Source organism: Mycobacterium sp. 94-17, assembly GCF_035617725.1.
Taxonomy (GTDB): Bacteria; Actinomycetota; Actinomycetes; order Mycobacteriales; family Mycobacteriaceae; genus Mycobacterium.
In genome coordinates, this window is the sequence record NZ_JAPIYN010000020.1 from 1 (window position 1) to 57,671 (window position 57,671).

The following is a 57,671-nucleotide window of genomic DNA, read 5'->3' on the forward strand; positions in this document are numbered from 1 at the left end:
TCGCATCGAGCTCGGTGAGGTCCAGGCCGCACTGGCCGGGCTGCAGGGTGTCACCCAGGCGGTGGTGGTCGCCCGCGAAGACCGGCCCGGCGACACCCGCCTGGTCGGTTATGTCACCGGCAGCGCAGCACCCGACCACCTCCGCGCCCGACTCGCCGAGCAGCTACCCGCCTACATGGTCCCCGCCGCGATCGTCGTCCTCGACACCCTGCCCCTGACCCCCAACGGCAAACTCGACAAACGCGCCCTACCCGCACCCGACTACACCCGCGACAGCTACCGCGCCCCCACCAACGCCATCGAAGAAGTCCTCGCCGGCATCTACGCCCAAACCCTCGCACTCGACCGCGTCGGGATCGACGACTCCTTCTTCGACCTCGGCGGCGACTCACTCTCGGCGATGCGCGTCATCGCCGCGGCCAATTCCGCACTGGACGCCGCCCTCGCGGTGCGCGCAATATTCGATGCGCCGACCGTAAGAAGCCTGAGCCGGCAGGTGGGCAAACATGCCGGCGCGGACACCTTCGCAAAGGTGCACGGCCGTGACGCCGCCGAGGTGCATGCTCGTGACCTCACGCTCGACAAATTCATTGACGCTCCCACGCTGGCCACCGCACCGAGCTTGCCGGGCCCGAGCGCTGAGGTGCGCACCGTCCTGCTGACCGGGGCGACGGGTTTCCTGGGGCGTTACCTGGTCCTGGAGTGGCTGGAGCGGCTGGAGCTGGTCGATGGCACGCTGATCTGCCTGGTTCGCGCCGGCTCCGACGAGGACGCTCGACAACGGTTGGACAAGGGCTTCGACAGCGGCGACCCGCAGCTGCTAACGCACTTCCGCGAGCTCGCCGCCGATCATCTGCGGGTCATCGCCGGCGATAAGGCCGAGCCCAACCTCGGCCTCGACGACCAGACGTGGCAGCGGCTGGCCGGCACCGTCGATCTGATTGTCGATTCCGCGGCCCTGGTCAACGGCATCCTGCCCTACAGCGAGTTGTTCGGGCCCAATGTGGTGGGCACCGCCGAGCTGATCCGCATGGCGATGACGACGAAGCTGAAGCCCTATGCATACGTGTCGACTGCCAACGTGGGCGACCAGATCGAGCCGTCGGCGTTCACCGAACATGGCGACATTCGCCTCATCAGCCCCACCCGCGCCAATGACGGCGGCGCCTCCAACGGATACGGCAACAGCAAATGGGCGGGCGAGGTGTTGCTGCGCGAGGCCAATGACCTGTGTGGGCTGCCGGTAACGGTGTTTCGCTGCGACAGGATCATGGTCGAGACCCGCTATGCGGGCCAGCTCAACGTGTCAGATATGTTCACCCGGGCGGTGCTCAGCGTGGTGGCTGCCGGTGTTGCGCCTGTCTCGTTCTACCAGCTCGACGCCCAGGGCAACCGGCAGCGCGCGCACTTCGACGCACTGCCAGTGGATTTCGTTGCCGAGGCGATCGCCACACTGGGCGCGCAGGTTGTCGACGGGTTCGAGACCTACCACGTGATGAACCCGCACGACGACGGCATCGGGGTCGACGAGTATGTCGACTGGGTGATCGAGGCCGGTTACCCGATCGAGCGCATCGAAGACTTTGCGCAGTGGGTGCATCGATTTGAGACCGCCCTGCGCGCCCTGCCGGATCGACAGCGCCAGTCGTCGGTGCTGCAGATGTTGGCGTTGCGCAATTCCGATGACCTACAGCCCGGAGAGCCGATGCACGGGTCCTTGGCGCCGGTCGACCGATTCCGTGCCGCGGTGCGAGACGCCAAAATAGGCCCGGACAATGACATCCCGCGCATCTCGGCGGAGATCATCGTCAAATATGTGACCGACTTGCGGCTGCTCGGAATGCTCTGAGTCTTATTCAGGCAATCTGGGCAACCGCTTGCTCGAAGTATTGATTATAGGCGAGGTAGACAGGCTTCTTCCCGGAGCGGTCCAGAAATTCCTGGAATGCTTTGAACTCGTGACATTCGGCTCCCGGGTAATTATAGAACTCGTCAAATACGATTACGGTTCCCGACACGATGTTCTCGCCCAACTGGTCGAAGATCTCTTTCGTGGACGCGTAAATGTCGCAATCGACATGCAGGAAAGCGATCGGAGTGGACTTCAAGACTTGTTCTTTGAACCATGGCAGCGTTTCGTGGAACATGCCTTTGACCAGGGTTACATTGTGGAGGACCGGTGGCGTCCATCCCTCGGCATTGACCCGGAAAGTTCCTTCCGGTGCGGTGATATCGGTGCGGGTCCATTGTTCGGGCAGCCCGTCAAACGAATCGAATCCCCAGATGCGTTCCTCCGGATTGAGCGCGGCTACGAAATTGATAGTTTTTCCCGTACACACGCCCATCTCCAAAAATGCGCCCCGCAGGGTCACATGATCAGATCCGAATTTGAGCAGGGCAGCATCGGTGTTCAGGGCCTTGGCATTTTCGAAGTGTTCGGCTACCATCGCCCGTGCCGCGGGTGAATTTCGATAGTCTTTGTCCATCGGATAGAAGTTAAGAATTTGATTCCCCGTGAACCAGTCTTCGCTCACGGTGGGCATCTTCACCAGTCGAGCCCAGTCGAATCCGGTGCTCTGCGAATGATCTGACGTCATCGACGGTTCCATGCGCCCACCTCCTCGCCGGATGACGCAGCAGGTCAACCCGCAGCGTAGAGCCTTGGCACACGATTCACGACGGAATCGTGCGGATTCCGGCGACACCGGATGGTCCTGCGCACCGCAGCGCTCGAGGGCGTCTCCCGAGCGCGCCATCGCGGCGCCGGGCCTGCGCCGACATTGGTGCCGAGACACGGGCAATTGGGTTACCGCCGCGACCGCCCGCATATTAGTGTTTATGTGCCAGCGTCTCCGTGGAGGAGAGGGATCGTGGGATCTCAGAGAATCGTCGTTAGTCGGCCGGATCGGCTTTCGTTAACCGCGCGGGCGTCCGCGGTGCCCGCGACGATTCTCGAACTGGGCAGTCGGTATCCGGGGGCCGCGGCGCTGTTGGCGGCCCCGCTCGCGGTCGCCGGCATCTGGGGGATGGTCAATCGCCCGTTCTTGGCCCTGCCGCTGGTATTGCTGGCCGGCGCGGCTTTGGTATTGATTGATTTCTTGGCCGGCCCGTATAGGGAGGCAGCGGCGCAAAGGGCACGGATAGCGGCAGGCACTCAGATACGAAACCGCCAGCCGCGCGCCGACCAAACCATTCAGGTCACGAAGAAGTCGTTGCGGCTGGCCGCCGCAGCCGAGGCCGAGGCGGAGGCGCAGGCCCAAGCCGCGGCAGCGCAAGCGGCGGCGGCCCAAGCCGAGGCGGAGGCGCAGGTCGAAGCGGCAGCCGCTCAAGCGCTGGCCGCCCAAGCCGAGGCGGTGGCTGCCGAGGCGCGGGCGCGGGCAGACGCCTCCGCGGCCGAGGCTTTGGCCGCCGAAGCGGAAGCACTCGCCGCGGAAGTTGAAGCACTGGCGGCCGAGGCGCGGGCGCAAGAAGAAGCCGCCGCTGCCGAAGCGCTGGCCGCCGAACCCGAGGCGGTGGCTGCCGAGGCGCGGGCGCACGCGGAGGTCGCCGAGGCAGAGGCGCTGGCCGCGGAGGCGCGGCTGCGGGAACGGGCGCGCGCGGAAGCCGCGGCCGCCGAGGCGTTGGCCGCCGAGGCGCGCAAGCGCGCGGAGGCTGCCGAGGCCCAGGCTTTGGCCGCCGAAGCGCTCAAGCAGGCCAAAGCCGCCGAGGCTCAGGCCGTGGCCGCGGAAGCGCGGAATCAAGCAAAAGCCGCCGAGCCCGAAGCGCTGGCCGCGGAGGCGCACGCGCAGGCAGAGGTCGCCGAAGCGGAAAAACTGGCCGTCGAGGCGGGGGTGCGGGCGCGGGCACGGGCGGCAGCCGTCGAGGCCGAGGCGTTGGCCATCGAGGCGCGGAAGCGGGCGGAGGCCGCTGAGGCCGACGCGCTCGCCGCTGCGGCGCGCAAGCGGGCGGAGGCCGTCGAGGCCGAAGCGTTGGCAGCCGAGGCGCGGAAGCGGGCGGAGGCGGCCGAGGCCGAAGCGTTGGCCGCCGAGGGGCGGGCGCGCGCACAATCCGTCGAAACTCAAGTCACGGCGTCTGAGGCGCGCGCATGCGAGCGGGCGCGGGCGGAAGCGGCCGAGGCCGAGGCGTTGGCCGCCGAGGGTCGGGCGCGCGCGGAAGCCGCCGAAACCCGAGCTCGGGCCGCCGAGGTTTGGGCGGGAGCGCAAGCCGCCGAGGCTCAAGCGCGGGCCGCCGACGCGCGGGCGCGTGCGGTCCGGTTGCGGCTCGAGGCTGAGGCCAAAAACAGACGGCGCCCTCACGGTAACAAGCCGTAAATGTTGATTTCGGCGACCGTTCGCCACAGCCCCTGAATGAATGGCGCGATTAGCGCCGGGCAACCGCCCATCTAGGTGCCTCGACATTCGATCTTTGAGATGGCCGGGATGCCGGCGCGGGCAAATGCGTTACACGATTCAGGATTTTATTGTCAGTCTCGAAAGAAAATCTTTCAAATCACCTCGGCGACCGACGCGGGACCCGTATCGTTGCGTTTGCCACGCGCGATGTCTGTGGCGCTCCACCTAGGTAGTCGTTGGGAATGCGGGTTGCGGAACGTAATCGTTCCGCCCGGTGTGTCCCACGGCGGTGGAGTATGCGCAGACGCTGCCGGCACACACATCATCGCCACGACGAGCAAGGAGTAGCAATGGAGTCGCCAAGACTTGGTAGACGGTTTCTTGTGTCGGCCTTGGCCGTTGGATCGGGAGTGGCGGTGCTTGCCGCGGCGACGTTGTTCGGACCGCCTGGTTGCTCGCTGGCAGACCCGGGCGCCGGCCAGAGCACGGCGGCGTTCACCATCCCGTTCCCGGGCCCCCTCAAGGCCAAGATCACAGAACTCGAAAACGAAGCGAAGAACGACAAATCAAAGGAGCAGAAGCCCGCGAAGAAGGCCTGGATCCTCAACGCCGCCTTGGCCGACTTACTGCCGCAGCCTTTCACGAGCGAAACAGCGCTATCGGGCCTGAAGTACCCGGGAGACTATCGGTTCGACACTTCAAAGAAGGAGTCGGACCCCGCCTATTTCCCGAAGTATTTCTCTGACGATTTCAAGGGCAACAACACGGTCAACTTGATTCCCGAAGCCCGTGGCCACTATGACTACCGCAACGACGAACTATGGGTCGATTTCGCCAACCATGAACTCGGCGGCGGTGTCTTCGGCAATGGGATGGTGCAGGAAGAAACCATGGCTCTGACGATGCCCCAACTCGCGGATGCGGCGGCCATCGGCTACTACACCCGCTCTCAAGGCAAGCCGGGCGTGTTGGGCAGCAATCCGACTCCGCTGGTCCTGACGAAGGTCAACCGTTCGATCGAGCTCGGTGGAGGACTTTATAAAGACGGGTGGGAGACGATGACGCTGGACCAGATCAAGAAGACCACCCAACCCCAAAACCCCAACCAGCACTTGAATGTGCTGGCGGTCGCGGTGGAGAAGGTCGACGGTTCGCAGACACAGCAATTCGCGCTCAACACCATGGAGGACATGTTCAATACGTTCGTTGCGTCCTTCACGCTGGCCAAGGACATCAAGCCGGGCACCACAATCAATACCGGCCCGATCGGTACCGGGGACTTCAAGAACGATCCGAAAGTCGTCTACGTGATGCAGAACTTGGCTGCGCAGTTAGTCGGTGGAATCACGTTGCGGTACTGGGGTTTCGATCCAAAGGATCCAAAGAAGCAGCAGCAGGACTATGACCCGATGGTCACCCAGATCCTCGGCAAGTGGAAGAAAGATGCAGACAAGAAGACGCTCAATCTGCTACTGATCGCGCACAGTTGCCTTACCGGCAAGGCCGGGGGATAGCTCTCGCCGCGCCGAGCCGATTGATCGGTGAGTCGCCCAAGGGGTCTGTCAGGCTCTTGATGTGAAGGAACTCCGCGGGCCGCCGTGCCCGTGCGGCAGCGACAAGGCCTATCGCGCCTGTTGTGGGCCGTTGCACGAGGGTGGGTCACAGGCCCGGACGGCCGAGGAATTGATGCGATCGCGGTATTCCGCGTTCGCCCTTGGTGACGCCGACTATTTGTTCCGCACGTGGCACCCGCGCACCCGCCCGGCCGACGTGGCCGTTGACCCGCAGACCGTCTGGACCGGCTTACGGGTGCTCGACATCCGGGCTGGCGGGCCGGGCGATGATTCCGGAGAAGTCGAATTCACCGCCCGCTACCAGGCCGCGGGCGGCGCGGGCAGCCTGCATGAGCGCAGTCGCTTCGAGCGCCGCGCCGGTCGATGGTTCTACCTCGGCGCTGTCGTCGAAGATCCGTAGCGGCCTCTCACGCAGGCGCGCCCGCTTGGAGCGAGTGACGGGATTTGAACCCGTGTATACGGCTTTGCAGGCCGCTGCCTAGCCACTCAGCCACACCCGCACAAATCGCAACCATGCCAGCGCACGTAGCCATGACCCAGTCTTAAACTCGGCCAGATCATTTCGGTAACCGGCACCGCCCCACCCACGCGTAATGCCAGGATGAATCCACCGAGCCGATTTCCGCCCTGCCGTACGCCCGCGCCCGACGAAGCCGCGTGCGACCCCGCGATCACAGGCCGATGTAGACGGCCTTGGTGTTGAAGTACGCCTCGATGCCCTTGCGGCCCCGCTCGCCGCCCCAACCCGACTGCTTGTGTCCGCTGATCGGCATCGACGGGTCGGCCGCCAATGAGGAGTTCACCCAAATCTGGCCTGCGCGAAGCTCATTCACCATCCGGTGGGCGCGAGACAGGTTCTCGGTCCAAATGGAACCGGCCAGCCCGTAGTGCGTGTCGTTCGCCGCGGCTATCACCTCGTCCTCGTCGTCGAACGGGATCACACAGCCGACCGGCCCGAATATCTCTTCCTTGATCAGCCGCATGTCGGGCGTGGTGTTGGTGACGATCGTCGCCTCGTAGAAGTAACCCTTGCGGTCCATCGGCTTGCCGCCGGTGATCACTTTCGCGCCGCCGGCCACGCCGTCGTTGACGATCCCTTGCACCCGCTTGCGCTGCTTGTCGCTGATGAGTGGTCCCAGCACGGAATCGGGATCGTCGCTACCGCCCATCGGCAGCATCTGCGCGAACCCGGCGAGTCCCTCGACCACCTGGTCGTAGATGCCGCGCTGCACATACATCCGCGAGGTGCAGGAGCAGTTCTGGCCCGAGCCGGCGAGCAGACCCATGCCGGCCCCCATGATCGCCTTGTCGAGGTTGGCGTCGTCGAACATGATCAGCGGCGACTTGCCGCCGAGTTCGAGTGTGAGCCGCTTGAGGTTTCCTGCGGCCGCCTTGACGATCAGCCGCCCGACCTCCGTCGAACCGGTGAACGAGATCTTGTCGACGTCCGGGTGCGCGGTGAGTGCGGCGCCCGTGGTCTCGCCGTAGCCGGTGATGACGTTGAGGACGCCGTCGGGCAGGCCCGCGTCGCGGAAGATCTCCTCTAACTTCAGCGCGGTGAGCGGTGTCTCCTCCGCGGGTTTCAGGACCGCGCTGCACCCCGCCGCCAAAGCGGGCGCGACCTTGAGCATCGCGACGAAAAACGGCCCGTTCCAAGGGATGATGAGGCCGACGACGCCGACCGGCTCGAGCTGGGTGAAGATGTGGTAGGTCTCCCAGGTGCCGAGCAGGCCGTCGGAGACGAGATTGGCCGACTCGCCGTGGATCTTGCCGACCCAGCCGGCGTAGTACTTCAGCATGTCCACCGACACGGGGATGATGTGGCCCGCGGCCGTGAGGTTCATGCCGTTGTCTTGGGCTTCGAGTGCGGCCAGTTCGTCTTTGCGCTCTTCGATGATGCGGGCGGCGCGGAACAGCACGTTCGCGCGGTGCGACGCGGGCGCCTTGCGCCACACGCCCGACTCGAAGGTCTCGCGTGCCCGCGCGACCGCCGCGTCGACGGCCGTCTGGTCGGAATCGGGGACCTCCGCGATCTGCTCCTCGGTGGACGGGTTGAAGACCGCAATGGTGTTACTCAATGTTCGTCAAAGCCCTTCACTCGCGGGAAACGCTGTCACGCGCGACAGAGGTTACGCGCTTAACCAGAGGGTGTCCAGTGCGCAACGATGTCATTTGCGGCGTCGCATGCGGGTAGATTCCGCTGGTCAACGGGTTTATCGGCGAGGGGCGCGCGCCGGTTCGAATCCCCGCCCGCGCCGGCATGAATTGGCGGCTAGATTACCCGTATGCGGGTTTCTCGCCTGTTCGGCGTCGTCCTGACAATGCTTTTTGCAGCGCTGCTGTGGGCCGGCCCAGCCGGCGCGCAACAGCCAACCAAGCTCACCGATCACATCACCGACAACACCGGGGCGTTGACGGTTTCCAGTCGGGCGGTGGTCAGTTCGGCAATCGACCGGCTTTACAACGCTCGGCGCATCCAACTGTGGGTGGTCTACGTCGACAATTTCTCCAGGTTCAAACCGGAGAACTGGGCCGACCGGACCCGCAGTGCCAGCGGAATGGGCAACCGCGACGCGCTGTTGGCCGTGGCCACAAACACTAAGGCGTACGCGTTCTCTCCGCCTCCGAAAGCGCTCTCCGCGGGAGATTTGAACAGCTTGCAAAGCGGACAAATCGAGCCGGCGGTGGGCGCCAGAGACTGGAGCAGTGCCGCGGTCGCGGCGGCCGACGGGTTGAGCAAATCGGCAACCCCGCCCAAGCGGAACTGGCTGCCGATCGCGATCGGCGCCATCGCGGCCGTGGTTGTCGTCGCGGTGCTTTTCGCGCTGTGGCGCGCGCGTCGCCGCCGGCGCGCCAAACGTGGCCAGACAACCAGTGCCGGGGACGAGCATTCGGCGCAGCGGGCCTTGTCCACCGCGGAGGCCAGAGTGCGTCAAGTCTCCGACTACGTCGCCAGGTATGGCTCCACTATCGGCAGCGAAGCCCAGGCGCGGCTCGGGGAGGCCAGACAACATTTGTCAGCGGCGCACGGCGCGGAAACCGGCAACGACGTCGACGCGGTCGCGTATGCCAACAGGGCATCGACGTTGGCGGCTCAGGCGCAATCGCTGGCGAATGCCGACGTCCTCAAAGCGCACCGCACGCCGCGGCCACGAGGTACCGGATCCAAGCGATGAGCCCGCGGACACACCGTCTGGGTTGTCGCCTCAATCACTAAGCTGCCGCTTATTGTGTACAGAGCCGCCGCTCATCTGATCGAGCTAACGCCACTACTCAGCGAACCCTGTTGATGCACAAGCGATCTGGGCCAGCCTGCGGACATAAGAATCACCTAAGTCTGCCGGGCCGAAGGAACCCGCAGGGTCGTTGGCCGCGTTGAACCCAACGAGGGAGTGGCTTCGCTTCCCGTTTGAGGCAAGGCGGATCGGCGTCCTGGCCAAGACCTGAGGGGGAACCCATGGCGATCACTGACGTTTCGGCGTTCGCCCACCTGACCGACGCCGACATCGAAAATCTGGGCGCCGAGCTGGATGCGATCCGGCGAGACGTCGAGGAATCGCTCGGCGAGCGCGACGCCCGCTACATCCGCCGCACCATCGCCGCGCAACGTGCTCTCGAGGTGGCGGGCCGGCTCATGCTCGCCGGCAGTTCGAGACGGTCGGCATGGTGGGCGGGCACCGTGACCCTCGGTCTGGCCAAGATCATCGAGAACATGGAGATCGGCCACAACGTCATGCACGGCCAGTGGAACTGGATGAACGATCCCGAGATCCACTCCACGAATTGGGAGTGGGACATGAGTGCGGCGTCGAAGCACTGGATTGCCGCACACAACGTTGCGCACCATAAATTCACCAACGTCCTCGGCATGGACGACGATGTGGGCTACTTCATCCTGCGGGTCACCCGCGACCAGCCCTGGGAGCTCTTCAACATCGGCAACGTACTGTACAACGCCCTGCTTGCGCTCGGGTTCGAGTGGGGGATCGGTTTGCAGACCGTCGATTTGGAGAAGCTCGCGCAGACCGGCCCCGAACGCGACATCGCAGCGCAGCGCACGCGCGAATTCTCGGTCAAGGCCGGACGACAGGTGTTCAAGGACTACGTCGTGTTGCCGGCCCTCACGTCCGTGTCGCCGGCGGCAACCTTCAAGTCGACCCTGAAGGCCAACGCGCTGGCCAACGTGATTCGCAACGTCTGGGCCAACGCGGTGATCTTCTGTGGCCATTTCCCCGACGGCGCAGAGAAATTCACCCAGGCCGACATGGACGCCGAAACCAGGGGGCAGTGGTATCTGCGACAGATGTTGGGCAGCGCCAATTTTGAGTCCGGACCACTGCTGCGGTTCATGAGCGGTAACCTGTGCCACCAGATCGAACACCACCTGTTCCCCGACCTGCCGAGCAACCGGCTGCACGAGGTCTCGGTGCGGGTCCGCGCGTTGTGCGACAAGTATGACCTGCCCTACACCACCGGCTCGTTCCTGTTCCAGTACGGCAAGACGTGGCGCACCATCGCCAAACTCTCGCTACCGGACAAATACTTGCGGGACAACGCCGACGACGCGCCGGAGACCCGCAGCGAGCGGATGTTCGCTCAACTCGGGCCCGGTTGCCTCGCCACCGACAAGACGACAGGCCGGCGCCGCGGGCTCAAGACAGCGATCGCGGCGGTGCGTCAACGGCGGAGTGCGAACCACCCTCCACGGTCGGCTTGGATCTCGGCCCGCTAGCCGGGATGCGGTCGGCTGAGTCGGCGGGCGATGCCGCGGCCCGCGGCTTCAGGATCAGGCTCGCCGCGACGGCGACGATACCGATGCCGACGCACACCCACAATCCGGAGTGGTAGCTCGCTTCGGTTCCCGATCCGACAACCGTTCCGGCCCAAGCAAATCCGAGCGAACCACCGATTCCGTAGGAGGCATTGGCGATCCCGGGCAGGGACCCCGGCTCATCCTCGGGCGCCTGAAGCACGCCCAGCCCGCTCAGCGGCGTCAGCGCAACGCCCAGCGTGATGCCGAACACCGCCATCAGAACGATGACCATCGCCTTGTCCTGCGTGAAGACCGCGAGCAGCGCGGTGACAATCACCGCGGCGATCAGCCCCAACCGCAACACGGTGACGAAGCCGATCTTGGCGGCCAGGCGCCCGGCCAGTGGGCCCGTGACCAGTGAGGCCAGCGCCCCGGGAGTGATGAACAACAACGCCGTCAGCGTCCCGCTGGTCGCAAAGCCACTGCGGTCGTTCTCTGCGAGCGACGGGACGATATAGCTGAGCACCACCATGAACGACCCGAAAACCAGGATGGTCACGGCAATCAACGGCCACGCGTAGCGCGAGGCCATCTGATCGATGTGGATCAGTGGTGTCGCCACTCGTTTCTCGACCAGCACGAGCCCCACCAATGCGGCGATGGTCGTGGCGATACACCCGAGCATGAGGGGCGAGGCCCAGCCCATATGGTCGCCGTTGGAGACGTACAGATTGAGCCCGGCGACCGTCACAGCGATCAGGGCGGCTCCCGCCCAGTCCATCCGGCCCGAGCTCTTGCGGCCCGGCTCGTCCGCGGGGACCGCCAGCGCGCAGAGCGCGACGGCGACGGCGCCGACCGCCAACGTCAAAACGAAGATGGAGCGATATCCGAAACGGTCGACCATGAAACCGGCGAGCAACGCGTCGGCGCCCGCCACCCCGGCATTGATCGCCGAGATCACGCCGCAGCAGATGCCGAATGCCGGCCCGCTGAGGCGTTCACGCATGATCAGGAAGGCGAGGCCGTAAGTAATATTGGCGCACCCCTGCAGGATTCGACCGACGATCACCACCGGCAGCGTCGTGCCCGCGATGCACATGAAGGTCCCGATGCAGACCAAGAGCAGGAACCCGATCAGGACCCGCTTGCGGCCGATGAAGTCGCTCCACCGGATCAGCACCACATTGGCGATCGCTCCCGCGAGGTAGAAATAGGCGGACATCGACGCGTAGGCGTGCGGCCCGAGATGGGTGTTGATGTCGCGGATCGCCGGGCCGAGCATGGTGGCGTTGAGCATGAACGACATCACGGCCAAGGCCAGGGCGGACACCATCAGCACCGTCCGGCCCTGCGACAGCGGACCAGTCCCATTGTCTTCGGTCGCCTTCGCGAGCAGGCTTTCACTCATCACGATCACTTTCCTCTGGCATGGATCTCAGTATGGGTTTGAAATATGTTCTTGGACAGCAGGATCCGGCTTGCCCACGCGCTCCTTGCGGCGCGCGATGGCGAGCACGGCCAGGCCTGCGGGAAGCAGTAGGGCGGCGCCCGCCGCGAGGATGACCTTGATGCCGTGACCGGTGCTGAGGCCGTGGTGCTGCAGCACCTCCAGGCCACTGCTCGACACCGCCACACCGACGCCGGCGAGCGTCACGAGGGATGTCAATGTGACACCCGCGGCTTCCCCGGCCCGCTCGGGTGCCACCGCCGCCTGGGTCGCGACCGTGGTGAACGCGTAGACCAGGCCCATGGTGAAGCCGCAGGCCGTTAGGGCGGCGAGATAGACAGCGAAGTTGTCGGAGGCGGCCAAGACACCGAGCGACACCGCGGCCGCGGTGCACCCGACACCCATCACGGCGAAGGGCGCATTACGCGATGCCAGGCGTCCCGAGATCGGACCGCCCAGCGCCGCACCCACCGACGGGCCGAGGAAGGCCAGCCCCGCCATCATCGGATCCAATCCACGCACCTGTTGCAGGTTCATCGTGGCCAGGAACACCGTCACCACGTACGCGATGTTGGCGACTGTTCCGGCGACCACCAACAGGCTGAAGCGCGGATTGCGCAGCAGCGACAGGTCGATCAGGGGGCTGCGCACCCTCGTCTCGATCACGACGAACGTTGCCAAAAGTGCCACCGAGGCGAGGAATATCGCCAGAACGCGAGCCGACAGCCATCCCCACGCCGGCGCGCGGTCGAAGGCGAAGGTGAACAACCCGATGCCCACCGTGATCAATGCCAGACCGCTCAGATCGACTCGCCGGGGCGCGGTTTCGTCCGACGTCTCCGGAATCGTCCTCATGCCGATGACGATCGAGACCACCGACAGGGGCACCAGCATCCAGAACACCGAGCGCCATCCGAGCGTCTGGGTCAGCAAGCCGCCCACAAGCGGGCCCGCCGCGTTACCCAAACCGGCGATGCCATACGCCAGTCCGATTGCGCGACCAGACTTCTCGGCTGGCAGGGTATTGGTCAGGACGCTCACGGACACCGGGAAGATCAGGGCGGCGCCGAGTCCCTGTACCGCGCGGAAGGCGATGACGATCGGTGCCGACGGCGCGGTGGCGCAAAACACCGACGCGACTCCGAACAGCGCGATTCCGACGAGCAGCGTGCGGCGCCGCCCGAAGATGTCCCCGATGCGGCCCGCGGGCGCCATGAACGCGCCCAAGGCGAGCATGTAGATGCTGATCACCCACTGTAGGTCGGTTGTGCTGCTGCCAAGGTCCGACGCCATTCGGGGCAGCGCGAGATTCATGGCGAAGTAATCGATCTGCACGCAAAACAACGCCGTGGAGATTGCCGCAATTATCCAGCGCGGGTGCATCCGGGGTACCTCCGAGTTCACGATTTGACGATAAGGCTGGGAATCGTTGGATCAGTGGCAAATGCGCCACTTTGTAACTGACGAACCCCGCTCAGTACCAGCACCGAAACGGGCCGCGCCAGCCGGGGAAGCCGCAGTGAATGTGCCCGGGCCAGTAACCGTTGGTCCAGCGGTCGATCGTCGGGAGCCAGGGGGCGACGGGCGCGGGGGCCGGTGCGTCGATGGCCGGGGCCTCGATGGCAGGAGCCGGTGCGATGTCGTCAGCGTGTGCCGTCACTGCAAAACCGGAACCGGCCGCGGTGATCGCTGCGGCAAGCGCTGCGCCGGCTATGCCGCGGCGCAGGAATGTGTTCGTTGAAATGTTCATAAAGCTGATCGTTGATCCGGCGAGGGCGGCGCGGTAGTGGTCACGACGTTGGGGCGATACAAGCGAGCCTTGTATCGCCACGATCTCAAAATGCCGCCATCCAGCTCTTCAGCCTGGGATTTCGGCGCGGAAGCGGCGTCCGAAGGCCTACGATCAGGCGTGGCGTTAAGCGCGCGGATGCCCGAACTCTCCGCACTCGAGGTGTTGTCGGCGATCGCCAAGACGGGCAGTTTGAGTGCGGCCAGCCGTGAAGTGGGAACCAGTCAACAGGCCGTGTCGTCGCGGCTGACCTCGATCGAGTCCCAGATTGGCGTGCGCTTGGTGACGCGCACGACGCGGGGCACCCAATTGACCGCCGCAGGCGAGGTCGTCGCCGAATGGGCGGACCAGGTACTCGATGTCGCGCTGCGGGTGGACACCGGGCTGGCATCGCTGCGTGCCGAGCGTCGCAGCCGACTCAAGCTGGCCGCCAGCCACACGGTCGCTGAGCAACTGCTGCCGCGCTGGCTGGTGTCGTTCCAGGCTGCGGCCACCCGGCACGGCGCCGTCGCGCCGGAGGTCAGCTTTCACGCAACCGACAGCGAGGGAGCGGTCGCCGCTGTGCGCGATGGGCGGGCAGACCTCGGCTTCATCGAGATTCGCGGCGCGCTGCATGGGTTGCGCAGCCGCGTTATCGGGCGCGACGAACTGATCGTCGTCGTGTCGCCCGACCACAACTGGGTCCGGCGATCGGCTCCGATCAGCGTGGCGGAGCTCCGCCAGACGCCGTTGGTATCACGCAAGTCGGGGTGGCGGCTGTTGCTCGGCGCCGAAGAATTCGTTGACGCCGACCTGTCCACGCCCGCCTCCCATCCGCTCGAACTCGGTTCCGCCGCAGCGGTTCGCGCAGCCGTTCTGGCCGGCGCCGGTCCGGCGGTGATGAGCCGGCTGGCCGTCAGTGACGACCTCAGTCATGGTCGCCTGCGCGCCATTCCGGTCGCGGATCTGGACTTGATGCGCGATCTGCGTGCGATCTGGATGGGTGCGGCCACCCCGCCCGCAGGTGCGGCGCGGGACTTGCTCAACCACATCGCCACCAGTCGGTGACAGGTCAGGTTTGACTGGGACCCGGCGCGATGGGCAAAACCGAGTGCACGACGCGATTGCCGTCGAAGACGAATTGGTGCGCGGGACGGCGCAGGGGCTCGATTGAGTTATCTGAGTGCATGATAACCCCTGCGCCGGAGGGGATTCCGAGCCCCATAACCGATCCCTCTAGCATCTGCATCGCTCCCGACAGCCCTGTCCACTCGGCTCGCTCGTCGTGCGCGTCGATGACCAACGGCACCAGGTCGAACACGCCGAGCAACTCCCCGTTTTCGTCGACCCCGTAGCGACCGAGCTGGATAGCTCCGGCTGAAACGCCCACTAAAACGGCCCCTTTCGCGTACCGGCCCGCAATCACGTCTTTCATGCCGGTCTTCTCAAACGTCTCCCACCCAAGTCGCACATCGCCGCCCGCGAGCACGATCACTTGGGCTCCCTGCAGAAACGCACGGTCATCCGGACCGAACGACGACTCAATCATGCGACGGTCGATGATTCCCACGGCATCCACTGCCGCTTCGAAGATTTCGTAGAACTCCGGACGATCCCCATTGGATGCGCCGATGTACGCCGCGCTGAGCGGCGTGCCCGGCTCAAGTCCATCGAGGGCGATCTCGAGGAGCAGTCGGCCGTCACGCTTCCAGAACAGCAGCTGGCTGTCGGCCAGCATATAGAGCGGTTGGGGTTGTGGCGCCATCACTTTGGCTGATCTTCGCCGGTGAGCTCCTCGAATCGGGCGAGCGCACCGTCAAGGTCTGGCTCGTCGAAAACTTCCACACGGGCGATCAAGCCGCCTTCGACGGTGAACATCATGATCATCCGCATTTCGGCTTCGAAACCGTCTTGCGAGGTCATGTTCAGCACTTCGGTGAAGACCGCTCCGCGCTCGTTCATCTGGTGCACTGCTTCGATGTACGCGCCGGAATCCGACGTGATATCCCACACGGCACGAATCGATGCGGCCAGATCGGCACCCTCGATCGAGACGAGTGGCCGATGATCGATGTAAGCCGGATTCGAGGTCGTCGCCGGGAGTTCGCGACGATTGAATCGGGCGGGGACCTCTGCAATGACCGACCAGGTTCCCGAATAACCGGCTGCTTCGCCGGCGAGGTACCGCGCATCGAGCTCGCCGAAAGCGGCATCGATATCATCGGCGTCGAACACAACGCGCGCCACGATGCGTTCGTCGGCGTCAATCTCGACGATGCCGAGCAACTCGGCCGAAAACGTTCCGGACTGCTGATCTCCGACCAACCAGTGCTCACGAGTGAGGGACAGGCGCTCCCCACGGGTCGCAATAACAATTGGTCTGATTGCCGAGAGCCCGAAGGCGGCTACCGCCTGCATGCTCGCCATCGTGGCATCTCGACGGTGCAGTACCCCCGCGTTCACCACCCGACGGCGATCGTCGTTGAGAATGTCATCGGCCAGCATCTCCGACACGGCGTTCCAGTTGCGGGCAACGTAGTGCGCCAAATAGCGTTCGAACACTCGGCTCGCCGCATTTTCTAGTTGTATTGGTGGGGAATGCAATTCGTCAAAGCAGGCCAAGGCAGCGTCGAGGTCTGTGTCGTCGAAGACCTCGACGCGGCTGAGGAGGTCGCCTTCGACCATGACGATCAGGATTGCCCGCCACTCGGCGTCAAGGCCCTCTTGCGTGGTTCCACACGCAACATGGCTGATGACCGCTCCTCGATCGCTCAGCTGGTGAACCGCCGCGATGTGGGAGCTTATGTCCGGCGTGAGGTCCCAGACGGAAGGAAGATATGCGGCCAGATCCTCCGGCTCAGTCGTCAAGCAGACTCGGTGGTCGATATAAACCGAATCCGGTGTCATGCCGGAAAGTTCGTGCCGATTGGTCGCGGAATAGCCGCTCGTGACAACTGACCAAGTGTGCGCGTGTGCGGCCGCTTCGCCGGCAAGGTAACGAGCATCGAGTTCCGCGAGCGCGGCGCCAATGTCATCAGGGCCGAACGCGATTAATGCCGTGATTCGCGAGTCGGCGTCGACCTCAACTAATTGGAGGTAATCGACATAGAACTCGTCGGATTCTTCGTGGCTGCGCGAATACCGGGCGCGAGTGAGAGCGATACACATCCCACGAGTAGCAATGGCGACTGCGGTCGCATCCGTGACTTCGACGGCGGCGACGGCACGTAAGTCTTCGACCAAAGCGTCCCGACCGTGGCGGAGGCCGGCTCCGACTACTGGACGGCGATCATCGCTATACAGATCATCGGACACTATCTCGGTCATCGCGGGCCAGTCGCATGCGGCATGGCACGCGAGCAGGCGCTCGTATATGTGCGTCGCCGTGTTTCCCAGTTGCCTTTCCTCGGGTTGGAGCTCGTCGAAGCGGGCAAGCGCGGCGACGAGGTCTGCTTCGTCGAAGAGCTCGTAGCGATTGATTCGGTCGTCTTCGACCGTCACTAGTTCGATGATCCGCCACTCGGCGTTGAATCCTTCTGGTGACGTCCCGTGCGCCGCATAGGTAGCGACCGCCCCGACGCTGCTGAACCGATGCACAGCCTCGATGTAAATGCTGAAATCCGGTGTGACGTCCCAAATGCCACGTACGGCGGCGTGCGGATCGCTTGCATCGATTACAGCCAGCCGCCGGTGGTCGATGGTGACTCGATCCCCTAAAGAAAGTTTGTGCTGGTTGAACGCTGTGCATTCGCGTGTGATCACCGACCACGTGTTCGCGTGCGCGGCCGCTTCGCCGGCAAGGTAGCGCGCGTCGAGTTCCTCGAAAGCCGCGTCAATGTCGTCTAGGTCGAACACCACCACTGCCACGGTCTGGCCGTTCGCGTCGACCTCGACGACGTGAAGGGAATCAGTCCAGAATTCCTCGGTTCTCGCCGAACGAGCGGACATGTGAATACGGGCGAGTGCGAGGCGGTTGCCGCGGGTCGCGGTGAGGGCTGAGGTCGCGGTGGTGAACCCGACACCCGCGGATGTTCGCATGTCGTTGATCGCGGCATCGCGTCCGTGTCGGATCCCGGCATTGGCGCCACGCCGACGATCATCGATGTAAACGTCGGGTACCAGCAACTGGGTCATAGCGTGCCAGTCGCACGCCGTGAAGTGCAGCGAAAAGCGCTCAATCGCTTGGCTTGCCACATTCTCCGAGCGGTGCGCCTGCGGATGCAGTTCCTCGAAGCGGGCCAGCGCCACTTCGAGGTCTGCCTCGTCGAATACTTCGCAGCGGTCCAGTAGATCACCGTCAACCGTGAGGATGCCAATGTCGCGCCACTCGGCGTCGAACCCTTCCTGCGACGTACCGTGCGCCGCGTACGTGATGACCACTCCGCGGTCGCTTAGCCGATGCACGGCCTCGACATAAATGTTGATGTCGGGTGTGTCGCGCCATGCGGCACGCACATATGCGGTCAGATCGCCTCGTCCGATCGACGCGAGTCGTCGGTGGTCGATGTTCGCCCAGGCAGGCGTCGTTGCGGGCAACTCATGTCGGTTGAGCGCGTCGTAGACGCCCGCGACGACCGACCATGTTTGCGCGAAAGCGGCCGCTTCGCCCGCGAGATAACGACGATCGAGTTCCGCGAAGGCAATATCGATGTCGTCGGAGTCGAATATGGCACCGGCGGTGAACCGATTGTCTGCGTCGATCTCAAACATGCCGAGCATGTCGGCGCTGGTTTCCCCGGCTTCAAAGCCATGGACCGAACCCCGAATACGACTGAGGGCTAAGCGCTGCCCGCGGGTAGCAATGGCTGCCGACGTGAGTGCCTCGAAGCCGACCTCGGCGACCGCTCGCATGTTTGCCATGTTGGCATCGCGACCGCGCAGAACACCGGCGTTCACCACCCTACGGTGGTCATGCGACGTAAAATCGCTAGCCATTGTGTCGGCCATCGCGGCCCAGTCTCGGGACGCTAAGCACGCCCAAAAGCGTTCTACCACTTTGCTGGCAGCATTCTCGAGTCGGCGCGCCCGGGACTGCAGTTCTTCGAACCGCGCGAGCGCGGCGTCCAGGTCCGCCTCGTCGAAGACCTCGATGCGGTTGATCAGGTCACCGTCCAGAGTCAGGAGGGTTACCTCCCGCCACTCGGCGTCGAAGCCGTCCGTCGATGTCCCATGCGTCGACTGAGAGACAACGGCTCCGAGATCGCTCAGCCGATGCACCGCACAGACGTAGATCTTGGCTTGCGGCGTCAGCTGCCATGTGGCGTGGATGTAGGGCACCAGCTCGCCCGGCGAGAACGCTCGCCCCCGCCGGTGGTCAAGATTCACCCAGTCCGGCGTCGTCGAGGGCAGCTCGTGGTTATTGAACGCGGCGAAACCCCGCAACAGAGTCGACCAGGCAGACGCATAGGCCGCCGGTTCGCCTGCAAGATAGAGATTTTCGAGCTCCTCCAAGGCAGCGTCCGCATCATCGATCTCGAATGCAATGTGGGTTGCGATCTGGCTGTCGGCGTTGGTCTCAACGATGGTGAGGAAGTCGACGTCGAACTCTTGACCCTGCAGATCGTGGTTGCGGCCCCGAAGGAGGGCGAGGCGACTGCCACGGATGGCGAGGACGGTCGACGTTATGTTCGTCCCTGCCTTGGCGATAGCTCGGTGATTGGCGACGACCACATCGCGGCCATGCCAGTGACCGAAATTCACCATGCGCCGACGATCGTCCACCACAGTGTCATCCGCCAAGATCTCGGCCATCGCGTCCCAGTCGCGCGACGAGTAGTACGCGTATAGTCGTTCACCCGCTTGGCTCGCCGCGTTCTCTAACCGGGCCGCGGCACGATAGAGCTGATCGAATTTCGCGAGCGCGGCGTCGAGGTCTGCCTCGTCGAAAAGCTCGCAGCGGTTTAGCAGATCGCCTTCGAACCCGGCCAGGATGAGTTCCCGCCATTCGGCGTTGAAACCTTCTTGCGAGCTTCCACGAACCACGTGGGTGACGACAGCGCCAAGTTTGTCCAGTCGATGCACGGCTTCGATGTAGCCCCTGACGTTTGGTGCGATCTCCCACGTGGCGTGCATGTACGCGGTCAGTTCACCGGGCTCGAACGCTCTCGCTCGTCGGTGGTCGATGTTCACGCAGTCGGGCGTCAATCGGAGTTGTTTGCTGTTCACAGCGGCGTACGTCTCTACCACGGTCGACCATGAGTGCGAGTAGGCGGCCGCTTCGCCGGCGAGGTAGCGAGCATCGAGCTCGGCGATCGCGGCAACGAAGTCGTCGAGGTCGAAACCTACGCGCGCAGCGATCCGCTGGTCGGCATCGATCTCGACGATGCAGAGCGCTTCGGTGTCGAACTCTTCGGCCTGTTGGTTGTGGCCCGAGAAGCGGGTGCGGGTCAGGGCGAGGTAATCCCCACGCGTGGCAACGACTGTCGACGTGATCCTCTCCACCCCGATATCGGCACGGGCCCTCAGATTGGCGATTTCGACGCCCCGGCCCTGTCTGAGACCGATGTTCACCACGTGACGCCGATCGTCAATAGAAATGGTGTCGGCCATCAACTCGGCCATCGCATCCCAGTCGTGTTCGGCAAAGTAAGTTGAAAAGCGCTCGTCCGCACGGCTTGCCGCATTCTCCAACCGCGGCGCCGGACGGGTCAGCTGCTCGAATCGCGCGGTCGCGCGTTCCAGGTCTGCTTCCTCGTAAACTTCCAGGCGATCGATGAGATCACCCCGGACAGTGAGAAGGCTGATGACCCGCCACTCGGCCTGGAAGCCCTCCGGTGAGGTTTCGCGCGTGACCGAGGTGACTAGAGCTCCGACGTTGTTCAGGCGATGTACCGTCTCGATCGCGCAGGTGTTGTTCAAATCCGACATGGCGTGCCAATTGTCGAGCAACGCAGACCCGGCGCCGGGTTCGAACGCGATCCCGCGTCGATGATCGATGTTCACCCAATCGGGTGTCGTCGCCGGATGCTCACGCCCTCGATTGAGTGCGGCGTAGGCCTGCGTAATTGCCGACCACGTGTGCGCGTAGGCGGCCGCTTCGCCGGCGAGGTAACGGGCGTCGAGTTCGGCAATGGCGGCGTCGAGGTCGTCGAGGTTGAACGCAACCCCAGCAGCGAGCCGGCCGTCGGCGTTGATCTCGTGGACGATAGGTACCTCCGTGACGAACCCCTCACGTCCCTGATCGAGGCTTGCCAAACCGATGCGCGTGAGCGCGAGCCGCTCACCGCGGGTCGCAATGACGGTCGAAGTCCGGTTACGCCATAGTTCGGCGCGTGCCCGCATGTCTGCGAGGTGGGCGTCTCGACCGTGTCGGACTCCGGAGCCAACCAGCCGACGGCGATCGTCACTGGAATAGTTGTCGGCCAATACATGAGCCATGGCCTGCCAGTCGCCCGCGGCGTAGTACGCCGTGAAGCGTTCCACCACTTGACTCGCCGCGTTCTCCAGCCGCGCAACCGGTCGGCTCAGCTCGTCAAACCGCGCGATCGCGGCGTCGATGTCTGATTCGTTGAAAACCTCGGTCCGGTTGATCATGTCGTCCCCGACCGCGAACACCGCGATCCCGCCCCATTCGGCCTCGAGGCCCCCGTGCGAGGTTTCATCCGCGGAATAGGTGACGACGGCGCCGATCCCGCTGAGCCGATGAACCTGCTTGACGTAGACGTTGATGTCCTGCTCGGCGTCCCACCCGGCTTGGAGGTAGGCGTTCATGTCGCCGGGCCCGAAGGCCGCCTCCCGTCGGTGGTCGACGTTGACGCAGTCCGGCGTGGTCAACGGCTGCTCATGTCGGTTGAGCGCCGCATAGCTTTCCGCGACAGCGGACCACGTTTCCGAATGGGGTGCAGCCTCGCCGGCAAGATATCGGGCATCGAGTTCGGCTACGGCGGTGGCGAAGTCGTCGAGGTCAAACGCGATGTGAGTTTTCAGTCGCTTGTCGGCATCGATCTCAACGACGCTGAGAAACTCGATACGAAACGGCCCGGATTGGCGGCCCTGGCCGACGATAGACGAACGGCATAGCGCGAGGCGGTCGCCGCGAGTCGCGGCGACGGTCGAGGTGATCTCCTGGCCGCCGAGTTCCACGAAGACTCGACCGTTGGCGATTTCGACATCCCGGCCGCGCCGGATGCCGGAATTCACCATGCGCCGACGGTCATCGTTGACCATGTTCTGCGCGAGGGCATCTGCCAGGGCATCCCAGTCGCGGGTGGTGAAGTACGCGTTCACGCGTTCGTACACTTGGCTTGCCGCATTTTCCAGCCGGGCTTCTGGCCGGCTGAGTTGATCGAATCGTGCGATCGCGGCGTCGACATCGGTGTGGTCGAACAGCTCGGAGTGGCTGAGCATGCCGCCTTTCACTATCAGCACGTGGGTATCCCGCCACTCGGCGTCGAAGCCCTGTCGTGAGATTCCATGCGCCACGTGGGTGACGACCGCCCCCACCCCGCTGAGCCGGTGCACCGCCGCGATGTGAATCTTGGTGTCGGGCGAGTCATCCCATGCCGCGTCGATGTACGCGATCATGTCGCCCGGCGCGAAACCCGCTCCGTGACGGTTGTCGATGCTCACCCAGTCCGGGGTCGTAGCGGAGTGCTCGCGCCGGTTGAAGTCGTCATAAACCGCCGTGACCACCGACCACGTGTGTGCGTAGGCGGCTGCGTCGAAGGCGATGTATTGGGCGTCGAGTTCGGCGATCGCCGCATCCGTGTCTTCGAGGTCGTAGGAGACGACGTGGGCGATTCGGTCGTCGGCGTCGATCTCGACGACGTTGAGGGCATCGTTCTGGATTGCCTCGGGGTCGCGGCCGCAGGCGCGAACTCGTGCGAGGACGAGACGTTCCCCGCGAATCGCGATGGCGCTAACCATCGAGATCGTGAATCCGACGTTTGCGGCCGCCTGCAAGTCTCTGATCACGTCGTGTCGATCGTGTTGAGTTTCGGCGCTGACGACGCGGCGGTGATCGATGCCGACGTAGTTGTCGGCCACGGTCTGCGCCATGGTGTCCCAATCGCCGGCCGCGAAGTGCGACCAGACGTGCTCGAAGACACGCGCCGCCCTGTTTTCCAGCCGCGGCGCGGGTCCACTGAGCTGATCAAACCTTGCGATCGCGGCATCGAGGTCGGCGTCGTCATACAGCTCGCAGCGGTTGACCATGTCGCCTTCGACTGTTGTCACGGCGATCTCATGCCACTCGGCATCGAAGCCCTCGTCAGAACCACCCTGTTCCGCGTAGGTGCACACCGCCCCGAAATCGCTAAGCCGGTGCACGACCTCGACGTAAGGGCGGATGGACTGGTTGATATCCCCGCCGGCGCGGATGTAGTGGGCCAGATCGCCCGGTGCGAAAGCCGACGCCCGCCGATGGTCGACGCTCACGCAATCACCGGCGAGCGTGGGGAATTCGTGCTTTCTGATCGAGGAAAAGGTGCCCGCCACTGCTGACCACGTGCGTGCGTGAGCCGCCGCTTCGCCTGCGAGGTAACGGCGATCGAGTTCCCCGACGGCCCCGTCGATGTCATCCAGGTCGAACACGACGATCGATGTGAGGTTCTCATCGGCGTCGATCTCGACGAGGTTGAACGCGTCGTTTTGAATCGTCTCGGGGTCGCGCCCGGACGCACGCACCCGGGTGAGGGCGAGGCGTTCGCCGCGGATCGCCACCACATCTGCCATCCAGATCGTGAAGCCGAGGTCGGCGGCCACCTGCAGATCCTCGATCACGGTGGCCGGACTACCGCGGTTCCCGGCGTTGACCACTCGCCGGTGATCCGCGCCGGAGAGGCTCTGGGACAGAATCGCTTTCACCGCATCCCAGTCGCGGGCGGCGAAATGTGACCAGAAGCATTCGTATACGTGCGTTGCCGCGTTGTCCAGCCGTCGCGCTTGCGAATCTTTTTCCTCGAGCCGTGCTTGGGTCGCATCGAGTTCGGCGATCGCGGCGTCGATGTCGTCGATGTCGAACCAGATCTGCAGGGCGACGCGACCGTCGTCATCGATGGCGGATAGCTGGAGTAACTCGTCGAGCGGCGCCCCGGGGCTTGTGTCGGCAGAGCGCAAGGTCATTCGGGCGAGAGCCAGGCGCTGACCTCGCACGGCGACGATGGCTCGGTCGACCCGCATGGCGCCCGACTCGAGATCGAGCCTGGTCTGATGCATCACGCCGCTCAGTTGGTATTCGTTCCGGCTGAAGCCGACGATCTTCCGGCGACTCTCGATGACGCCGTTCGTTGCGAACAGCCCCTCGAACTCGTCCCAGGCCTCGCGATCAACAGCGGCCATCACGCGATCGCCTACGCGTACGCACGCGTTATCCAGCTGCACTGCTGGCGTTTCGGTCGGCGCAGCGGCGGGGGGCGGGACCCGCTCACCGAGGACCAGCCGTGCCATCTCCGCGAGCGCCGTAGCGCCTTTCCGTTCGTACAAATCGACCGCCTGCTCGGCGGCGGCGCGCGCTCCCGCGGTGTCGCCTGCGACACCCAACACCGCGGCCAGCGTCAAGCAGGCGTCGCCGTGATCGACCAGGGCGTCGGTGCGTTCGGCCAGTGTCACCGCTTCCTGGGCGACGCGTCGGGCCGCGTCGTAATCGTTGCCGCGCGCCAGTAGATGCGCGCGAAGTGTGCGCCACGCGATCGACGCCTTCAGCGCGTGCCCGGCCAGACGCTCGCTCTCCGCGCACAATTCACGGGCCTCGTCATCTCGTCCGAGCGCTAGGCATCCCCGGCCCAGCAGCGCGGCGGTCTCGGCGGCGTCGGCGTCCAGGCCCATCCGGCGAAAGCCGTTGTAGGCCTTGCGCAGATGCGGCTCCGCGGCCGCGGCGTCATCAACGATCAGTTCGACGATGCCGGCGAACTGATCGACCTCTAGCAGCGCGTGGCGCAGGCCGAGCTCGGTGACGGTGCGCCGGGCCGAGTCGATCATCCGGCGGGCTGCGGCGGCGCGACCGCGGAAGGCCTCCAGCACGGCCTGGCAGCGTGTCGAGGTGGCCTCGACGGCGGGGGAGTCGGTCGTGATCCGCAGCAGCCGCACCACGTCGAGACACCGCCCCCCCGCGCGCGGAACCGGGTTGGGGCCCCACAGCGCCGCGAGCGGCGCGCCCGCCAACACCGCGTTCACCCGGCGGTGTTCCCGCGCCCGCCGCGCCGCGGTCAGTGCGTCGTCGAGCGCGACCTCGCAGTCGCCGATCCGCCCCAGGCGGGCCAGGCACCCGGCGCGGACGGTGTGCGCTGTGGCCTCACCGGCGGGGTCGTCGAGCTCGGCGAGTTTGGCGGCGGCCGCGCCCAACGCGGCCTCCACCTCGTCCAGCCGCTCGGGGTGGATCAGCATTGAGAGTTGGCCGTCGAAGCAGGTCGCCCATGCCGACAGCCGGGCCGAATCCACTGTCGCCGAATGTAATTGAGAGACGGCGCCCGTCGCCGACGCCACGTCGCCGGCGGCCAGCAGGGCCTCGCAGCGCGCCACCAACAGCTCGGCGGTCTGCTCGTCGCGGTCGGGCAGTTCGTCGTCGATCTCCTCAAGCGCGTGCAGGGCGCGGTTGTAGAGGTCGGCGGCCCCCTCGTAGGCGAGCCGAGTCATCGCCTGGTCGGCGGCGCGCCGGCAATACAGTACGGCCTTGGCGGCGTTTCCCGCCCAGGCGCATTCGAAGTAGTGGTGGGCCAGCTCGGCCAGCAACTCGTCGTCGGCGCCGGGCAGCGTCTCGAGCGTCGCGGCGATGCGCTGGTGCAATCGCATGCGCCGCACCGATGCCAGTTCGGCCAGCAGTGATTGCCGCACGATGGCGTGGTTGAACCGGTAGTACCCGCCGGGCTCTTCGATGACGATGCCGGCTTGGCGTGCCTCGTCGAACGCGTCGACGAGATCGCTTCCGACCACCTGCTCCACCAGTTCCAGCGCGAACCGGCTGCCGACCACCGCGGCCGCGGCGAGGGCCTTGTTCGTCTCAGCCGGGAGCCGAGTAAGCCTGCGGCTCACGGCTTCCCGCACGCCCTGGGGCAGGGTGCTCTGGTCCCACACGCCGCCGCTCTCGTCGACATGGCGCAACGCCTCAATGAGGAAGAAGGGGTTGCCGCCGGTGACCGAGGCCAGCGCGTGGGCGAGTTCCTCGTCGTCATAGCCGGCCTCGGCGACGTAGGCCGTCACGTCGTCCTCGTCGAGCCCGCCGAGCGTCAGGCGGTTGGCCGTCCCGTCGCGGTGCAGGTCGGCGAGCATCGCGGCCAGGGGATGGGAGCGGTCGAGGTCGGTGCTGCGGTAGGTGCCGACGATCTGCACGCGGGCGTGGTCGCCGAACCGCAGCAGATGCCGCAACAGCAGCAGTGTCGGTTTGGCCGCCCAGTGCAGGTCGTCCAGGATCAGAACGATCGGCGTGTTCTTGGAGGCGATCTCGAGCAGCGCGACGACCGCGTCGAACAGCGCATAGCGCTCGGTGTCGGGGTCGGCGTGGGGCGGGGAAGTCAGGTCGGGCACGACATCGGCGAGCCCGGGCACGAGCGACAGCAACGCCTCGACGCCGCGCAGCCCCCGCAGCCGGTCGGCGCCCACACACGGCACCAGCGAGCGCAGCGCTTCGGCGAACGGCTGATACGGCGCCCCGAGATCCTCGTCGCAACGGCCGTACAGCACGATCGCCCCTTGCGCGTAGGCCTGTTTCGACCATTCACCGGACAGCCGCGTCTTGCCGACTCCGGGTTCGCCGGCGATCAGCACGGTGCGCACCCCGCCCGCGAGCGCGTTCTGCCATGCCGAGAGCAGCCCTTCGAGTTCGCGGCCCCGCCCGACGAACGGGCCCGGGCCGACGAGCACGGCGGGGAAGGCGGGCCGCTCCATCGGCGCCTCGGGCGGTTGCGGTTCCAGTACGTCCGCGCCGGTCTCAAGCCGCAATTCGAAGACATGCTCGGGGCGCGCGAGGTTCTTCAGCTGCCGCATGCCCAGGTCGGTGAGCATGACGTCGTCGGCCAGCGAGTCGATGACGAGCTCGGCGGTCGCGCCGGAGCACAGGATCTGGCCACCCTCGGCCAGGGACCGCAGCCGCGCGACCCTGTTGACGGCCCGGCCGAAGTAGTCGCCGTCGCGAAATTCCACCTCGCCGGTATGCAGCGCCATCCGGACGCGGATGGGTTCCCGCGATGTCCACGGCTCGCGAGCGATCGCGTCCTGCAACTCGATGGCCGCCGCGGCGCCGGCGGAGGGCCGGTCGAAGACCGAAAACGTCGCATCCCCCTCGCCGCGCGTCTTGATCAGCCGGCCGCCGCGCGACGTGACGACCTGTTCGACGAGTTCGTCGTGGCGGGCGAGTGCCACCGCCATGGCATCGGCGTCCGCCTCCCACGCGGCCGTCGACCCCTCGATGTCGGTGAGCAAGAACGTCACCGCGCGCGTCACCGACGGAACATTTTGTGCCACAGCGATATCCAGCGAGGCATCCTGGGTGACGATCGCCGCCTGGAGCCGGCGAAGTTCCGGCCCCGGGTCGACTCCGAGGTCGTCGGCAAGTAGCGACCGGGCCCGTTGATAGGCGCCGAGGGCCTCGCCCTGCCGGCCGGCGCGGTACAGCGCGAGCATCAGCTGGCCCCAGCGCCTCTCGCGCAGCGGCGCCTCGGCCACCGCGGCCTCGAGATCGCCGATGATCTCCGCGGCGCGGCCCGTGGCCAGCAGCGCGTCGGCGCGTTCCTCGATCAGCGCGGCGTGCCCTTCGATCCACCGCGTCTTTTCCGGCGTTCCGCGCCGGCCGTCGGGCAGCTCCGGGATTCCGCGCCACAGGGCAAGGGCCTCGTCGAAGCGGGCCAGCGCCTGGTTGATGTCGCCCGCGGCCGCGGCATCGCGTCCCAGCCGGGCCGCCGATTTGTAGCGCGACGCGTCGACATCGCCCTCGGCGAGCGCCCACCCCGCCCCCTGGGTCACCACGAAGCCGTCGCCGAGGGTGCGACGCAGCGACGAGATGTGGGTCTGCAGTGCCTTGGCGGCGGTGCGGGGCGGGTCCTGGCCCCACAGCAGCTCGACGAGGGTGTCTGCCGGCACGACGGAACCGTGGTGCAGTCCGAGCATCGTGAGAATGGCGCGCGCTTTCGCGCCCGGTATGACGACGGACGCTCCGCCCTGCCGGACCTGGAGTGGTCCCAAAACCCCCAGTTCCACCGATGAAAGAGTACTCACGTCAGCTATCTTCGGCGGGACAATTCAATGCCCGGTCAAGATCGGGTAAAGGCACGCTGCCTGCAGTTCATTACACGTACCGTTGCGGTCGTGACTTCGTCGGATGCCGGCCAGCTACTGAGCCGCCTGGTGGGCCAGATAACGAACATCCGCGTTCACCCGACCGATTACCGTTGATACCTATGGACAGCGACCGGAGCGAGCCGGCTTTTACCTGGCATGGCCGGCGCGAACTGGTGAGCCGGATGCACGACCAGCTCGACGAGCTGGTGGCGGCGCGTGACCAGATGGAACAACTGGTGCGGGTCATCGTCGAGATCGGCTCCGATCTGGACCTGGACGTCACGTTGCATCGAGTCCTCAAGGCCGCGATGGAGCTGACCGGCGCGCGCTACGCCGCCCTGGGCATACGCGCCTCCGACGGCACGCTGGTTTCGTTCGTGCATGCGGGCATCGACGTCGAGACCGCACGACGGCTCGGTGACCTTCCGGTGGGCGACGGTCTGCGCGTCGACGATCTGAACACCCATCCCCGCACGCTCGAACTGGCCGGGCACGAACCGCCGATGCACGCGCTGCTCGGCATCCCGATCACCGTGCGGGCGGCTAACTTCGGCAGCCTCTATTTGGCCGACGACCGCCCGGGCCGGGTCTTCACCAACTCGCAGGAAGGCGCCGTGCGCGCGATGGCCACGGCGGCGGCCGCCGCCATCGACAACGCCCGGCTGTTCGAGCGGGAGCGCGAATCGGCGAAATGGATGAAGGCCAGCCGCGAGATCACCACCGCGCTGCTGTCCGGCGACCCGCAGACGGGGCCGTTGCAGCTCATCGTGAACCGGGCGCTGGAGCTGGCCGGCGCCGAGCAGGCCATCCTGTTGGTCCCCCGGGAGGCCGAACTGCCCGTCGACCAGGTCGACACCCTGGTTGTGGCCGCGACCGCGGGCCGGTACTCCTCGGAGGTGATCGGCCGGCAAGTTCCGATGGACGGCTCGACCACCGGCGGTGTGGCCCGCCGCGGCCTGCCGCTGATCACCGATTCCTTCCAATATCCGATCGAGGGCTTCACCGATGTCGGTGACCGCCCCGCGATCGTCATGCCGCTGATCGCGGACGGCTCGGTGCTCGGCGTCATCGCCGTCGCACGTGCCCCGCACCAGCCGGCGTTCGGTAGCGACTATCTCGATCTGGTCAGCGATTTCGCCCGGCACGCGGCGATCGCGTTGGCGCTGACGGCGGGCCGCGAGCATGCACTCAACCAGGAACTGGCCCAAGCCGACACGGTCGACGAGGCGGTGCAGGCCGCCGCGGAGGAGCTGCGCCGCCTATGGCGGGCGCGCCGCGTCCTCGCCGTCACGTTCCCGACGCAGAGTTCGTCCACGGAGACGGCGTTCGGCGCGCCGCGGGTGGTGTCGGTGGGCGAGCCGGCCCGCTGGGCCGACCTGCCGTCGCCCACGCGGCAGGCGCTCGGCGCGTTGCGCGACGGCGACCTGCTGACCGCGAATGCCGCGCAGCCCGGCACGGCCGGCATTGCGCTGCAGCACCCCGAGGGTGTGCTCGTCGTCTGGATGGACCTGGCCGAGCAGCGCGCGTTCACCCTGGAGGACCAGACCCTGCTCACCGTCCTGGCCGGCCGCCTGGGCCAGGGATTGCAGCGGGTGCAGCAGGTCGACCAGCAGCGCGAAACCGCGCTGGCCCTGCAGCACGCGATCCTGGGCCCGGCCGATCTGCCCGACGGTTTCGCGGTGCGCTACCAGGCCGCGACGAGGCCACTGCAGGTGGGCGGCGACTGGTACGACGTCGTCGACCTGGGTGACGGGCGCATCGGGTTGGTCGTCGGCGACTGCGTCGGCCACGGCCTGGCCGCCGCCGCCGTGATGGGTCAGGTGCGCAGCGCGTGCCGTGCGCTGCTATTCGAAAACCCAAGCCCCAGTGCGGCTCTCGCGGGCATGGACCGCTTCGCCGCGCGGCTGCCCGGCGCGCAGTGCACGACGGCGGTGTGTGCGGTGCTCACCCCCGAAACCGGTGAGTTGGTCTACTCCAGCGCCGGGCACCCGCCACCCATTCTGGTGCATGGTGACGGCAGCACCCAGATGCTCGACGACGGTCACACGATTGCGTTGGGCATACGGGGAGACTGGATCCGTCCGGAGGCCCGGGTGATGATCCCGGCGCGGTCGACGCTCCTGCTCTACACCGACGGTCTGGTCGAACGTCGCCGAATTCCGTTGGATAGGGGCATCTCTCGGGTCGCCGATGTCGCACAGGACGGCCGCTCGATGGCGCTGGAAGAGCTGGCGGACCAGGTCATGTCCCGCGTGGCCCCAGACGGCGGGTACCAGGATGACGTGGTTCTGATGCTCTACCGCCATCCGGCCCCGTTGGAGCTGAATTTCCCGGCCGACGTCGGCCAACTCGCGCCCGCCCGTGCTGCCTTGCGCAACTGGCTGACCCGGGCCCGGTTGGACTCCGACCAAGCCATGAATGTGCTCGTCGCCGCGGGCGAGGCCGTCGCCAACGCGATCGAGCACGGTCATCGTCACAGACCGGAGGGCACGATTCGGCTGGGTGCGGTCGCACTCTGCGACGAGATCCAATTGACCATCACAGATAGCGGCTCGTGGAAGCCTCCGCAGCCGGCATCCTGCTCGCATCGCGGTCGCGGCATCCCATTGATGCGAAGCCTCATGCAGCATGTCGACATACGGTCCGAAACCGACGGCACCACCGTCCACCTATCGACGAGGATCTCCTGATGACCACCCCGCTCACTCTCGGCACCGCGCGCGGCCGCGACGGGACATTCGCGCTGGTCGCCGAGGGGGAAATCGACCTGAGCAACATCGATGCGTTCGGCCGGGCGCTGGCCGCCGCCGCGACCGAGGCCACCGGCGGCGCGGCGTTGCGCGTCGACCTGAGCGCGGTGGAGTATCTGGACAGCGCCGCCATCAACGCCTTGGCCGCGTACGCCGATCGCATCGAGCTCGTCGCGCACCCCACCCTGATGCCCGTCCTGAAAGTCAGTGGCCTCGCCGAACTGACTACCATCGAACCCGCACCGCCGGCCGGGCAGCACTGACCTGCCAGCTCGGACCCCCGTAAAGGGACCGTAAAGATCCGCCGCGATGATCGAGAACGCGACTATAGGGTCGGCGTATGCAGGCGGCGGATATCACGGAGGATTTCCCGGTCGTCACCATCGATGCCGAGGCGTTCGAGGCCGTCCGAATGATTGCCCAGCAACGCCTGCCGGGAATATTGGTCGTCGATGCCTCCGGTGGGCCGTTCGCGGTGCTACCGGCCTCGCAGGTGGTGCGGTTCATCGTCCCCCGTTTTGTACAGGACGATCCGTTGCTGGCTGGGGTGCTGAGCGAATCGGTTGCGGATCACATCGCGGAGCGCTTAGCCGGCAAGACAGTCGGTGACATGCTGCCGGACCATCTGGTCGATGTGCCGCCCGCTGAATTCGACGACACCATCCTTGAGGTGGCTGCGAAGATGGCGCGGTTGCGAACCCCCCTGATCCCGGTCGTCAGGCGCCAGAGCTTGCTGGGTGTGATCACGGCGACACGCCTGCTCGCAGAGGCGCTGAAGTCTTGAGCGCCGGTTCGACGCGTGCGGTGGGTGGTCGCGCGCGTGCCGCGCAGGGGGACAGCCGATGACCGGTTTTTATGCGATTTACGCGACCACGGTTTTCGTGGTCGCCTTCGTTTTGATCGCCACCGAGCGCCTCAACAAAACCTTGGTAGCCCTGGGCGGCGCGACGGCCATGTTCTTCTTGCCCGTGGTCAATTCGCACGAGGTCTTCTACTCGGAAGACACGGGAATCGACTGGGACGTTATCTTTCTGCTGCTGGGAATGATGATCATCGTCAGCGTGATCCGGCAAACCGGCGTGTTCGAGTACATCGCCATCGCGGCCGCCAAGCGCGCCAAGGGCTCCCCGCTGCGAATCATGATCCTGCTGTTGCTGGTCACCGCCGTCGGATCGGCCTTCCTGGACAACGTCACCACGGTCCTGTTGATCGCACCAGTCACACTTCTGGTCTGCGACCGGCTGGCAATCAGTCCAGTGCCATTTCTCATGGTCGAAGCGTTCGCAGCCAACATCGGCGGCGCGGCGACGCTGGTCGGCGACCCGACCTCGATGATCATCGGTACCGGAGCCGGCTTGAGTTTCGTTTCCTTTCTGGTCAATATGGCGCCTGCGGTGATCATCGTCCTGGCCGCGCTGATAGCGTTGTTAAGCCGGCTATTCCCAGGCGCTTTCACTGTTCATCCCGAGCGCATCGCCGATGTCATGTCACTGAATGAGCATGAAGCAATTCGCGATCGCCGGCTACTGATCCAATGTGCGATTGTCCTCGTCGTGGTGTTCGTCGGGTTCGTCGCGCACAAACAGATCCACATGGAACCGTCACTGGTCGCGATGACCGGGGCCGGCATCCTGATTGTGATCTCAGGCTTGGACCGCGAGTTCTACCTGTCCAGCGTGGAGTGGGAGACCCTGCTGTTCTTCGCCGGGTTGTTCGTCATGGTCGGGACTTTGGTGAAAACCGGGGTCATAGACAAGTTGGCCCACGCGGTGAGTCAGGCAACGGGCGGTAATCTCTGGATAACGACGATGCTTATCCTTTGTGCCTCTTTCTTTTTGAGCGGCTTCATCAACAACGTTCCGTATGCCGCGACAATGACACCGATCGTCGCGCAGTTCGTCTCGTCGATGCCCGGCCATGTCAGCAGCGACGTGCTGTGGTGGGCTCTGCTGCTGGGTACCGTCCTCGGAGGCAACCTCACCGCTGTCGGAGCCAGCGCCAGCGTCGTCGTCATCGGGATCGCGAAACGCACCGGCCATCCGGTCTCGTTCTGGCAGTTCACCCGAAAAGGGGCGGTAGTGACCATCATGTCGCTGGCGATCGCCGTCGGTTATTTATGGGTGCGCTACTTCCTATTGGCGTAGCTGCGACTTGATGCCGTGGACTGGCTTGGAAAAGCGCTAGCCTGCGGAGATTTTGGACGGTGTCGACATAGCGTTCGAGTGGATGAGTCTCATGACGGCGTCATAGCGTCGGGTGACATCGTCGCGGTCTCGCGGATCGGCGACCGTCTCGAGGTTCAGTTTCTGGATCGCGTCGGCTTGGCGCATAAGTACCGTTTGCCGGGACCGGTCGGGTGTCTGCTCGATGATCTTCACCAGGGCGTCGAGTTGGCGGATCAGGATCGCGGGCATGCCGGCCGCCGCCTGCCGAACTGTGTCGAAAGCCCGCTGCACCAGCCGGTCGAAGTTGGGCTGGTAGGCGATGACGCGTATCTCGCCCCGCTGGTCAAGCCGGACCCGTTGCGGGTGCCATGAGCGCGAGATCCGGCACAATCCGTCGGCGATCCAATCGACACACGTCATACCCGTGAAGGTGTCATTGACCGCGGGCGATAGGGCGCGCAATGCGATCTCGACCAGTTGATCGACACCGAACGAAATATCTTGGGGCAGAGTGCGATACGCGCCGGCGATATGACCGGACGTGAGATACTTCTGCACGGCGCCCGCCGCGCCGGCCGGCCATACCCGCGCCATCACCTGACCCGCGACCAAGAAATGCCCTGGACGGTAGGGTAATTCGATGACCGCGTTGGCTTTCGTGGCCACCTTGGTTAGTTTGTCCATTCGGATTACCTGCAGGTAGCCGCTACGCGGGGTGCGGATCGGGGCGCCGGACTCCGCCAGGCGCGCCAACAAATCCTCGCAGGAGGGGCCGCCTTCGATCAGCTCACCGGGCGTGGCGCCCCGATTTTGTGCCTCGATCTCGTTGTTCAGCGTTTTCGCGATCGCCGCGATCACGACGGGCAACTGGATCATCACGGCGACATGATTGAGAAAATAGACCAGCACACCGACGTTGGCCATCGTCAGCACCAGTGCCACGGTGATCGAGAGGTGTGGAACAAAATCGCCCTTGTCGCCGCCGCCACCGACCGACACCAGGGTGATCATTGTGTAACAGAACGTTGCGACGAAAGCCCCCAGCGCCGCTTGCGTGCCGACGTCGCGCACGCAGTTACGCAGCATCCGCGGCCCAAATTGAGTGGAAGCGAGCGTCAGGACCACGATGGTGATCGAGAAGACGATGCCGATTACTGTAATGATCGCCGCAGCGATCGTGGTCAGGATGACACGTGCGGTATCGGCGGTGCCGCTGAGCACCCAGTCGGGGAAGTGGATGTGCCCTTCATAAGCACTGCGATCCGTCGCATAAGTTACGACGAAAAGAACCAATATAACAACTGTTTCCAGTGCCGGGACAACCCACAGATTCGTCCGCAGGGCTTCTCGCCGCCAATCGGCCTCGAAATACGCGTAACGAAACATCAAGGCAACACAGCGGTTTGGGCGTGCCAACACATGTTCATTCGCCGGATGTGTTCAGACACCGGAAGTTGTCGATGTCGAGGTCTGCGCTGTCGATTCAAAAGACGTAGTGCCCATTTTCTCCGTGGACCGCTCTGGCTTGGACAAGAGTGAGGCCTTGAGTCGCCCCGCCCGGGCGGTGCGCGCTACCCGGGACTCAACGTCGAAGACCACGATCTGTGCACTGGCATTTGGGATTCGACTGATGGTCCGCGCGATCTTGTCCGCCGTGCGGTCATGAAGGAGTCTGCCAACCAGAGGGGAGTATGTCCGTCGCGGCAACAGCACCGTCACCCTGGCGTCCGGATGCTCGCTGAGTACCTGACGGACCAATCCATAGGCGGCCAAACGCAGCTGGCGCTGTGGGCACTCGATCATCTGCAGATGCGTGTCGTGCTCGAAAAGATCCCAGAACTTCCGCAGCGATCTCGCGCGCATCGCATCTAAGACGAAATGCACCGCTGTCAGCTCATCGGCGCGCAGGCCTTTCGCGTAGCGCAATGCTTCGATTTCAGCGAGATCGATTGAATCCACGAAGAGGAAGACCCGGTGATGCGGAAGCTCGTCCAGCTGGGCTTGTTCGGCTGTCGACATCTCCAGAACGGAAGCCTCGGCGCGGTATTTTCGGTTGAGCCGCATGAGCACGAACACCAGGGCGGGAAACACGACGACGATCAGCCAGGCTCCCTCGTTGAATTTGGCGGTCGCGAAAATCCCGACGACGAGGGCCGACAGGACTCCGGCGGAAAAGTTGACCACCAGCTTGTAGCGCCAACCGCGATTACGTTGCCTCAGGTGATGTTTCGTCATTCCGAAGCCGGCCATCGCAAAGGCACTGAATACCCCCATCGCGAATAGTGGCACCAGCGCGTTGACCGATCCACCCGTTGCGATCAGCAATGTCACCGCCAACACGGTGAGTACGATGATGGCGTTAGAGAACACCAGGCGATGGCCGCGTTTCATCAGCGGCCGCGGCAGAAAGCGGTCCTCGGCAACGAAGTGGGCGAGCGCGGGAAAGCCGTTGAAGCTGGTGTTGGCGCCGTTGTACAGGATGGCGGCGCTCGCCGCCTGCAGCGCGAAATAAAGGAAGTTTCCAATGGTTCCGTTGCCGAAGACCGCGCGGCCGACCTCGGAGAGCATCGATGGATACCCTGCCGCAAAGGGAACGGAGTGCGTGGCGTAAGTCAGCCAGGCGACCCCGGCGAGCAAAATCCCGAGAACCCAGGCCATGATGGTAAGAACACGGCGCGCGTTGATGCCTTGTGGCTCGCGGAAGAGGTTGACGGTGTTGGAAATTGCCTCGACCCCGGTCAGGGAGGACCCCCCGTTGGCGAAGGCGCGAAGTATCACCAGAACGGTCGCACCCATGATCAAGCCGTTTCCCTGCTGGATCTGCACCGTTCCATCGAGGTGTTGCACGTCGTATACGGGCAAATTCCCGAAGATTTCCCGAACAAGGCCGACCACTACCACGAGCGTCAGCATCGATATGAAGGCGTAGGTGGGCACAGCAAATGTCCGGCCCGCCTCACGCAACCCACGCAGGTTCAAGAAGGAAAAGACGAGCACCGACCCGATGGTGATTTCCAGGCTGTAGGGGCCCAACGCGGGTATCGCCGATGCGACCGCCACAGTGCCCGCGGCGCATTGGATTGCGACTGTGACGACATAGTCGATCAGCAGCGCTGCGGCCGCGATTTGGGCGATCCGGGGGCCGAAGTTCTCGCGTGCGACGATATAGGAGCCGCCGGCCCGGGTGTAAGCCATCACCACCTGGCGATACGACGCGGCCACCAATGCCAGAATCACCAAGATGACGCCGGTGAGGGGAAGCAACAACACGAACGCGGCCATCCCGGCGGCTGGGAGTAGTTCCACCATGATTTGCTCGGGTCCGTAGGCGACCGATGAGACAGCATCGGGTGAAAGCGCGCCGAGGGCAACAGTATTCGATAGCTTCTGGTGCTGAAGATCTTCGGTGATCATCGGCTTGCCCAGGAAGACGCGCTTGCAGACGTCGGTCAACGAAGCCGGTATCGTCTCGCAATCAGCCGAGTCGCCCATCGCCTCTTCCTAGTTGACGGCTACGCCCGCCGTCGTCTTCCTTAACGGAATCTTGACGGTCTGCGTGGCAGACTGAACCCCTGTTTGGTGGCAGAGCAGAGTTGAAGCGATCCGGGGGCTTGAGGGTGCCGTTCGCCCTGATCCTGGTCGAGGCTCGCCTTGGATGCCACGATGGTGTCATGGGTGACGACGCGATGAGTTCTGAGCGTGAATTCAACGAGAGCAATATCGAGGAATTCCGCCGCAATGGCGGCAAAGTCGGCGGGCAATTCGAGGGTTTCCCGCTGCTGCTACTGACGTCGACGGGAGCGCGCAGCGCCGCGCAACGTGTCAACCCGGTGGCCTACTTCGACGTCGACGGCAAAATCTATATTGTCGGCTCCGCGGCGGGCCGGGATAAGGACCCTGCGTGGGTGCACAACATCCGCGCCAACCCGCACGTGACGGTGGAGATCGGCTCGGAGGCTCCACAGTCGGCGACCGCGCGCGAATTGCCGCGCGAGGAGCGGGATTCGGTCTATGACGTCGTCGTCGAGCGCGCTCCTGGATTCGGAGAGTACCAGGAGAAGACCGATCGGCTCATCCCGGTCTTCGAGTTGAGCATCGGCTGAAGCCGCGCCCGTCAATTCGGCTCCTCAATGCGCCGACGGGGCACGAGGACGGGCTCCCATCGGGGCCGCGGCGGTGCGCGGGAACTCCACGCGCACCCCCAGTCGTTATACCGGCTAAGTAACCAGTGATGCCGAGGGGGAGAACACCGCATGCCACGCACAGACAACGACACCTGGGATCTCGCGACCAGCGTGGGCGCCACCGCGACCATGGTGGCCGCCGCCCGCGCGATCGCGACCAACGCTGACAACCCGCTGATCGAAGACCGTTTCGCCGAGCCGTTGGTCCGCGCCGTTGGGGTGGACTTCATTACGCGCTGGGTCTCCGGCGACCTGGTGGCCGCAGAAGTCGACGACCACGAGTCGGACTGGAAGCTCGAACACATGCCCGCGGCGATGGCCGTCCGGACGCGCTTCTTCGACTCGTTCTTTCATACCGCGACGCAGGCCGGGATCCGGCAGGCCGTGATTCTGGCGTCGGGCCTGGACGCGCGTGCCTACCGGTTGGCGTGGCCGGCCGGCACGACGGTGTTCGAGATCGACCAGCCGCGGGTCATCGAGTTCAAGGCCGCCACGCTGGCCGAGTTGGGCGCCACCCCACGGGCGCGGCTGCGCACTGTCGCCGTCGATCTGCGCGACGACTGGCCAAAAGTCCTGTCGGAAACTGGTTTTGACGCAAGTCAGCCCACGGCGTGGATCGCAGAGGGGCTGTTAGGCTACCTGCCGCCGGAGGCGCAGGATCGCCTGCTGGACAACATCACCGCACTCAGCGCTGACGGCAGCCGGCTCGCGTGCGAAGCTATTCCGAACATGTCCGAGGTAGACACCGAGAAAGCCCAGGAGACGATGAGCAAAGCCACCGCGAAGTGGCGTGAGCACGGCTTCGACCTGGACTTCGGCGAGCTCGGCTATCAGGGTGAGCGCAATGACGTCGCCGCCTATCTGGATGAGCGGGGATGGCAGTCCGACAGCATTAGGATGAGCCGGCTGTTGGCCGACGCCGGTCTCGATGCGATCCCGCAGGCCAACGACTCCGTGTCAATGGCCGACACCACCTACCACAGCTCGGTGCTGAGCAAATGACGGCACCGCAGCGACGAGGACTCAACGACGCAGTCACGCGGTTGTGGAGCTTCCTCGCCCCGGCGTACGACCTGCCGTTCCTGCAGCAGTGGGTCTATCGCCCTCCACACAACGAGGTGATAGCCCAGCTGCGTCACCACGGCGCCCGCAAGATCGCCGACATCGCTTGTGGCACGGGGATTTTGAGCGACCGGATTCAGCGTGAACTGCAGCCCGACAAGATCTATGGCGTCGACATGTCCGACGGCATGCTCGGCCAGGCTCGCGCCAGGTCCAACCGGGTGCAGTGGTTGCACGGCCCGGCAGAGCAGCTCCCGTTCGACGACGGCGCCCTCGATGCCGTCGTGACGACCTCGGCATTCCACTTCTTCGACCAGCCGGCCGCGCTGCGGGAGTTCCATCGCGTACTGGCGCCCGGCGGCCTGGTGGCCGTCTCGGCGCTGAGCACGCGGCAACCGCGGCTGCAGTCATCCGCGGACTCTCGCTGGAAGCCGCAACACAACGCGTCGCCGCCCGAGATGCGGACGCTGTTCGAAAACGCCGGGTTTGCGGTCACCGATCAGCATCGGATCCCGCGACCGGTGCGGACGGCGCTGGTGCCCGACCTGTTGACGGTCGGCGTCAAGAGCTGAATCCGGTGCGGGCGTGAAAAACGCTCGGCTCTAACGCTATACAAGCGACGACGCCGGCTTCGCCAATCGGCGAAGCCGGCGTCTTATCACCTATCGATCACAGCGGGATCCACACTCCGAAGAAGTCAAATCCCCATTGGTTGAATCCGGGGTTCCAGTACGGAGTCTCGTTGTAGCCCCAGTAGTTGATCGGGCCGTAGCCCCACTGCCCACCGGGCGGGGGGAGCGGCCGATTCCAGGCCGGCGGCGGCGGCGCGCCGGGACCCCACGGGCCAGGCCCATCGCCCCAAGGCGCTCCGCGGAAGTAGCCACGCTGGGCGTCCCCATGCCACGGGCCACCGGGGCCGCCGGGGCCGCCGGGGTGATCGCCCGGCCAGCCGGGCCCACCGGGGTGACCGCCCGGTCCGCCGGGGCCGCCGGGGCCGCCTGGGTGATCGCCCGGCCAGCCGGGCCCACCAGGTCCACCGGGACCACCAGGTCCGCCGGGGTGGCCGCCGGGTCCACCCGGGCCGCCGGGGCCGCCGGGCGGGGGACCGCCGGGACCACCGGGACCACCCGGACCACCCGGACCGCCCGGACCACCGGGACCACCAGGAGCAGTGGGGGCGTGCACGCCCACGGGTGCAGGTCCGCCGTGATTACCCGGCTGTGGCCCGCCTGGAGCGGCGTTGGCAAACCCGGCGCCCATTCCCAGCGTCGCAGCGCTGAGCGCTCCGGCGATGGTCACCCCTCCGACAAGTTGCTTCACCTTCATGATGCTTCACCTATCCACTAAAGATTTCTTGCACCGAAGTTCCGATGAACCCCCGTCACCATCAAGACGCTAGATAGCTTTCCTATGGACTGGCTGTGTAGCGCCCATGCGGAACTTCTGGGTGGCCCCGCCTTCCGGCCGCGATCGGGGCCGCCGTCACCCGGCGGGCGGCCCCGTTTGGGCAGGCTACGTTGGCTGGCCCGGCCGGGTTTTCCTTTATATGGTGGCGGCCGTGCCCAGAGCGTCGCACCCGCACGAACCCCACGTCGGATCGGTGTCGTCGAAGCTGAATTGGCTGCGTGCGGGCGTCCTGGGCGCCAATGACGGGATCGTCTCCACCGCGGGCATCGTCGTCGGAGTCGCCGCGGCCGCCGCCGAACGGGTGCCGATCTTGACCGCAGGGAGCGCCGGACTGGTCGCGGGAGCCGTATCGATGGCGTTGGGCGAATACGTTTCCGTCAGCACCCAGCGCGACGCGGAAAAGGCGCTGTTGAGCCAGGAGCGTCGCGAATTGCGGGAAGACCCCGCCGCCGAACTCGACGAGCTTGCCGCGCTGTACGAGGCCAAAGGCCTGACGCCGGCGACCGCGCGCACTGTGGCCGAGGAACTGACCGACCACAATCCGCTGCTCGCCCATGCCGAGGTCGAGCTGGGCATCAATCCCGAGGCGCTGACCAACCCCTGGCAGGCGGCGGCGTCGTCGGCGCTCTCGTTTGCCCTCGGCGCCCTGTTGCCGTTGATCGCAATCCTGGCCCCGTCGCCGACGTGGAGGATCCCTGTCACCGTCACCGCTGTCCTTTTCGCGCTGGTCGTCACCGGCGCGGTCTCGGCCGGCCTGGGCGGGGCGCCGCGGGGCCGCGCGATGTTGCGCAACGCGGTCGGCGGCGGCCTGGCATTGGCGGTCACCTATGCCATCGGCCATCTGGTGGGCACGTCAATCGGCTGACTGGAAGTGCAACTGTAAGATCCACAGTTGCGGTCCTCAGCAGAGCCGCAATCCCATCACGCGGAGGGGCATGCAGTGGCCGAGCCCGATATCGTGCCGGACGCAGCCCTATGGGCAGCACCGGCGCCGTACTTCGTGCGCGACGAAAATCGCTTCCTGCCAACCACAATCGCGCGCGGCGGCTGGGGCCTGTCGCTCAGTGGCCATGTCGTCGGTGGACTCCTGGCGTGGGCGGTCGAGGATGCGGCCGGCGATGCGCAGCTGCAACCGGCGCGGCTGACCGTCGATCTGCCCCGGCCCACGGCGCTCGCGCCGCTCGAGGTGCACACGCAGGTGCGGCAGGACCGGCGTCGGTTGCGGCTGGTCGACGCCGTGATCATCCAGGACGGCGCCGCGGTGGCGCAGGCGAGCGCACTGTTTCTCCGGCGCGGCGCGCAGCCCGACGGGCGCGTCTGGTCGCCGCCGGTGCAGATGCCCCCGATCCCGCTGGACGAGGTCTACTCGACGCTGTTCATGCGGACCTACGGTTGGGGCGCCGACGTGCAGAACCCCGATCCGGATTGGCCCCTTACCGACGGCCCGAAGTACACGTGGATACACGAGACGCGACCGTTGATCGACGACGAACCGCTCACCGCCTTCACCCGCGTGGCGATGGCCGGCGACATCACGGCTTCGATTGCCAACTGGGGCACCAACTCCCTGCAGTTCATCAATGTCGACTACACGCTCACGCTCAGCCGACTGCCGGTGGGCGACCATATCGGCCTCGCCTCGCTGACGCATCACAGCGACGACGGGGTGGCCAGCGGCTCGGCGGTCCTGGTGGACGCAAAGGGGCCGATCGGCACCGGCGTGTCCGTCGCGATCGCGCAGCCGGGTTTTCATCCGCCCTCCACCGATCCGTCGGCCGGATGAGCCCGAAAGGGGCAGGCGTGGTGACGTTTTGGGCGTTGATCGCCGACGCGGCACGGCGTGGATCGAGCCGCCCGCTGCTCGCCGACGAATACGGACGCAGCCTGACCGCCCGCGAACTGCACGACGCCGCCTGCGTGACCGCAGCCGCCCTCTCGGACCGGGGGATCCGGGCGGGAACCGTCGTGTCCTGGCAGCTGCCCACCACGCTGGAAACCATGGTGGTGATGGCCGCACTCGGCCGCCTCGGGGCGGTGCAGAATCCGATCATCCCGATTCTGCGGGAACGTGAAGTCGGCTTCATCACCGCCCAGCTGGACACCGAATTCTTTGTGACACCGGAGTTTTGGCGAGGATTCGACCACGGCGGGCTGGCCAGGGGATTGTCGGGGGAAGCGGGCTTCGAGGTCATCACCCTCGACCTGGCCACGCCGCCGGCCGCCGGCGAGCTGCGGCTACCCGGTGCCGACGCCACGGCCCTCCCGGCGCCGCCGCGCCGCGCCGACGACGCTCGTTGGATCTACTACTCCTCGGGAACCACCGCCGACCCCAAGGGGATTCGTCACACCGATGCGTCGGTCATCGCCGGCTCGGCGGGAGTGGTAGGCATGGTGGGTGCCACCAGCAACGACGTGGACCCGATCGCCTTCCCGATCGCGCATATCGGTGGCGCCGCGACGCTGGCCACCGCCCTACAGACCGGCATGCGGTTGGTCCTGTTCGAGACGTTCGATCCGGCCACCACGCCGTGGGCCATCGCCGCGCACAATCCGACGTTCCTGGGCACCGCGACCCCGTTCTTCGTCGCCTTCCTGGAAGCCCAACGGGCGCAAGGTGTTCGGCCGCTGTTTCCCTCGGTCCGGGGCTGCTTGGCGGGAGGCGCGCCCGTCACCGCCGAACTGGGGCGTCAGGTGCGCGAAACCTTCGGGCTGGCCGGCATCGCGAACGCCTGGGGGATGACCGAGTTTCCCTGCGCAACCTCGCCCCCGCTGACGGCGGCGCCCGAGGTCCTCGACCACACGGTCGGGCCGCCGGTGCTCGGCGTCGAGGTCCGCGTGGTCGACGGTCACGGTGCCGAACTGGGCGCCGGGAGGGAAGGGGAGCTGCAGCTCAAGGGGCCCCAGTGCTTCCTCGGCTACACCGACCCGGCGCTTGACGCCGATGCGTTTGACTGCGACGGCTGGTTGCGCACAGGAGATCTCGGCCTGGTCGACGCCGGCGGCAACGTCCGCGTCACTGGCCGCACCAAGGACGCGATCATCCGCAACGCGGAGAACATCTCGGCCCTGGAAATCGAGAACGCGCTGGCCACCCATCCCGACGTCGCCGATGTCGCAGTCATCGGCGTTCCGGACCCGCGCACCGGCGAACGCGTCTGCGCCGTCGTCGTCCCCACGGCCGCCGGTGTCGTAACGCTGGAATCCCTTGTGCGGCATTGCCAATCACGAGGCCTGAGCAGATTCAAACACCCCGAGCGCCTAGAGGTCGTCGAGACGCTGCCGCGCAATCAGTTCGGCAAGGTGATCAAGAAGGACCTGCGCGCGGCATTCGGGTGACCGCTGGGCCTCGGGGTCACCACGATCCCCTCAAACGTGATAGCGCATGCGCTATCACGTTTGAGATTGCGCATATCCCTGCCGGAGCCCGGAGCCCGGAGCCCGGAGCCCGGAGCCCGGAGCCGGAGCCCGGAGCCCGAAAGCCCGGCGCCCGAAGCCCGGCGCCCGGACGCCAACAACGCCGGCGCCGCAGCCCCTACAACCCTTTGGGCGCATCAAGGACGGCCTGCACCGCTGCGGCCTCGCCCTCGAAATCCACCTTCGCCTGGCGCCCCACGGCGAACAGCAGTAGCTCCTCGGGCGCCCCGGTCACCGTCACCGCCGGCCCGTGACCGGCGGTGAGCACCGTCTTGCCTTCCGCCGTACGCAACGCCACCCGGCCGGGCGTCTTGGCGAGCGTGAGCCGGGCCATCAACGGCAGGGTGCGCCGCAGCATCTTGGCCAGCGCGGGCTCCAGAGAGCGCGGCTGCCAGCCCGGCTGCGCGCGGCGCACATCCTCGTGGTGGATGAACATCTCGGCCACGTTGGCCACCGGGTCGAGCAGTTTGAACGGCGAGTAGACCGGCGGGCCGGCGGCAACCTTGCCGATCAACTCGTCCCACCCGGTCTCCGCGGCCACCTTTTCCTGCACCTTTTCGGTGTGGGAGGCGAAGAAGGGAATCAGGATGCCGGGCGTCGCGTCGGGCCGGTACTCACGGATCACCAGGTGGGCGGCCAGGTCCCGCACCGTCCAGCCCTCGCACAGGGTGGGCGCATCGGGCCCTACGTCACGCATGGTCTCCACCAGGGCGGCACGTTCGCGTCGAGCAACAGACATCTAGTCAGCCTAGAGCCGGAAACCCCGAAAGAGCACAGGCCCACCGCTCACCACTCGCCGGCGGCTCGGTAAATTTGAAACGTCATTTTTTCGAAGGGAATGTCATGAGCACGCACGTTGAGCAGTTGGAGTTTCAGGCAGAGGCTCGGCAACTGTTGGATCTGATGGTCCACTCCGTCTACTCGAACAAGGACTCGTTCCTGCGGGAATTGATTTCCAACGCGTCGGACGCCTTGGACAAGCTCCGCCTCGAAGCGTTCCGGAACAAGGACCTCGAGGTCGACACGTCCGACCTGCACATCGAGATCGACGTCGACAAGGACGCGCGCACTCTGACCGTCCGCGACAACGGCATCGGAATGACCCGCGCCGAAGTGGTTGACCTGATCGGCACCCTGGCCAAGTCCGGCACCGCCGAGCTGCGCAAGCAGCTGCGCGAGGCCAAGAACGCCAAGAACGAGGCCGCCTCCGAGGAACTCATCGGTCAATTCGGCATCGGTTTTTATTCGAGCTTCATGGTGGCCGACAAGGTAGAACTGCTCACCCGCAAGGCCGGCGAGAGCGACGCCACCAAGTGGGAATCGACCGGCGAGGGCACCTACACCATCGAATCGGTCGACGACGCCCCGCAGGGGACGTCGGTCATCCTGCACCTCAAGCCCGAGGACGCCGAGGACGAGCTGCACGACTACACCGCCGATTTCAAGATCCGCAGCCTGGTCAAGAAGTACTCCGACTTCATCGCCTGGCCCATCCGGATGGAGGTCGTGCGGACCACTCCCGCCACGGAAGAGGGCGGCGAAGAGACCGTCACCATCGAGACCGAGACCCTCAACTCGATGAAAGCCCTGTGGGCGAGGCCCAAAGAAGAGGTCTCCGAGGAGGAGTACAACGAGTTCTACAAGCACATCGCGCACGCGTGGGACGACCCGCTCGAGATCATCTCGATGCGCGCCGAGGGCACGTTCGAATACCAGGCCTTGCTGTTCATCCCGTCGCACGCCCCGTTCGACCTGTTCAACCGGGACGCCCACACCGGCATCCAGCTCTACGTCAAGCGCGTGTTCATCATGGGCGACTGCGACGAGCTCATGCCCGAGTACCTGCGCTTCGTCAAGGGAGTCGTTGACGCGCAGGACATGTCGCTCAACGTCTCGCGCGAGATCCTGCAACAGGACCGGCAGATCAAGGCCATCCGGCGCCGGCTGACCAAGAAGGTCCTCTCCACGATCAAAGATCTGCAGTCCGAGCGCGCCGAGGACTATCGCACCTTCTGGACCCAATTCGGCCGGGTGGTCAAGGAGGGCCTGCTCAACGACTTCGACAACCAGGAGACGCTGCTGCAGGTCTCCTCGTTCGCCTCCACCCACAGCGAGGAGGAGGCCACCACGCTCGCCGAGTACGTGGAGCGCATGAAGGAGGGCCAGACGCAGATCTTTTACGCGACGGGGGAGTCGCGCCAGCAGATCCTGAAGTCGCCGCACCTCGAGGCGTTCCAAGCCAAGGGCTACGAGGTGCTGCTGCTCACCGACCCGGTCGACGAGGTCTGGGTGGGCACCGTGACCGAGTTCGACGGCAAGCCACTGCAGTCCATCGCCAAGGGCGAGGTGGACCTCAGCGCCGACGGCGAAGAGAGCGAAGCCGAGCGCGAGGAGCAGCAGAAGGAGTTCGCCGACCTGCTCACCTGGCTGAAGGAGACCCTCAGCGACCACGTCAAGGAGGTTCGGCTGTCCAATCGCCTGACGGACTCGCCCGCCTGCCTGATCACCGACGCCTTCGGCATCACACCGGCCCTCGCGCGCATGTACCGCGCGTCCGGGCAAAACATCCCGGTGGGCAAGCGGATCCTCGAGCTCAACCCCAACCACCCGCTCGTCACCGGCCTGCGCCAGGCGCAAAAGAACGCGGCCGACGACGCTGCGCTCGCTGAGGTCGCCGAAACCGCGGAATTGCTCTACGGCACAGCACTTCTCGCCGAGGGCGGCGCGCTCGACGATCCGGCGCGGTTTGCCGAGATACTCGCGGGCCGGCTGGCCCGCACCGTGTAACCAGGGGTTTACCGGCAAATGGGCCATTCCCGCGATTGAAAGCCCGCGGGCGGGGATAATCAGACCCATGCCTGAGTTCCGCGCTATCGACCCACGTGGCCGGGTCGTCGCGACGAAGAACTTCGCCAACGCGGAGGCCGCGCACGCCTGGTTCGTCGACTCGGTCGGCGACAGCACCGAGCTGGGCTGGCGCATGGAGGTCAACGACGACGGGCGATGGGCGTTCTTCGATGACACCGAGGGTTTCACCGCGCCGATGAGCCGGCGGCCGACGAAACGCTGACTGCAGCGCCCAGCCTCGCCCGACGTACGCTCCCACCATGCATGTCGACGCGATGACGATTCCCCAGCCGCTCGGCCACATCGGTGAGCTCGCCCGTCGGACGCAATCCGTCGGCTTCTCCGGCTTGTTGTTCACCGAGACCGGCCGCACCGCATACCTGAATGCCGCCGTAGCGTCGCAGGCCGCGCCCGATCTCGAATTGTCGACGGGCGTCGCGGTGGCCTTCCCGCGCAGTCCTTTCGTCACCGCCGCCGCGGCGTGGGAACTGCAGGAAGCCACCGCGGGCAAGTTCCGACTGGGCCTCGGTACCCAGGTGCGCACACACGTGGTGCGGCGCTACGGCACGGCCTTCGAGCGGCCCGGGCCCCGACTGCGCGACTACTTGCTCGCCGTCAAGGCCTGCTTCGCGGCGTTTCGCTCCGGGACCCTTGACCACCACGGCGACTTCTACGATCTCGACTTCATCACCCCGCAGTGGAGCCCGGGGCCCATCGACGCTCCCGACCCGAAAGTCGATATCGCCGCGGTCAATCCCTGGATGCTGCGGATGGCGGGCGAAGTGGCCGACGGAGTTCACGTCCACCCGCTCGGCGAACCGGGCTACCTGGCCCGTCACGTCCTTCCGACGGTCGGTGAAGGGGCGGCGAAGGCGGGCCGTTCACTGTCGGACATCGCGGTCATCGTGCCCGTCATGACGATCGTCGGCGACACCGACGAAGAGCGCGCCAGGCAACGCGAAGTCGTGCGCGCCAGCATGGCCTTCTACGGCAGCACGCCCAACTACGCGTTCATCTGGGACGAGGCGGGTTTCGAGGGCACGACTGCCCGGATCCGGGAGAAGCAGAAGGCCGGCGACTTCGCCGCGATGGCGGCCCAGGTCAGCGACGATCACATCGCGGTCTTCGCGACTGAGGCGACTTGGGATGAGCTGGCCGACGCGTTGATCGAGAAATATGCCGGAGCGGCGACGCGGTTGGTGCTGTACAACTCGGTCGCAGATCAGGAGCGCTTCGAACGGTACGGCGAGGTGGCTCGCCGGGTGCAGCACGCTGCCAGTAGCTGAGCGGCCCAACACTTCTCAGTCGTTACACGGCGGCAGCAAGCACCCCGCGAGGGCTTAGCGGTTATCTTCACCGTATGTCCGCAGTCGACTTCACCTCGGTATCGCCGATCGTCCCCGTTCGAGACTTAGATGTCGCGCTCGGCCGTTACCGCCGGCTCGGCTTCGACGTCCGCGGATACGAGGGCCCCGAACGGTACGGATTCGCCGATCGCGGGTCTGTGTCGATCCACCTCACCGAATGGGCCGAACACGACCCGTTGCGCACCGCTGCCAGTGTGTACTTCTACGTCAGTGATGCCGATCAACTCTATGTGGAGTGGGCGGCGCTGGAAAACCTCGGGGGCCGCCTGATCGCTCCGCGGGACACACCGTACGGCTTGCGGGAATTCGCCTACCTCGACCCCGACGGTACCGCGCACCGGGTAGGCTCACGCCCGGGCTGAGGTCAGGCGCTCTCCCTTGCCGGAGAAGGCTTTTCGTCGGATGACGGGGCATAACCGGCTTGACTGTGAGCCAACGCCACCGTCGCCGCCGCCATCAGGCCCACAGAGAGACCCAAGGCCACCCAGCCCGCGTCGTCGGTGTGCAGCGTCTCACCCAGCACGGTGATACCGAGCACCGATCCGATGATTGGCTCGGCGACGGTGACCGCCGGGAGCGACGCGGTGAGCGGGCCGGCCCGAAACGCCGATTGCTCCCAGGCCGTGGCCGCGATGGCGAGCACCACCCACACGTACAGCTCGGGTGTGCGCAGCAACGCGGGGACGCCGCGGCCGAGTTGGTCGACGACGCCTTTGGTCAACACCGCGAACAGCCCCCACAGCGAGCCGGACATCAGCCCCAGCAACACGGCGCCCACCGAACCCGGGAACATCCGCGCGCCGATCACGCACAGGACCAGCGCGGGACCCATGACCAGCGCCACGATGGTCCAGGTCTGCGGCGACCCCCGCGGGGTGCCCTGCTGCGGGTCGCCGACCGTCACCACGACCGCCACCGCGACGGCGAGCAAGATCGCCCAAATCCCTTGCGGACGCGTGATTCTGCGGCGGCTCACCCGCGCGCTGATGAGCAATGCGAACAGCAGCGACGTCACCAGCAGCGCCTGCACCAGCACCACCGAACCTAGGCCCAGGGCCGCGGCCTGGAACCCGAACCCGGCGCCGGCCACCAGGCTGCCCGCCCACCATCGCCGGTCGCGCAGCAGCCGCCGGAACAGGGCGACGGTGCCGACCGGCTTATCGGTGACCTGTTGGGCGGACTGCTGCTGGACGACGTCGCCGGCGCCCACCATCAAGGCGGCCGCCAGCGCGAGCGCCGTGGCGATGGCTGCCGTGCTCACGGCGAACGTCGCTCCGGCACGTCAGCTGTTGCGCCGGATCTTGAGCGCGGTGGTGACCATGGGAATCTGCAGCGGCAGCCGGGCCAGGGCGAGGATCCGCATCGGCCACGGTCTGTCCCACCACAACCGGCACATGTTGACGTTGCCCGGGAAGACCCCGACGAAGAGGACGGCGGCGGCCAGCGCGGCGGCTCGCCGGGTGCGCCGCGGCACCAGGAGGGCCCCAATCGCCAGCTCGGCGACGCCCGACCCGTAGGTGTAGAGCCGCGGGCTGCCCGGCAGCTCGACCGGAATGATGGAGTCGAACGGTTTGGGCGCAACAAAGTGCAGCGTGCCGATGCCGAGCAGCATCGCCGCGACACGGTAGGCGAGTTGCGGGGTGGCGTCACGGACGGCGAGCGGTCTGGTTGTCATCAGCCCATTGTGCCCATTGCGCGCGGGTGTGCGGCTAGCCGCGCACCGGTGTGCGCGGTCGGCGTCGGTATAGCGGATGACACCGCGGATGTTGCGGCCCTCGAGCATGTCGCGATAGCCGTCGTTGATCTGCGCGAGTACTCGCGGGTCACCATGTCGTCGAGGTTGAGCTGACCCCCGTCTAGAGCTCGAGGATCGCGGGGATGTCGCGTTGCGGGTTGCCGCCCCAAAGATGCTGCCCTGCAAGCGTTTCTGCAACAGCGATAACCCCGCCAAATTGAGGGTGACGTCGTTGGCCAACACGCCGGCCATGCCGGTGAGGCAGCACACCCCGCCCTTGGCCGTCAGCCCCATCCACGATTCGACGTCCTTACCCTCCACGTGGCCCACGGTGACGATCACCTTGTGGCACATGAATCCTCGCGTCGCCTGCGCGATATCGGCAGCGGCGCTGTCCACGTCCGCGAAAGCCGCCGTGGCGCCGAACTTGAGCGCCTGCTCCTGCTTCCACTCGTAGGGATCGACGGCGAAGATGCGTCGGGCGCCGGCGATGCAGGCGCCCTGTAACGCGCCGACGCCGACGCCGCCGGTGCCGATGACCGCGACCCATGCCGAGGTCGCAGAGGTTGCGCAGTCCCGTCTGGCACGGCGTGCATTTCCCGCAGGACGGGATGAAGGACAGGACGACGTGATCGCCGACGGCCAGGTTCGCGACGCCCGCTCCGACCTCGGTGATGATGCCGGCGACCATGGCTCGTTGAGCCCCCAGAGCAGCGCACCTTTGGTCTTCACGGGGTTGGCCTCCGTAATTACACGAACCGCTTAATTGTTAGCGCCATCACAGGAGCCCGACTACCTGTACTTAGACCATTACTATTGTCTATACAGTATTTGATACGATTCGCGGCGTCTGACCGCCCACAACAACGAGGTTGAGAACATGGGAACACCCGTCATTGTCGGAGCCGTCCGGACTGCGATCGGCCGTTCGTTCAAGGGGACGCTGGTCAACACGCCGCCCGAGACCCTGATCACCGCCGTGCTGCCCGAGGTGGTCCGCCGGTCGGGAGTCGACCCCGCAGACATCGATGACATTATCTTCGCCGAATCTCATTATGGCGGTGGTGATTTGGCGCGCTATGCGGCGACCGCGACGGGCCTTGAGCACGTTCCAGGTCAGTCGGTTAACCGGCACTGCGCGGGCAGCCTCACGGCCATCGGCAACGCCGCCGCCCAGATCGGCTCCGGCATGGAGCGCGTTCTCATCGCGGGCGGCGTGCAGTCGCTGTCGATGACGCCGCTGACCAACTGGCGGATTCCGGGCCCCGAGCTGCAGTTCGAAGAACGCTGGATACCGCCGACGCACGTGGAGACGCCCGATGCGCCCGCCAAGGATATGTCCATCACCGTGGGCTGGAACACCGCGCAGTCCGTCGGCATCACTCGCGAGGAGATGGACGCCTGGGCGGCCCGTTCGCACCAGCGCGCCATCGCGGCGCAGGATGCCGGCAAGTTCGCCGACGAGATCCTGCCGTTGAAGATCACCCAGTTCGACGGCTCGATCACCGACTTCTCCGTCGATGAGCATCCGCGCCGCGACACCACCGTCGAGAAGCTGGCCGGACTCAAGGTCTTGCACCCTGAGATCGAGGGCTTCTCGATCACCGCGGGCAACAGCAGTGGCACCAACGACGCCGCGGCCGCGGTCGGGCTCGTCGACAGCGACTACGCCGCGGCCAACAAGCTCAGCGTGATGGGCACCGTCAAGGCCTGGGCCGCCGCGGGCGTGCCGGCGCGGGACTGCGGTCTCGGTGCGGTCAAGGTCATCGGCAAGGTGCTGGACCGCGCCGGGCTGTCACCGGGCGACGTTGCGCTGTGGGAGATCAATGAGGCGTTCGCCTCCGTGCCGATCGCGGCGTGCCGCGAATACAGGATCGACGAGGAGAAGGTGAACTTCTCCGGGAGCGGCTGCAGCCTCGGCCACCCGATCGCGGCTTCCGGTGCCCGCATGGTGACGACGTTGGCCTACGAGCTCGCCCGTCGCGGCGGCGGCATCGGCGTCGCGGCCATGTGTGCCGGCGGCGGCCAGGGTGGCGCTGTCGTCATCGAGGTCTAGCGGCGATCGCGAGGGCGGCGAAGCCGGGCGACGCGGGTCGCCGCCATCAAGTGTGGCCCCTCGCAAGACAATTCGCGCCGGCTAATTGCAGAACGTGTAGCCGAGGAATTGGGTGCCGCGCGTGTCGCCGCTCGAGTAGTTGGCGAAGTGCACGGCCGGCGCTCCGTTGTACTGGCCGTTCATTTTCTGCACCGTCGGCGGCGGAACGCCTTTGGGGAAGGCCAGGATCATGTCGGCGTAAATCTCCAGGCCGGTCTGGCAGATCGCCTCGCGCCGCGGCTGCTGCGGATTCCACGCGTGCACCACCACCGGTTCGGTCAGCTGAGATCCCGCAGCACAATTCGGATCACAGAGCTTGAACAACGCTGTGCCGGTCCCGTCGGCACCTTGCGGTCCCCAGGAGCTCCACGACATGTCCTGCAGCGCCACGGCGACACTCGCGCAACCCAGCACGTTGAGCTTCCTCGGGCGGGCGACCGGCGGAACCGACGGGTTGTAGCAGCCCGGGATGGCGAAGCTCTCCGGCGCTGACGGCGCACTGCTGGGTGCCGGGCTCTGATGGCCGCGGATCAGCTGCACGCCCACCACGATGAGGACCCCTACCAGCACCATGGCCGTCACGATGCCGGCCCCGATCAAACGCCCCCGCGAGGTGTGCCGCAACCGCCTCACTAAAGAAACGTTGGCGTTGCCGCTCACGGTCACCAGATTACGGGTGAGATCATTCCGCTGTGGGGGTTAGCCGCAAAAGGTCTGACAGGGTAAAGTTGGTCATCGCTGCCAACATTATTGAGGATTGCTGGAATTGCCGATGAATGATCATGACCTGGCCGCGCGGTTGGCCACCGAGGCCGGCCGACTTCTGCTAAGGGTTCGGGAGGAGTTCTCCGATGCGGCAGCGGGTGACCGGAAAGCCGCGGGGGACAAGCGATCCCACGAGTTTCTGCTGGAGGCGCTTGCCGCCGAGCGGCCGGGCGATGCGGTGCTGTCCGAGGAGGGCGCCGACGACCCGGTGCGACTGCGCTCGGACCGGGTCTGGATCGTCGATCCGCTGGACGGCACGCGGGAATTCTCCGAGCTTGGGCGCGACGACTGGGCGGTGCATGTCGCACTCTGGCAGTCCGGTGAGCTGATCGCGGGTGCCGTGGCGCTACCGGCCCAGGGCATCACGCTGGCGACTCCCGCTGTGGATTCGCCTCCCGCCGCGCCGGGCAAGCCGCGCATCGTGGTGTCGCGCACCCGACCGCCCGCCGTCGCCTTGAACGTGCGGGATGCGCTGGACGGAGTGCTGGTGGAAATGGGCTCCGCCGGAGCCAAAGTCGCCTCGATCGTCCAAGGGCTGTCCGATGTGTACGTGCATGCCGGCGGCCAGTTCGAATGGGACTCCGCCGCACCCGTGGCGGTGGCACGGGCCTCCGGGTTGCACACCTCCCGCATTGACGGGTCCCCGCTGGTGTACAACCAGCCCGACCCGAAGTTGCCGGATCTCGTTGTATGCCGGCCCGAACTCGCGGAAGCCGTACTCGCGGTTACGCGCTGACGTCACCGGTGAGGTCGAGTGCGACGTCGATCAGCATGTCCTCCTGACCGCCGACCATGCCGCGCCGACCCGCCTCTTCGAGCAGAATTCGGGCGTCGACGTTGAATCTGGCGGCCACCGCTTCCGCGTGGCGCAGAAAACTGGAGTAGACGCCGGCGTAGCCGAGGGTCAGGGTTTCCCGGTCGACGCGGACGGGACGGTCTTGCAGCGGCCGGACCAGGTCGTCGGCGGCGTCTTGCAGTCGATGGAGGTCGCAGTCGTGCTGCCAGCCGAGCTTGGTTGCCGCCGCGATGAACGCCTCCAGCGGCGCGTTGCCGGCACCGGCGCCCATGCCCGCCAACGAGGCGTCGACCCGGGATGCGCCATGTTCGACTGCGGTGATCGAGTTGGCCACTCCGAGTGCCAGGTTGTGATGGGCGTGAATCCCGATTTCCGTTGATGGAAGCAAGCTTTGGCGCAGAGCGTCGACCCGGGTGGCGACGTCGTGCATCGTCATGGCCCCGCCCGAGTCGACGACGTACACACATGTCGCCCCATAACCCTCCATGAGCTTGCCTTGGCTAGCCAGCCGTGATGGTTCCGCCATGTGGCTCATCATGAGGAAGCCGACCGCGTCCATGCCCAGGTCGCGGGCGGTCGCGAGGTAGCGGGCGGAGATGTCGGCTTCGGTGCAATGCGTGCCGATGCGCACGACGCTCGCGCCCGCACGATGCGCGTCTTCGAGATCGCGGAGGCGACCGACGCCGGGCAACAGGAGCGTCGCGATCTTTGCGGTACCGATCACCGCGGCCACGGCTTCGATCCATTCCACATCGGTGTGTGCCCCGAATCCGTACACGCAGCTCGAACCGGACAGCCCGTCCCCATGCGCGACCTCGATCGAATCGACGCCGGCCGCGTCGAGGGCAGCCGCGATCGCGGTGGCTTGCTCGATGGTGTACTGGTGGCGGACCGCATGCATGCCGTCGCGCAAGGTGACGTCGCTGACGTAGAGATGCTGGATCATGTTGGAGCTTGGGCAGTTTCGGCTAAACGGTCGGCGGTGGCTTTGGCGGCAGAGATCACGATGTCGGTGTCGGCTTCCAGCAGCGCGGTGACGCGGGTGCCGATGAACTTGCCGGTTTCGGGGATGTAGAGCGGGTGGTCGGGGCCGAAGACCTCAAACTGCACGTCCTGCCTGAGGCGGTAGCCCGGCGCGTAGGTTGCCACCCGGTCGACCATCTCGAAAATGGCCTGCTCGATCGATCGGTGGTCAGCGTCGCCGTCGACGAGGCAGTACACCGTGTGGCGCATGGGCGCAGGGGGATCGGCGGGGCTGAGGATCATCACGGCCTTACCGCGTTGTGCGCCGCCGACGACTTGCAGTGCGGCTTCGGTGGTTTCGAGGAAGTCGTCGATGTTGGCGCGCATTTCGGGTCCCGCGGATTTCGCAGAGATCGACGAGACGACCTCGGCGTAGGGCAAGATCCCGGCTGAGCTCACCGCCGCGACGATGGGGACCGTCGCCTGAATGGCGGCGCTGCCCATGCTGAGGTGTGGCGCGTCCAGATTGTCGTCAAGATTGACCGCCGGCACGCAGAGTGGCCCGGTAGCGGTGGGAGTCAAGTCGACCGCGCGTATCCCATTGTCGCGCAGCGTTACCCAGTTGGCGCCGATGATGGCCACCGGCCACCGTGCGGACGTCACGGCGCGTCCTTCTCAGCGATCATGCGCGCAGCGCTATCGAGCAGGGCGGCCGCGTGCATCTCGAACAGCGCCTGGACGTCAATGGAGTCACCGCCGAGCTCCTTGGCGATGAACAGCCCATCGGCGCCTGCGATCGCATAGGTCGCCAATTGGTACACCTGCGCGTCGGTCAAATCGGGAAAGAGCTCGCGCACCGTGGTGCAGAGCGTCGAATACATCTGCTCTCGGACATCGATGAACATCGCCCGTGCCCGCGGCTCGATCGGGCGTTTTTCCAGGGCCAGCATCAGGCCGAGTCGGAGGAAGTCAGGGGAGTTCAGCAGTGCCTTGCTGATTTGCAGCACCACCGGGACGAGGCGCTCGCGCGCGGTGCCTTCGTCGGGCATCTGCCATACCGATAGCACGTGCGCGAAGCTGCGTTCGATGACCGCGGCGATGAGGTCGTCCTTGTCTTTGAAGTGCCAGTAGATCGAACTCGCCGGAAGGCCGCACTTGGCGCTGACCAGCCCGATGCTGGTGCCCTCATAGCCGCGCTCGCCGGCGATCTCGGTGGCCGCATCGAGGATGCGGGTCCGGGATGCTTCGCCGTCGACGCGGCGGCGTCTCTTGGGTTCCTGCGACTCGGCCACGAGAACTCCTTGCCGTCGATCTCTTGACTCCGTAATGATCATTACATTACCGTAATGATCGCTACAGATTCAAGCCCGACACGAAGGCGAGACAGCGGTGACCGAGGATTCGACTTACGAAGTGGCGGTAATCGGCTACGGGCCGACGGGCGCTACGGCCGCCAATTTGCTAGGGCGACTTGGCCTGAAGGTCGTCGTCATCGAGCGCGATCCAGACGTCTACAGCCGGGCGCGGGCCATCTCCACCGACGAAGAGGTCATGCGCATCTGGCAGTCCGTCGGCCTGGCCGACCGGCTGCAACAAGACATGTTGCCGAACCGGCCGCTGACCTGGGTCGACGCCGACGGGGTGCCGTTCATCGACACCAAGTTCACGTCCCGTGGCTGTGGGCACCCGTCGCAGCAGTTCATCTATCAACCCGCGGTCGACGAGGTCCTGCGCGAGGGGGTGGCCCGGTTTGACAACGTCCAGCTGCTCCTCGAACACGAATGCCTGCGCGCCGTCAATCAGGACTCATGCGTCGAACTCGCGCTGGCCGACCTGCGCTCCGACACCCTCAAGCGGATACGCGCGTCCTATGTGATCGCCGCCGACGGCGGATCCTCGCCCACCCGCGGCCTGCTGGGCGTCGGCTACACCGGACGCACCTACACCGAGCGGTGGGTCGTCATCGACACCGAGGTGATCCGCGAGTGGGACCGCCACGACTGGCTACGGTTTCACTGCAACCCCGCGCGCCCGACCGTCGATTGCCCCACACCGCTGGGGCATCACCGCTGGGAGTACCCGGCCCGCGCCAACGAGGACGAGAAGACACTAATCACCGATGAGGCCGTGTGGGAAGTCCTGCACGACCAAGGCATCACCGAAGAGCAGGTCAAAATCCTGCGCGCGGTGATCTACAGCCACCACGTGCGCGTTGCCGACCGGTGGCGCGTCGGCCGGGTCTTTTTGGCGGGCGACGCCGCCCACGCCATGCCGCCGTGGATCGGTCAGGGAATGTCGGCCGGTGTGCGTGACGCGGCCAACCTGTGCTGGAAGGTTGCGGCTGTCGTCCGCGGGCAGGCGCCCGATTCGCTGCTCGACACCTACCAGGTCGAACGGAAACCACATGTCGTCGAGGTGACTCGCCGGGCGGTTCGCATGGGGCGGCTGATCACCGAACGCCGAAAGTGGTTGGCGTCGCTACGAAACAACGTGTTGCGTCGTCTGACCCGGCTGCCCGGTGCCCTCGCGATTGCCGAGAAGCTGCTTTGGATCCCCGACGCGCATTACCCCGAAGGCTATTTCGCCACCAACGCCCATGCCGCCGTGGGCTGGCAACTGCCGCAGCCATGGGTCACCAACGCCGCCGGCGAGAGTGCGCGCCTGGATGATGTCATCGAGGGTCGTTGGGCGGTAGTGCATCTCGGTGCGCTACCGGCCGGAGCGGACCGCTGGGAAAAGCTGGGAGCTGTGTCGCTGTCGGTGTCCGATCTCCGCGACGACGGCACACTTGCCGGTTGGCTGCGCGGCAAGAAGGCCACCGCAATCGTGCTGCGCCCCGACGGGTTCATCTACGCCGCTGCCTCCGCGGGAGCACCGTTGCCGCCACCGCCGCCAGGTTTGCTCACCGCCCCGATCCACTCAGGAGCCATCGCATGACCGCCACCACACTGAACGAGCGCACCATCGCGGTTAACGGCACGCCGATCTTCGTCTCCGAAGCCGGGACGGGGCCGGCCGTCATCATGCTGCACGGCGGAGGCCCGGGTGCGTCGGGCGTGTCGAATTACTCGCGCAACATCGACGCGTTGGCAGCGCACTTCCGGGTCATCGTGCCGGACATGCCCGGCTACGGTCGATCGGCCAAGGGCGTCGATCAGGACGATCCGTTCGGCTACCTCGCCGACATGATTCGCGGCCTGCTCGACGAACTCGGCATCGGCACAGCGCATCTCGTCGGCAACTCGTACGGCGGCGCGGCCGCGCTGCGGCTTGCGTTGGACACCCCGCATCGTGTCGACAAGCTGATCTTGATGGGTCCGGGCGGCATCGGCACCACGCGGGGCCTGCCCACGTCCGGGTTGAAGAGCCTGCTGTCCTACTACGGCGGAGACGGCCCGAGCCGCGACAAGCTCGCCACCTTCATCCGCACCTACTTGGTGTACGACGGCGCCGCGGTGCCCGACGGCCTCATCGATGTGCGCTACCAGGCCTCGATTGACCCGGAGGTGATCGCGGACCCGCCGCTGCGCCGCCCGTCCGGCCTGCGCACCCTGTGGCGGATGGACCTCACCCGCGACCGCCGGCTGAAGTCGCTCGCGACGCCGACGCTGGTGCTGTGGGGACGCGACGACAAGGTGAACCGCCCGGCCGGCGGCCCGATGTTGTTCAACGCGTTGCCGAATGCGCGTTTGGTGATGACTCCGCGGACCGGGCACTGGATGCAGTGGGAACGCGCCGAGTTGTTCAATCGCATGGTTATCGAATTCTTGGACAGTGCGCGATGAACGCGTCGGCATTCGGGAGGGTTCATCTCGGTTACATCGTGATCGAGACCGAAAAGTTCAGTGATTGGCAACGATTCGGCCGCGACGCCATCGGCATGCACTGCGACGAGTTGTCATTCGGCACGATGAGGTTTCGTCTCGACGACAACGAGTGCCGCTTCCTGTTGCAACGCGGTCCCGCTGAGGACGTCACGACCCTCGGCTGGCAGCTGGACGACCACGAAACGTTCGACATGGTCTTGGCCCGCATCCGAC

Annotated in this window: 41 protein-coding genes, 1 tRNA gene and 3 pseudogenes (1 of these 45 running past the window's edge); 26 read left to right on the forward strand and 19 right to left on the reverse strand. The window is 65.8% G+C overall.

Translation table 11 applies throughout. From position 1 onward, the window contains the following. Positions 1–1,849 (forward strand): thioester reductase domain-containing protein (locus OQ789_RS20265; protein ID WP_324687921.1); only part of this gene is annotated, 1,849 nt, incomplete at its 5' end. Between the two features lie 7 nt (positions 1,850–1,856). Here the strand turns inward: OQ789_RS20265 and OQ789_RS20270 are convergent. Beyond that, a complete protein-coding gene (locus OQ789_RS20270; protein ID WP_324687922.1) occupies positions 1,857–2,609 on the reverse strand; it encodes a TylF/MycF/NovP-related O-methyltransferase in 753 nt (250 codons plus the stop codon). 327 nt (positions 2,610–2,936) lie between these two features. Here OQ789_RS20270 and OQ789_RS20275 point away from each other — a divergent pair, with 327 nt between their 5' ends. From OQ789_RS20275 to OQ789_RS20285, 3 genes are all read left to right on the forward strand, one after another. Then, complete coding sequence (locus OQ789_RS20275) at positions 2,937–4,310, forward strand: hypothetical protein (RefSeq protein ID WP_324687924.1); 1,374 nt, start codon at positions 2,937–2,939, stop codon at positions 4,308–4,310. 431 nt (positions 4,311–4,741) lie between these two features. Continuing rightward, positions 4,742–5,845, forward strand: a complete 1,104-nt coding sequence (locus OQ789_RS20280; RefSeq protein ID WP_324687926.1) for a hypothetical protein — start codon at positions 4,742–4,744, stop codon at positions 5,843–5,845. A 61-nt stretch (positions 5,846–5,906) separates the two neighbouring features. After that, positions 5,907–6,305: a YchJ family protein gene (locus OQ789_RS20285; protein ID WP_324687927.1), complete on the forward strand. Its 399-nt coding sequence runs from the start codon at positions 5,907–5,909 to the stop codon at positions 6,303–6,305. Positions 6,306–6,331: 26 nt separating this feature from the next. Here OQ789_RS20285 and OQ789_RS20290 read toward each other — a convergent pair. Next, positions 6,332–6,405 (reverse strand) — tRNA-Cys (locus OQ789_RS20290). 171 nt (positions 6,406–6,576) lie between these two features. Then, on the reverse strand, positions 6,577–7,983 hold the full coding sequence (locus tag OQ789_RS20295) for an aldehyde dehydrogenase family protein (RefSeq protein WP_324687928.1): 1,407 nt from the start codon (positions 7,981–7,983) through the stop codon (positions 6,577–6,579). Between the two features lie 207 nt (positions 7,984–8,190). On the opposite strand from OQ789_RS20295, the gene OQ789_RS20300 reads away from it, so the two are divergent. Continuing rightward, on the forward strand, positions 8,191–9,081 hold the full coding sequence (locus OQ789_RS20300; protein WP_324687929.1) for a TPM domain-containing protein: 891 nt from the start codon (positions 8,191–8,193) through the stop codon (positions 9,079–9,081). 281 nt (positions 9,082–9,362) lie between these two features. Next, entirely contained in the window at positions 9,363–10,637 is a 1,275-nt protein-coding gene (locus OQ789_RS20305) for a fatty acid desaturase (RefSeq protein WP_324687930.1), read from the forward strand. On the opposite strand, the gene OQ789_RS20310 is transcribed toward OQ789_RS20305, so the two are convergent. The 3 genes from OQ789_RS20310 to OQ789_RS20320 form a co-directional block, all read right to left on the reverse strand. Further along, a complete protein-coding gene (locus OQ789_RS20310) occupies positions 10,558–12,066 on the reverse strand; it encodes an MFS transporter (protein ID WP_324687931.1) in 1,509 nt (502 codons plus the stop codon). The genes OQ789_RS20305 and OQ789_RS20310 overlap by 80 nt on opposite strands. A 27-nt stretch (positions 12,067–12,093) precedes the next feature. Continuing rightward, positions 12,094–13,509: an MFS transporter gene (locus tag OQ789_RS20315; RefSeq protein WP_324687932.1), complete on the reverse strand. Its 1,416-nt coding sequence runs from the start codon at positions 13,507–13,509 to the stop codon at positions 12,094–12,096. Positions 13,510–13,579: 70 nt separating this feature from the next. Further along, entirely contained in the window at positions 13,580–13,855 is a 276-nt protein-coding gene (locus OQ789_RS20320) for a hypothetical protein (protein WP_324687933.1), read from the reverse strand. A gap of 159 nt (positions 13,856–14,014) precedes the next feature. On the opposite strand from OQ789_RS20320, the gene OQ789_RS20325 reads away from it, so the two are divergent. After that, positions 14,015–14,941 carry a LysR family transcriptional regulator gene (locus tag OQ789_RS20325; RefSeq protein ID WP_324687935.1) on the forward strand — a complete coding sequence of 309 codons (927 nt, stop codon included), beginning with the start codon at positions 14,015–14,017 and terminating at the stop codon, positions 14,939–14,941. Between the two features lie 4 nt (positions 14,942–14,945). Here the strand turns inward: OQ789_RS20325 and OQ789_RS20330 are convergent, their stop codons facing one another. Together OQ789_RS20330 and OQ789_RS20335 are read right to left on the reverse strand one after the other, a co-directional pair. Continuing rightward, on the reverse strand, positions 14,946–15,641 hold the full coding sequence (locus OQ789_RS20330) for a Type 1 glutamine amidotransferase-like domain-containing protein (protein ID WP_420716160.1): 696 nt from the start codon (positions 15,639–15,641) through the stop codon (positions 14,946–14,948). Beyond that, positions 15,638–27,910, reverse strand: a complete 12,273-nt coding sequence (locus OQ789_RS20335) for a BTAD domain-containing putative transcriptional regulator (RefSeq protein WP_324688029.1) — start codon at positions 27,908–27,910, stop codon at positions 15,638–15,640. The genes OQ789_RS20330 and OQ789_RS20335 overlap by 4 nt, the downstream gene beginning before the upstream one ends. Positions 27,911–28,200: 290 nt before the next feature. Here OQ789_RS20335 and OQ789_RS20340 point away from each other — a divergent pair, with 290 nt between their 5' ends. The 4 genes from OQ789_RS20340 (at position 28,201) to OQ789_RS20355 (ending at position 32,975) form a co-directional block, all read left to right on the forward strand. Next, positions 28,201–30,771 (forward strand): SpoIIE family protein phosphatase, encoded by a 2,571-nt coding sequence (locus tag OQ789_RS20340; RefSeq protein ID WP_324687937.1) that lies wholly within the window; start codon positions 28,201–28,203, stop codon positions 30,769–30,771. After that, positions 30,771–31,094: an STAS domain-containing protein gene (locus OQ789_RS20345; protein ID WP_324687938.1), complete on the forward strand. Its 324-nt coding sequence runs from the start codon at positions 30,771–30,773 to the stop codon at positions 31,092–31,094. Before OQ789_RS20340 ends, OQ789_RS20345 begins: the two co-directional genes overlap by 1 nt. 77 nt (positions 31,095–31,171) lie before the next feature. After that, positions 31,172–31,615, forward strand: a complete 444-nt coding sequence (locus tag OQ789_RS20350) for a CBS domain-containing protein (RefSeq protein ID WP_324687939.1) — start codon at positions 31,172–31,174, stop codon at positions 31,613–31,615. A 58-nt stretch (positions 31,616–31,673) separates the two neighbouring features. After that, positions 31,674–32,975 carry an ArsB/NhaD family transporter gene (locus OQ789_RS20355; RefSeq protein WP_324687941.1) on the forward strand — a complete coding sequence of 434 codons (1,302 nt, stop codon included), beginning with the start codon at positions 31,674–31,676 and terminating at the stop codon, positions 32,973–32,975. Positions 32,976–33,011: 36 nt separating this feature from the next. Here OQ789_RS20355 and OQ789_RS20360 read toward each other — a convergent pair whose 3' ends face one another. Together OQ789_RS20360 and OQ789_RS20365 are read right to left on the reverse strand one after the other, a co-directional pair. Beyond that, on the reverse strand, positions 33,012–34,382 hold the full coding sequence (locus tag OQ789_RS20360; protein ID WP_324687942.1) for a DUF2254 domain-containing protein: 1,371 nt from the start codon (positions 34,380–34,382) through the stop codon (positions 33,012–33,014). A 186-nt stretch (positions 34,383–34,568) separates the two neighbouring features. Further along, a pseudogene (locus OQ789_RS20365) lies at positions 34,569–36,488 on the reverse strand (APC family permease); the annotation flags it as partial. A gap of 179 nt (positions 36,489–36,667) precedes the next feature. Here OQ789_RS20365 and OQ789_RS20370 point away from each other — a divergent pair. The 3 genes from OQ789_RS20370 to OQ789_RS20380 all read left to right on the forward strand — a co-directional run bounded on the left by OQ789_RS20370 (position 36,668) and on the right by OQ789_RS20380 (position 38,814). Next, on the forward strand, positions 36,668–37,099 hold the full coding sequence (locus OQ789_RS20370) for a nitroreductase family deazaflavin-dependent oxidoreductase (RefSeq protein ID WP_324687943.1): 432 nt from the start codon (positions 36,668–36,670) through the stop codon (positions 37,097–37,099). Between the two features lie 150 nt (positions 37,100–37,249). Further along, complete coding sequence (locus OQ789_RS20375; protein WP_324687944.1) at positions 37,250–38,182, forward strand: class I SAM-dependent methyltransferase; 933 nt, start codon at positions 37,250–37,252, stop codon at positions 38,180–38,182. Beyond that, the gene (locus OQ789_RS20380; protein WP_324687945.1) at positions 38,179–38,814 is read left to right on the forward strand and encodes a class I SAM-dependent methyltransferase; all 636 of its coding nucleotides are present in this window, start codon (positions 38,179–38,181) and stop codon (positions 38,812–38,814) included. Before OQ789_RS20375 ends, OQ789_RS20380 begins: the two co-directional genes overlap by 4 nt. 97 nt (positions 38,815–38,911) lie before the next feature. On the opposite strand, the gene OQ789_RS20385 is transcribed toward OQ789_RS20380, so the two are convergent. Beyond that, entirely contained in the window at positions 38,912–39,568 is a 657-nt protein-coding gene (locus tag OQ789_RS20385; RefSeq protein ID WP_324687946.1) for a chitin-binding protein, read from the reverse strand. Between the two features lie 220 nt (positions 39,569–39,788). On the opposite strand from OQ789_RS20385, the gene OQ789_RS20390 reads away from it, so the two are divergent. The 3 genes from OQ789_RS20390 (at position 39,789) to OQ789_RS20400 (ending at position 42,985) form a co-directional block, all read left to right on the forward strand. Then, a complete protein-coding gene (locus OQ789_RS20390) occupies positions 39,789–40,514 on the forward strand; it encodes a VIT family protein (RefSeq protein WP_324687947.1) in 726 nt (241 codons plus the stop codon). Between the two features lie 75 nt (positions 40,515–40,589). Continuing rightward, on the forward strand, positions 40,590–41,432 hold the full coding sequence (locus OQ789_RS20395; protein ID WP_324687948.1) for an acyl-CoA thioesterase domain-containing protein: 843 nt from the start codon (positions 40,590–40,592) through the stop codon (positions 41,430–41,432). Next, entirely contained in the window at positions 41,429–42,985 is a 1,557-nt protein-coding gene (locus tag OQ789_RS20400) for a class I adenylate-forming enzyme family protein (protein ID WP_324687950.1), read from the forward strand. Before OQ789_RS20395 ends, OQ789_RS20400 begins: the two co-directional genes overlap by 4 nt. 196 nt (positions 42,986–43,181) lie before the next feature. On the opposite strand, the gene OQ789_RS20405 is transcribed toward OQ789_RS20400, so the two are convergent. Then, positions 43,182–43,802, reverse strand: a complete 621-nt coding sequence (locus OQ789_RS20405; protein ID WP_324687952.1) for a TIGR03085 family metal-binding protein — start codon at positions 43,800–43,802, stop codon at positions 43,182–43,184. 104 nt (positions 43,803–43,906) lie between these two features. Here OQ789_RS20405 and htpG point away from each other — a divergent pair, with 104 nt between their 5' ends. From htpG to OQ789_RS20425, 4 genes are all read left to right on the forward strand, one after another. Further along, complete coding sequence (htpG, locus tag OQ789_RS20410; protein ID WP_324687953.1) at positions 43,907–45,850, forward strand: molecular chaperone HtpG; 1,944 nt, start codon at positions 43,907–43,909, stop codon at positions 45,848–45,850. A 67-nt stretch (positions 45,851–45,917) separates the two neighbouring features. Then, a complete protein-coding gene (locus OQ789_RS20415; RefSeq protein ID WP_324687954.1) occupies positions 45,918–46,133 on the forward strand; it encodes a hypothetical protein in 216 nt (71 codons plus the stop codon). 37 nt (positions 46,134–46,170) lie between these two features. Continuing rightward, a complete protein-coding gene (locus OQ789_RS20420) occupies positions 46,171–47,196 on the forward strand; it encodes a TIGR03617 family F420-dependent LLM class oxidoreductase (protein WP_324687955.1) in 1,026 nt (341 codons plus the stop codon). A 74-nt stretch (positions 47,197–47,270) separates the two neighbouring features. Continuing rightward, positions 47,271–47,639, forward strand: a complete 369-nt coding sequence (locus OQ789_RS20425; RefSeq protein ID WP_324687956.1) for a VOC family protein — start codon at positions 47,271–47,273, stop codon at positions 47,637–47,639. A 2-nt stretch (positions 47,640–47,641) separates the two neighbouring features. Here the strand turns inward: OQ789_RS20425 and OQ789_RS20430 are convergent, their stop codons facing one another. The 3 genes and pseudogenes from OQ789_RS20430 to OQ789_RS20440 all read right to left on the reverse strand — a co-directional run. Continuing rightward, positions 47,642–48,538: a DMT family transporter gene (locus OQ789_RS20430; RefSeq protein WP_324687958.1), complete on the reverse strand. Its 897-nt coding sequence runs from the start codon at positions 48,536–48,538 to the stop codon at positions 47,642–47,644. A 21-nt stretch (positions 48,539–48,559) separates the two neighbouring features. Beyond that, the gene (locus OQ789_RS20435) at positions 48,560–48,952 is read right to left on the reverse strand and encodes a hypothetical protein (protein ID WP_324688030.1); all 393 of its coding nucleotides are present in this window, start codon (positions 48,950–48,952) and stop codon (positions 48,560–48,562) included. A 54-nt stretch (positions 48,953–49,006) separates the two neighbouring features. Then, positions 49,007–49,697, reverse strand: a pseudogene (locus OQ789_RS20440) (zinc-binding dehydrogenase); the annotation flags it as partial. A gap of 195 nt (positions 49,698–49,892) precedes the next feature. Here OQ789_RS20440 and OQ789_RS20445 point away from each other — a divergent pair. Then, complete coding sequence (locus OQ789_RS20445; protein ID WP_324687959.1) at positions 49,893–51,068, forward strand: thiolase family protein; 1,176 nt, start codon at positions 49,893–49,895, stop codon at positions 51,066–51,068. A gap of 81 nt (positions 51,069–51,149) precedes the next feature. Here the strand turns inward: OQ789_RS20445 and OQ789_RS20450 are convergent, their stop codons facing one another. Further along, on the reverse strand, positions 51,150–51,680 hold the full coding sequence (locus OQ789_RS20450; RefSeq protein WP_420716163.1) for a hypothetical protein: 531 nt from the start codon (positions 51,678–51,680) through the stop codon (positions 51,150–51,152). A gap of 199 nt (positions 51,681–51,879) precedes the next feature. On the opposite strand from OQ789_RS20450, the gene OQ789_RS20455 reads away from it, so the two are divergent. Beyond that, the gene (locus OQ789_RS20455) at positions 51,880–52,608 is read left to right on the forward strand and encodes a 3'(2'),5'-bisphosphate nucleotidase CysQ (RefSeq protein WP_324687960.1); all 729 of its coding nucleotides are present in this window, start codon (positions 51,880–51,882) and stop codon (positions 52,606–52,608) included. Here OQ789_RS20455 and dmpG read toward each other — a convergent pair. From dmpG to OQ789_RS20470, 3 genes and pseudogenes are all read right to left on the reverse strand, one after another. Then, positions 52,598–53,614: a 4-hydroxy-2-oxovalerate aldolase gene (gene dmpG, locus OQ789_RS20460; RefSeq protein WP_324687961.1), complete on the reverse strand. Its 1,017-nt coding sequence runs from the start codon at positions 53,612–53,614 to the stop codon at positions 52,598–52,600. The two genes, OQ789_RS20455 and dmpG, sit on opposite strands and share 11 nt — an antisense overlap. Beyond that, positions 53,611–54,255, reverse strand: a pseudogene (locus tag OQ789_RS20465) (acetaldehyde dehydrogenase (acetylating)); the annotation flags it as partial. The pseudogene OQ789_RS20465 and the gene dmpG, both read right to left, overlap by 4 nt. 35 nt (positions 54,256–54,290) lie before the next feature. Further along, entirely contained in the window at positions 54,291–54,923 is a 633-nt protein-coding gene (locus OQ789_RS20470) for a TetR/AcrR family transcriptional regulator (RefSeq protein ID WP_324687963.1), read from the reverse strand. A 97-nt stretch (positions 54,924–55,020) separates the two neighbouring features. Here OQ789_RS20470 and OQ789_RS20475 point away from each other — a divergent pair, with 97 nt between their 5' ends. The 3 genes in view from OQ789_RS20475 to OQ789_RS20485 are tightly spaced (each overlapping or abutting the next) and all read left to right on the forward strand, a layout consistent with a single transcriptional unit that may run on beyond the window. After that, positions 55,021–56,568: a bifunctional 3-(3-hydroxy-phenyl)propionate/3-hydroxycinnamic acid hydroxylase gene (locus OQ789_RS20475; RefSeq protein ID WP_324687964.1), complete on the forward strand. Its 1,548-nt coding sequence runs from the start codon at positions 55,021–55,023 to the stop codon at positions 56,566–56,568. Continuing rightward, on the forward strand, positions 56,565–57,416 hold the full coding sequence (locus tag OQ789_RS20480) for an alpha/beta fold hydrolase (protein ID WP_324687965.1): 852 nt from the start codon (positions 56,565–56,567) through the stop codon (positions 57,414–57,416). The genes OQ789_RS20475 and OQ789_RS20480 overlap by 4 nt, the downstream gene beginning before the upstream one ends. After that, positions 57,413–57,671: the beginning of a VOC family protein gene (locus tag OQ789_RS20485; RefSeq protein WP_324687966.1), read on the forward strand. Its footprint extends 746 nt past the window's final position; only the first 259 of its 1,005 coding nucleotides appear in the window; its start codon is at positions 57,413–57,415; the stop codon falls past the right edge of the window. Before OQ789_RS20480 ends, OQ789_RS20485 begins: the two co-directional genes overlap by 4 nt.

Bases quoted from the DNA above. Each gene is read 5' to 3' on its own strand.
- OQ789_RS20270 (WP_324687922.1), bottom strand. From the start codon at position 2,609: ATGGAACCGTCGATGACGTCAGATCATTCGCAGAGCACCGGATTCGAC.
- OQ789_RS20300 (WP_324687929.1), top strand. From the start codon at position 8,191: ATGCGGGTTTCTCGCCTGTTCGGCGTCGTCCTGACAATGCTTTTTGCA.
- OQ789_RS20305 (WP_324687930.1), top strand. From the start codon at position 9,363: ATGGCGATCACTGACGTTTCGGCGTTCGCCCACCTGACCGACGCCGAC.
- OQ789_RS20310 (WP_324687931.1), bottom strand. From the start codon at position 12,066: ATGAGTGAAAGCCTGCTCGCGAAGGCGACCGAAGACAATGGGACTGGT.
- OQ789_RS20320 (WP_324687933.1), bottom strand. From the start codon at position 13,855: ATGAACATTTCAACGAACACATTCCTGCGCCGCGGCATAGCCGGCGCA.
- OQ789_RS20335 (WP_324688029.1), bottom strand. From the start codon at position 27,910: ATGCTCGGACTGCACCACGGTTCCGTCGTGCCGGCAGACACCCTCGTC.
- OQ789_RS20340 (WP_324687937.1), top strand. From the start codon at position 28,201: ATGGACAGCGACCGGAGCGAGCCGGCTTTTACCTGGCATGGCCGGCGC.
- OQ789_RS20345 (WP_324687938.1), top strand. From the start codon at position 30,771: ATGACCACCCCGCTCACTCTCGGCACCGCGCGCGGCCGCGACGGGACA.
- OQ789_RS20350 (WP_324687939.1), top strand. From the start codon at position 31,172: ATGCAGGCGGCGGATATCACGGAGGATTTCCCGGTCGTCACCATCGAT.
- OQ789_RS20355 (WP_324687941.1), top strand. From the start codon at position 31,674: ATGACCGGTTTTTATGCGATTTACGCGACCACGGTTTTCGTGGTCGCC.
- OQ789_RS20360 (WP_324687942.1), bottom strand. From the start codon at position 34,382: ATGTTTCGTTACGCGTATTTCGAGGCCGATTGGCGGCGAGAAGCCCTG.
- OQ789_RS20370 (WP_324687943.1), top strand. From the start codon at position 36,668: ATGGGTGACGACGCGATGAGTTCTGAGCGTGAATTCAACGAGAGCAAT.
- OQ789_RS20375 (WP_324687944.1), top strand. From the start codon at position 37,250: ATGCCACGCACAGACAACGACACCTGGGATCTCGCGACCAGCGTGGGC.
- OQ789_RS20380 (WP_324687945.1), top strand. From the start codon at position 38,179: ATGACGGCACCGCAGCGACGAGGACTCAACGACGCAGTCACGCGGTTG.
- OQ789_RS20385 (WP_324687946.1), bottom strand. From the start codon at position 39,568: ATGAAGGTGAAGCAACTTGTCGGAGGGGTGACCATCGCCGGAGCGCTC.
- OQ789_RS20390 (WP_324687947.1), top strand. From the start codon at position 39,789: ATGGTGGCGGCCGTGCCCAGAGCGTCGCACCCGCACGAACCCCACGTC.
- OQ789_RS20400 (WP_324687950.1), top strand. From the start codon at position 41,429: ATGAGCCCGAAAGGGGCAGGCGTGGTGACGTTTTGGGCGTTGATCGCC.
- OQ789_RS20405 (WP_324687952.1), bottom strand. From the start codon at position 43,802: ATGTCTGTTGCTCGACGCGAACGTGCCGCCCTGGTGGAGACCATGCGT.
- htpG (WP_324687953.1), top strand. From the start codon at position 43,907: ATGAGCACGCACGTTGAGCAGTTGGAGTTTCAGGCAGAGGCTCGGCAA.
- OQ789_RS20415 (WP_324687954.1), top strand. From the start codon at position 45,918: ATGCCTGAGTTCCGCGCTATCGACCCACGTGGCCGGGTCGTCGCGACG.
- OQ789_RS20420 (WP_324687955.1), top strand. From the start codon at position 46,171: ATGCATGTCGACGCGATGACGATTCCCCAGCCGCTCGGCCACATCGGT.
- OQ789_RS20425 (WP_324687956.1), top strand. From the start codon at position 47,271: ATGTCCGCAGTCGACTTCACCTCGGTATCGCCGATCGTCCCCGTTCGA.
- OQ789_RS20435 (WP_324688030.1), bottom strand. From the start codon at position 48,952: ATGACAACCAGACCGCTCGCCGTCCGTGACGCCACCCCGCAACTCGCC.
- OQ789_RS20445 (WP_324687959.1), top strand. From the start codon at position 49,893: ATGGGAACACCCGTCATTGTCGGAGCCGTCCGGACTGCGATCGGCCGT.
- OQ789_RS20450 (WP_420716163.1), bottom strand. From the start codon at position 51,680: ATGGTGCTGGTAGGGGTCCTCATCGTGGTGGGCGTGCAGCTGATCCGC.
- OQ789_RS20455 (WP_324687960.1), top strand. From the start codon at position 51,880: ATGAATGATCATGACCTGGCCGCGCGGTTGGCCACCGAGGCCGGCCGA.
- dmpG (WP_324687961.1), bottom strand. From the start codon at position 53,614: ATGATCCAGCATCTCTACGTCAGCGACGTCACCTTGCGCGACGGCATG.
- OQ789_RS20480 (WP_324687965.1), top strand. From the start codon at position 56,565: ATGACCGCCACCACACTGAACGAGCGCACCATCGCGGTTAACGGCACG.